This is a genomic window from Actinoplanes sp. NPDC051513 (assembly GCF_044454685.1).
Lineage (GTDB): Bacteria > Actinomycetota > Actinomycetes > Mycobacteriales > Micromonosporaceae > Actinoplanes.
In genome coordinates this window covers 825086-879206 of sequence record NZ_JBITDW010000002.1, presented here as the reverse complement: position 1 = coordinate 879206, position 54121 = coordinate 825086, and the positions used below count along the sequence as shown (strand labels likewise).

Here is a 54121-nt window from a genome sequence, read left to right as displayed (position 1 = left end):
GCTCATGGTGGAGCCGGCCTCAGGCCGGTTCGGCTCGTTCGGCGGCCGGTACGTCCCGGAGTCCCTGGTGCCGGCGTGTGCCGCGCTGGCCGGCGCGTTCCGGTCGGCCTGGGCCGACAAGACTTTCCGCGACGAGTTGGACACGCTGCTCGCGGTCTACGCCGGGCGGCCCACTCCCCTGACACCGGCCACGAATCTTTCGGCGCAGCTCGGAATCTCGCTCTGGCTCAAGCGCGAGGATCTCGCCCACACCGGCAGCCACAAGATCAACAACGTGCTCGGGCAGGCGCTGCTGGCCCGCCGCATGGGACGTACCCGCCTGATCGCGGAGACCGGCGCCGGCCAGCACGGGGTGGCCACGGCGACGGCGGCCGCCCTGCTCGGACTTTCCGCGACAGTTTTCATGGGCGCGCGCGACATCGAGCGCCAGCGCCTCAACGTCTTTCGCATGGAGATGCTCGGCGCGACCGTGGTGCCGGTGACCAGCGGCAGCCAGACGCTCAAGGACGCGACCAACGAGGCCATGCGCGCCTGGGTGTCCGACGTGGACAACGCGCATTTCCTGCTCGGCTCCGTGGGCGGGCCACACCCGTACCCGTGGATGGTCCGCTGTCTGCAGAGCGTGATCGGCGCCGAGGCCCGCGAGCAGGTTCCCGCCGTGCCCGACGTCGTGGTGGCGTGCGTCGGCGGCGGCTCCAACGCGGCGGGAACTTTCGCGGGTTTCGTGGAAACCGCGGCGCGGCTGGTCGGTGTGGAGGCGGCCGGGGGCGCGGCGATGACCTCGGGGTCGCCCGGGGTGGTGCACGGCGCGCGCTCGATGGTGTTGCAGGACGCGGACGGGCAGGTCGCGGAGGCGTCGTCGATCGCGGCGGGGCTCGACTACCCGGGCATCGGGCCGGAGCACGCGCACCTGGGCTCGCTGGGCCGAGCCGAGTACCGGACCGTGACGGACGCCGAGGTGGTGGTCGCGCTGAGGCGGCTCGCGCGCAGCGAGGGGATCATCTGCGCGCTCGAGTCGGCGCACGCGGTGGCGTGGGTGCTGCGGGCGGCCGGCACGGCCGACCTTCCGGCCGGATCGAACGTGCTGCTCACGCTCTCCGGCCGCGGCGACAAGGACATGGTCACCCTGAGCGAGGGAGTCGAGAAATGAATTCGTACGTCTCCGTGAGCGCTCCAGACGCAACTGCGGCCGCCCCCGCGTCCGAGGCGGCGGAAACTTTCGCTGCGCGGTCCGGCGCCGGCATCGATGCGCTCCAGGAAAAGGCCGGCCGCGGCCAGAAACTTCTCGTCCCGTACGTCACCGGCGGTGTCACCGAGGACTGGACGGACTATCTCCCCGCCTACGCGGCCGCCGGGGCCGACGCGATCGAGATCGGGCTGCCGTTCTCGGACCCGATGCTCGACGGCGTGACCATCCAGCAGGCCTCCGACCGGGCGCTGGCCCGCGGCGTCACCGTCGAGTCCATCCTCACCGACTTGTCGGAGACCAAGGTCGGCGTGCCTCTTGTCGCGATGACCTACGCCAACCTCGTGTTCCGGTCGGGGCCGGCGGCGTTCTGCCGGCGGCTGGCCGCGGCGGGGGTGGCCGGCCTGATCGTCCCGGACCTGCCGGTCGACGAGGCCGCGGACGTCGAGGCGGCCGCGGCGGAGGCGGGGGTCGCGCTGGTCCTGCTGGTCGCGCCGGTCACGCCGGACGACCGGCTGGCCGAGATCGGGGCCCGCAGCCGCGGTTTCGTGTACGCGGTCAGCCTGATGGGCACCACCGGGGAGCGCGACACCCTCGACTCCTCCGCCGCCCGCCTGGCCGAGCGGGTCAAGGCCGTCACGCGCCTGCCGGTGCTGGTCGGCTTCGGGGTGTCCAGCCCGGCCCAGGCCGCCGCGGCCGCCCGGCACTCGGACGGGGCGGTGGTGGCATCGGCGCTGATGCGCCGGGTTCTCGACGGCGCCGGCCCCGGCGAACTGCGCGACGAGGTCGCCGCCCTCCGGGCCGCGCTCGACTGACCCGTCGACCGGCGGGTCGCGGACTGCACGAGCGGCCTCGACTATGGTCTGGCACGCGGGGCGACGGTTCCCGCGTGCCGGACCTTCTCGCCGGGAGGATGCGCTGACCGCGCCGCGTACCCCTAAATATCAGGCCATCGCCGCCGAGCTCGCGTCGCGGATCCGGGGCGGGGAGCTGGCGCCCGGGTCGGCGCTGCCGCCGCAGAAGGAGCTCAGCGCCGCCTACGGCGTGACCCTGGCGACGCTGCGGCAGGCGCTGCGGCAGCTCGAGGACGACGGCCTCGTCTCGCAGCAGCCGGGGCGGGGAACTTTCGTGGCCGAGCCGCGCGCCGCGTACCGGCTCGACTCGCTGCGCGGGTTCGCGGAAGACCTGCGGGCCCAGGGGCAGACGGTGAGCACGCAGATCCTCGGGCAGGCCGTCCGCCGGCCGCCGACCTGGGTCGCGGCACGGCTCGGCGGGGACGCCGAACGCGTGGTGCGGCTGGAACGGCTTCGCCTGCTGGCCGGGCGCCCCGCCGTACATCAATTGTCGTGGATCGCCGGTGTTGATCTTGCAGCGGCCGATCTCAGTGGGACCTCGCTCTATGCGGCGCTGGCCGACCGCGGGATCGTCGTGCACCGGGCGTCGGAGGTGGTGCGGCCGGGTGCGCTCGACACGGTGACCGCCGATCTGCTCGGGCACCCGGAGGGGACGCCCGCTTTCGTGTCGGATCGCGTCACTTTCGGGCTCGACGACCGCGCGCTGGTGTTCGACCGGGCCACCATCCTGGGAAATCTCCTGGAGATCCGCACCGAGCGGGCGGTCACCGGGCTGTCGATGCAGTGGAGTCGCCAAAGCTGACCCATCCGCCGCGGCCGCCACGCCGAATGAGTCACGGCGTGAGGCTGGCCACTTCCCTCGCTGCCCGCTGTTGCAAAGTTCTGGCAACAGCAAGACTGACGGCGTAGGAGGTTGATCGTGGCGAACTCGACGTTGACCCGCGGACGCGTACGCGATGCCGTCGGGCCGCGGGGCTGGGCGAGCCTCGGCGGGATGAGCGCGTTCATCCTCCTGCTGCACGTCGTCGGCTGGGGCCTGCTGTTCTTGGTGATCGTGCCGGCGCACTACCAGGTCGGCGCCGCGGGCGTCTACGGCGTCGGGCTCGGCGTCACCGCCTACACGCTGGGGATGCGGCACGCCTTCGACGCCGACCACATCGCCGCCATCGACAACACCACCCGAAAGTTGATGGGCGGCGAGAAGCGGCCGCTGTCGGTCGGTTTCTGGTTCTCGCTCGGCCACTCCAGCGTCGTCTTCTTCCTCTGCCTGCTGCTCGGCCTCGGCGTGCGCTCGCTCGCCGGCCAGGTGGAGAGCGACTCCTCCACGCTGCAGCGGATCACCGGCGTGATCGGCGTCAGCGTCTCCGGCGTCTTCCTCTATGTCATCGGGATCATCAACCTGGTGCTGCTGGTCGGCATCTGGAAAGTTTTCCGCCGGATGCGCCAGGGGACCTTCGACGAGGACCAGCTCGAGGCGCACCTGAACAACCGCGGTTTCCTCAACCGGATCCTGTCCCGCACGACCGGCGCGGTCACCAAGCCGTGGCAGATGTACCCGATCGGCCTTCTCTTCGGCCTCGGCTTCGACACCGCCACCGAAATTTCGCTGCTCGTGCTGGCCGGCGGCGCCGCCGCTTTCGCGCTCCCCTGGTACGCGATCCTCACGCTGCCGATCCTGTTCGCGGCCGGGATGAGCCTGCTCGACACCATCGACGGCTGTTTCATGAATTTCGCGTACGGGTGGGCGTTCGCGAAACCGGTGCGCAAGGTCTACTACAACCTCACCATCACCGGGCTCTCGGTAGCGGTCGCGCTCATCATCGGCACCATCGAGCTGATCTCGATCGTCACCGACAAGCTGCACATCACGAGCGGGCCCCTCGCCGCGATCGGCGGGCTCGACCTGAACTACGTCGGTTTCGTGATCGTCGGGTTGTTCGTGCTCACCTGGGCGGTGGCGTTGCTGGTGTGGCGCTACGGCCGCATCGAGCAGAAGTGGGAGGCCCGCGAGGCGCCGGCCACGACCTCGGTCGTCCCGTGACCCACCCGGTGCCCGGCGCCGGTCGCGCCCGTCACGACCTCAGTCGCGCCTCTCACGACCTCAGCCGCGCCCCTCACGACCTCAGCCGCGCCCCTCACGACCTCAGCCGCGCTCCTCACGACCTCAGCCGCGCTCGGACCGCTTCGACCTGCTCTGCCGGCACGCCGATCTCGCGCAGGTAGGCGGGAGCGCCGCCGTAGCGCTCGTCGAGGTGGTCGAGGGTGTTGGCCATCGCGACCGGCAGCCGCTCCGGCGAGAGGCCGTAGTCGGCGACGATCTCCTCGCCCGGCACCCCCGCCACCGCCAGGGCCAAAGCGACGAGGACGCCCGTGCGGTCCCGCCCGCCGTGACAGTGCACGATCACGCCGCCGCCGGCCGGAGCGGTGGCGAGCGCGGTGAAGGCCTCGGCGATCCGGTCACGGTTGAAGTCGAGCATCGGGGCGTACGTGTCGTGCGGAACCTCGTACGGCAGCGGGTCGTCGAGCATCGGCACGTGGCAGTAGACCGGGTCGCCGGCGAACGGGCTCGGCTCGCGGTCGAGCTCCCGCTGCCAGCGCAGGTCGATGATGCGCGCGACGCCGGCCGTGCGCACCGCGGCCACGCCCGCCTCGGTCAGCAGGAACAGCCCGTCCGTCCGGTACAGAGCGCCCTTGCTGGTGAGCGATCCGTCCATGGTGGGCAGTCCACCGAGGTCGCGGGCATTGCGGCACTGCGGCCAGTCGACGTCCGTCATGGCAGCAGCGTACCGAACGGGTGACCCCAACTTGCTAATGGGAATCATTTCCAACAGGATGATCGCAGCGTTCCTGATGGAAAGGAAAACCAATGTCGCTCAACGTCTCCCCCACCCTGCTCGCCACCGCCGAGCGTGGTTCCGTCTCCGACGAGGAGTTCGTCGCCTGCGTGCAAGAGTCCCTCCCGTACGCGTGGGCGGTCGTCAGCAAGGTGATGACCGACCTGCGCGCCGGCGGTGGCGACTTCGCCGACCACGAGGTGCCCCCGCCCACCGAGCGCGAGCGCGGCCAACTGCTGCGCGCCCTCGCCAGCGACGCCATCCGCGGCGGCCTCGAGCGGCATTTCGGCGCGAAACTTGCGTTCCAGAACTGCCACCGGGTCGCCGCGTTCTCCTTCGACGCGGTCGGCGACGACCGTTACCGGGCGTTCGTGTCGCCGCGTGGCCAGCTGCTCAACCAGTCACCCGAGCTGCGCAACTGCTGAGCGAGCCGCCCGCTGCCCGGCCACGCTGCGTCCGGGCCGGGCAGCGGGATCCTCAGCTCTGCGGATCGTCCTTCCACGCGGCCCGCAGGTCGCGCTTGGTGGTGATCCACCAGTCGCGGAACTCGCCGCCGAGGCTGCGCAGCGCGTGCCGTATGCCGGGGTCGTCGAGGCCGGCGCCGAGCATCTCGACCAGGCTGAGCGCCCACAGCACCGGCACCAGTGCCAGGGCGAGGACGGCCGCCGGCCACCGGCCGGCCGCGGCGTGCACGACCAACAGCACGATCGCGGCGGCCTGCACGGCGAGGGCGGCGTAGGTCGAGCGGCGCATCAGCGCGGGCAGCAGGGGCAGGCACCGCCACGGCAGCCGGCCGGCGGGCAGGAGCACCCGCGCGCCGAAGCCGGCGAGCACGGCGGCGAGCACACCGGAGACGAGGCGGGCGAAGGTCGCGGCCGTGGGCCACCACCAGTGGCCGGCCAGCAGCAGCGCGCAGACGACGACGGCGCCGACGAACAGCCCGCGGCGCAGGCCGCCGAGCACGCCCCGGATCGGCCAGGTCATCGCGATCAGGTCGGGTCGGGCCGGGCTGATCCGGGCCACGTCGCGCAGGCCGCGCATCGAGCGGCGCACCCGCAACCGCTCGGCGTCGAGCATGGCGATCAGCCAGCGTCCGTACGAGTTCTCGGGCTCGATCGCGAGCGCGGCCCGCGCGGCGGCGGTGGCGGCGTCGCGGTTGCCGGCGTCCCGTTCGACCTCCGCGACCGTGAGCAGGCCCTCCACCGAGCGCGGGTCGAGGCTCAGGCCGCGCGCGGCGGCGGCGCGGGCGCCCTCGTGGTCGTGGGCGGCGGCGAGGGAACGGGCCAGCACCAGGTGGGCCGGGGCGCTGAGCTGGTCGAGCCGGACGGCCTCCCCGGCGGCGGCCACGGCGTCCTTCGAGCGGATCAGCAGGATCAGGTTCTCCGCCCGCTCGGCGTGGGCGTCGGCGAGATGCGGGGACGCGGCGACGGCGGCCTCGGCGGCGGCGAGGGCGGCCGGATACTCGCGGCGCATCCGCAGCACCGACGCGAGCAGCGTGAGCAGCCGGCCGTCGGCGGGCTCCTCGGCGAGCCCGGCGCGCAGGATCCGCTCGGCCTCCTCGTACCGCCCGGCCTGGGTGAGGTGGTGGGCCCGCCGATAGGGGTCGGTCATCTCATCGGAGCTTGCGCTTTTTCAGGTACGCCGCCAGGTCGTCGTACTCCCCCGACTCGTTGGCGAACATCGCGACGTTGCGGGCCGTGGAGAACCACGCGTCGGTCGACGGCCGCACCTCGCGCGCGGCCGACAGCATGTCGTGCTGGGAGATCATGCGGATCTCGCCCGTGGCGATCGAGTCGCGCATGGCGAACTCGGCGGCGGTCTCGCAGACGTGCGCGAGATCGGCGCCCGAGTAGTTCTCGGTGGCGTCGGCGACCTTGCCGAGGTCGATGCCGGCGACCGGACGGTCGCGCAGGTGATATTCCAGGATCGCGGCCCGCGCCGCCTTGTCGGGCGGCAACACCAGCAACGTACGGTCGAGCCGGCCCGGCCGCCGCAGCGCGGAGTCGATGTCCCACGGCGCGTTGGTCGCGGCGAGCACGAAGACGCCGTCGTTGTTGGCGTCGACGCCGTCGAGCTCGGTGAGCAGCTGGTTGACGACCGTGCGCATGGACGACGAGTTGAGCTGGCTGCGCTTGTGGCCGAGCGCGTCGATCTCGTCGAGGAACAGTACGCAGGGCGCGTGGCCGCGGGCCGACTGGAACAGGTCGTGCAGGTTGCGCTCGGAGCTGCCGACCCACATGTTCAGCACGTCGGTGATGGACAGCGAGATGAACGCGGCGCCCATCTCGCCGGCGACGGCCCGGGCCAGGAACGTCTTGCCGCAGCCGGGCGGGCCGTAGAGCAGCAGGCCGCCGCGCAGGCTCTTGCCGAAGAGGCTGCGCAGCTTGGGGTTGCGCAGCGGGCCGAGGAACGAGACCTCGAGGCGCTTCTTGACCTCCTGCATGCCGCCCACGTCGGCGAGGGTGATGGTGGAGCGCTCGACGTCGAAGGTGCGGTCGGCGTGGCCCTGCACGGGGTCGGGCTCGTCGTCGGCCTTGGCGAACCGCGGCGGCACGATGTCGCCGAGCTCCTGTTCCATGGCCGCCCAGTCGACGGTGTGGTCGCCCCTGGGCGGGTTGGTCGCCTCCGACGGCGGCGGGGCCGGTGGCGGGGGTGCCGGCTGCGGCGGGGCCGCGGGCCCGCCCAGCGCGTTGGCCATCAGCCGCCGGGCGGCCTCGTTGCCGGGCTCGCGGGCCAGCACCTGGGCCGCGTGTCCGATCGCCTCGGCGCCGCGGCCCGCCCCCACCAACAGCTCGGCCAGGTGAAGCCGGAGCGTCAGGTCGTCGGGCCGGGCCTCGACGGCTGCGCTCAAGCTGTCGATGAGGGGCGAGTCGCTCATGAGAGCAAATTATGCCCGCGCCTCCTGACAAGATCGCGGCCCGGTCACAGGGCCTCGTGGAAGAACGTGGTGATGTCCGTCGCCAGCAGCTCGGGCACCTCCAGCGCCGCGAAGTGCCCGCCGGACGGGAACTCCGTCCATTGCCGCACGTCGTGACGCAGGTCCACCAGGGGCCGCACCGGCTGGACGATGTCGTGCGGGAGCACCGCCACGCCGAGCGGAACCGGGCACGGGACCGGGCCGCTGCCGAGGCCGGTCTCCTTGATCAGGCGCGACGACGATCCGGCCGTGCCGGTGATCCAGTAGTGCATGACGTCGGTGAGAACCACCTCGTCGGGGATCGGGTGCGCCGGATCGGCCCACTGCGAAAATTTCTCGGCGAGGAAGGCGAGCTGGCCGACCGGGGAGTCGTTCAGCGCGTATGCGATGGTTTGCGGCGCCGCGGCGAAAAGCACCTGGTGCGGGTGCCGGTTGGCGGCCAGTTTTCGCGTTTTCTCGAGCCGCGCGGCGTCGAGCGGCGAAAGTGGCCCGTCGTAGGCGCCGCCGGTCGGCATGAAGTTGATGTGTACGCCGATCACATGCTTGGGGTCGGCGGCGGACACCAGGCGCGAGATGCCGGAGCCCCAGTCCCCGCCCTGGGCGCCGTACCGTTCGTACCCGAGCTCTGCCATGAGTTGCACCCAGGCTTGCGCCACCCGCTGCTGGCCCCATCCGCGTGAGCGGGTGGGCCCGGAGAAACCGAAGCCCGGAATCGCCGGGATCACGAGGTGGAAACGTGGCGTGAGCAGTGGGATCAGGTCGAGGAACTCGACGACCGAGCCGGGCCACCCGTGGGTGAGGATCAGCGGGATCGCGTCCGGCGACGCCGAGCGGATGTGCAGGAACCAGACGTTCTCGCCGTCGATCGTGGCCGTGAACTGCGGGTATGCGTTGAGCCGCGCCTCGTGGGCACGCCAGTCGAGCTTCTCCCAGGCGTGGGCGAGCTCCTGTACCCGGCTGAGCGGGATGCCGTAGTCCCAGCCGGCGCCGGGCAGCTCGTCGGGCCACCGGGTGCGGGCGAGCCGGTCGTTGAGGTCGTCGAGGTCCGCCTGCGGAACGTGGACGCGATATTCGTTCATGCCACTAACGTTAGTGTCGCTAACGTTAGAACGGCAAATGTTAGGTGTACGAATGTTAGGGTGGTCACGTGGAGGACGTGGAGCACTTGCCCAGCTGGCTGCTGACCCAGACCGCCGGGTACGCGGGACGTATGGTCAGCGCCCGGTTCGCCGACGTCGGCGCCCGCGGGTACCACTACCGCGTGCTCTCCTCGCTGGCCATGAAGGGCCCGGCCAGCCAGGCCGACCTCGGCCGGCGCGTCGGGATCCACCTCAGCGACATGGTCAAGGCGCTGAACGAGATGGCGGCCGCCGGCTTCATCCGGCGCGTGCCCAACCCGGACGACCGCCGCCGGAACATCATCATGATCACCGACCAGGGCCGCGCGCGCACCGAGCAGCTGGCCCGCCAGGCCGGCTCCATCCAGGACGAGCTGCTCGAGCCCCTCGACCGGGCGGAGCGCGAGCAGCTGACGACGCTGCTGACGAAGCTCTACCGGTATCACCGGATGCAGGAGTCCGCCCCGCCGCCGATGGAATGAGGGCCGCGCGGGCAAGACGAGTACACCTCGCCCTGGCTCGACGAGGGCTTCACCGACATGACCGACCTGTACTTCGGCAAGACCGGCGCCGGCTGCGGGATCACCCGGCAAATCCTCGGCCGGGAAGCTGACCAACACGAAAGGGGCCGCCGGATTTCGTCCGGCGACCCCTTTTCGCGTACGGAAGAAACTCAGCCCGGCCGCCGGTAGCCGGCGATCGGCCCCCGGTCGATCGTAGCCATCCGCACATGGTCACCCGTGTGCGGGGCGTGCACCACCATCCCGTCGCCGATGTAGATGGCGACATGATGAAGGCTCCCTGGGTAGTAGAAGACCAGGTCGCCCGGTTGCAGGTTGGCCCGGGACACCGCCTTGCCCTCGTTCCACTGGTCCTTCGTGTAGTGCTCGAGGTGCACACCCACGCTGGCCCACGCCGCCTTCGTCAGACCCGAGCAGTCGTAGCTGTTCGGACCCTCGGAACCGAAGACATAGGGCTTGCCGATGAGGTCGCAGGCTTTCTGCGCCGCACGGCCGCCCGCGTCGTTGTTGTAGGTGGCGGGGCACGGTCCGGTCTTGTACGGGCCGTCGGACTCGCCGGCCGCCCCGTACGCCTGGAGCCGCAGCTTCTGCAGGCCGTCGATCTTCTTCTGGATCGCGGTCTTCTGCTTGGCCAGGTCGGCATCGCGGGCCGCGATCGACTTGGTCAGCACGTCCAGGTCGGACTTCATGCCGGCGTACTTGTCGCGAAGTTTCGCGACGCCGGCGATCTGGTCCTGCTGGTGCCGCGCAAGCTGATCGAGATAGGTCAGCTTGGCGGTCAGCCCGGTGGGCGAACCGCTGACGATCATGGCGTTGAATGCGTTCGGCGCGCCCTGCATGTACGCGTCGACGGCCATTCCACGAACCTGAGACAGGGCGACGTCCACCTGCACCTGGAGCGGGGTGAGCTGCTTGGTGAGGTTCTTCAGCTGAGCCTGGTTCTTGAGCAGTTTGCCGTGCACGTCGTTGTACTGCTCGATGACCGGCTCGAGTTGGTTCCACTGCTTGTCGATCTCGGCCTCGACGCTGGCCGGAGACGGTGCTGCTTGCGCTACGGACGGGCCGGTGAGAACGATCCCGACCGCGGCGACGGCGCAGACCAGGCTGCGCAGAACTGCGGCGCGGCGCGCCCCAATCCGTTTCACGTAGGTGCGTTATCCCTTCTTCCCTAGCGCCGCCGACCGGGTTAGCTGACGGGTTCGGGCGGGAAGCGCGCCCGGCCGCAGGGGGACTGCGGCTTCACCCCGACTACTCGGGTCCCCGGTTCGCCGCACGCGGCGATTAGGCGGTGATCCGTCAGATCGGCCGGATGGACGATGGGGGGCTGCCGGACCGCCGACCACCGTACCCTCGATCATGTCGTTAACTGAAGTTGCCACGGCGGGGAAACTTCCTGCACGGCCTTCGCTACCCAGTGTGATCACAGTGGCCAGGCGTCCAGCGCCCGGTCGAGCCAGGGGACGACCAGGATCACCGTGGGTAGCACGAGCAGGGCAAGCGCCACGACCGCGACGCCCGCGTTGAGGGCCGTCGAGGGTCGCTGCGGGGCCGCAAGGCGGTCGAGCCGGCGCCGTTGCGAGTTTCGTTCGGGCACGACTTCCTCCGCCAGGGGGACGGCGTCGGTCAGCCGCTCCAGCGCGCCGCGCAGCGGCGCGGCGCCGACACGTTTTCTGGCGGCGTCGTCGGCCACCATCTCCAGAAGCACGTGTACGGCGTCCAGCGGCGCCCGGCTGCGCACGGGGCGGGGCACGGCGCGATAGAAGGCGGTGAACGACTCCATCACCATCTCGTGCCGGTGGCGCAGGTGGGTCTGCTCGTGGGCGAGGACGGCGTCGACCTGGTCGCGGTCGAGCAGCCGCAGGGCGCCGTCGCTGAGCACCACGCGCGCCTCCCGGCCCGGCACGCAGTAGGCGAGCGGCAAGTTTCCGGCGAGGACCCGGACGTTCCCGGCGTCGAGCTCCTGGCGCTGCTCGGCCCGGTCGAGCAGGTCGACGAGGAGGCGATGTTTCGCGCGGCGGGCGCGCGAGCGCCGCGAAACTCCCCACAGCGAGACGAGCAGCCGCAGCACGATGACCGCCGCCACGGCGAGGGCGCCGATCAGCGCGGCGGCGGTGACCGGTTTTCCGGAGCCGGCGGCGCGGGTCAGCTCCTCGGGGGCCGCGAGCACGACACCGAGCGCGGAGAGCACCGCGGCCAGGGTGATGGCCTGCCACAGCAGCACGGCGGCGGCGGGCGCCCGGTCGGGCCAGCGTGCCCGCGCGAGCAGGCCGGGCACGATCAGCGACAGGGTGAGCCCGAGCGCGCCGAGCAGCAGCGCCGTCATCCCTTACGGGCGGCTTCGATGGCGGCTTGCAGCGCATCCGGCGAAAGTTGCCCGACGAAATACGCGAGGGCGGCGTCGCGGTCGGGGGTGGCGCTGAGCGCGTCGAGCATGACGGACGCGGTCATCTCCTCGCGGGACTGCGCCGGGACGTACCGGTAGGCGCGGTCTGCTTTTTGCTGCACGACGACCGATTTCTTGGCCAGGCGGTCGAGCACGGTCATCACGGTCGTGTAGGCGAGGTCGCGGTCGCGACTCAGCGACTCGTGCACCTGCCGCACCGTGAGCGGTTCCGCGGCGTCCCACAGAACCGTCATGACCTCACGTTCCAGGTCTCCCAGCGCCATGTGTCCCACTCTACTGCACGGCGTCGTACTACACGTCGTAGTATCTACTACGAGACGTCGTAGAGGGGGGAACTCGCATGGACGTGCTCGACCTGACGCGGTTGCAGTTCGCGGTGGTGACGATCTACCACTACTTCTTCGTGCCGCTGTCGATCAGCCTCGCCGCGATCGCGGCCGGCCTGGAAATCACGTGGCTGCGCACGAAGAACGACAAGTTCCGTGATCTCACGAAGTTCGTCGGAAAACTTCTCATCGTCACGTTCGCGGTCGGCGTGGTCACCGGGCTCGTGCAGGAGTTCCAGTTCGGCATGGGCTGGAGCGCGTTCGCGAAGTTCTACGGCGACGTCTTCGGCCCGACGCTCGCCATCGAGGGGATGCTGGCTTTCTTCCTGGAGGCCACGTTCCTGGCGCTCTGGTATTTCGGCTGGGACCGGCTGCCCCGCCTCGCGCACGCGGCCACGATCGTGGTGGTCTCGCTGGGCACGATCCTGTCGGCGTTCATCATCCTGGCCGCCAACAGCTTCATGCAGAACCCGATCGCGTACGAGATGGACCCGGCGACCGGCCGGGCGCGCCTCACGTCGTTCTCCGAGCTGTTGCTGAACAAGGTGAACCTCGCCGCGTTCCCGCACACGCTGTCGGGGGCCGCGATGATCGGCGGCGCGCTGCTGCTCGCCATCGCGGTGTGGCGCATGGCGGCCGAGCCCGCACACCGGACCCTCGCGCGGCTCGGCGCCTGGGTGATGCTGGCGGGCGGGGCGGCCACCGCGGTGACCGGCGACCACCTGGGCAAAGTGATCACCGAGGTCCAGCCGATGAAGATGGCCGCCGCCGAGGCCCTCTACGAGACGACCAAGGGCGCGCCGTTCTCGATCATCACCACCGGCAAGCCACTGCCGTCGTTCACGCTGGACATTCCCTGGTTGCTGTCGATCCTCGCCAAGGGCTCGCCGGGCGCCACCGTCCAGGGCATCGACGACCTGCAGGCGCAGTACGCGGCGCAGTACGGGCCGGGCAGCTACGTGCCGATGATCCCGGTGGCGTTCTGGACGTTCCGCCTGATGATCGGGGCCGGGATGCTGGCGGCCGCCGTTGCCGCGTTCTACCTCTGGCGTACCCGAAAGAATCGTGCCGCCCCCCGCTGGCTGACCCGGTGGCTGCCGCTGATCCCGCTGCTGCCGGCAGCGGCCAACACGCTCGGCTGGATCTTCACCGAGACCGCGCGGCAGCCGTGGATCGCGTTCGGCCTCACGAAAGTTTCCGACGGCATTTCTCCCGGCCTGACCAGCGCGGAGGTCCTCGCCTCGCTGATCGGTTTCGCCGTGATCTACGGGGTGGTCGCCGTCGTCTGGTTCCGCCTGATCCGTCATCTCGCCCGGCAGCCGCTCGCGCCGCCCGCGGATGCGCCGGACAAATCACCCGAACTAGCGCCCGTCTACTGAGGGGACCTCCGCTGTGATCACCTTCTGGTTCTCGATCGTCGTGCTCGCCTGGGTCCTGTTCTTCGTCCTCGAGGGCTTCGACTTCGGCGTCGGCGTCCTCGGTCCGCTGCTCGGCCGCGACGACCACGAGCGCGGCGCGATCGTGCGCACCATCGGCCCGTTCTGGGACGGCAACGAGGTGTGGCTGGTCGCCGCGATCGGGGTAACTTTCGCAGCCTTCCCCGCCTGGTATGCCGCGCTGCTTTCTGGCCTTTATCTCCCGGTCGCCGCGCTGCTGCTGCTCCTGGCCGTGCGGGGCGTGGCGCTGGAGTTCCGCGGAAAGGGTGACGGCGAGCGCTGGCGCCGCACCTGCGACATTCTTCTGGCGCTCAGCTCCGCCGCGATCGTCCTGCTGTGGGGCGCGCTGCTCGCCGTTTTCGTCCGCGGTCTGGCGCTGGGACCCGACGGCTCGGTGACCGGCTCCGGCCTGAGCCGCAGCCTCTCCCCCATGCTGACCTGGCAGTCGCTCGCCGGCGCCCTGGCCGCGTTGTTCGCCGCCCTTCTGCTCGGCGCAACTTTCCTGGCCCTGCGCACCAGCGGCCCGGTCCGCCGCCGGGCACGCGACCTGGCACGCCGGCTGGGCACCGGCGGCGCCGTCGCGCTTGTCCTCATCGGTTTCGGTACGGTGTCGCGCACCGTCCTGGCCGCCGCGGCTCTTTCGCTGGCGGCCGGCCTGCTGGCGAGGCACGGCCGGGAGGCCCTCGCTTTCGCCGTGACCGCCCTGGGCGTGGCCGGCGCCGTCGTGGCCGTCCTGACCGCCCACGGGAGGGTCGTCCTGCTGAGCACCCTCGACCCGTCGTGGTCGCTGACCATGTCCGCGGCCGCCGCCACCCCGTCGGCGTTGCGCCTGATCACGGAGTTCGGCGTCGTCATCCTGCCCGGGGTGCTGGCCTACCAGGCGTACTCGTATTTCGTCTTCCGCCGCCGCGTCGCCAGCGAAAGAGTCCCGTCATGAGCCGCGGCCCGGTCGACCCGCGCCTGCTCCGGCACGCCGGCGGCGGGGTCGTCGCGCTCGCCCTGCTGGGCGCCGCTCAGGCCGTGTCCACCCTGGTCGTCGCGGTCGCCCTCACCCTGCTGGTGGCGGACCCTCGCTGGTGGGCCCCCGCCCTGCTTGCCGCAGCCTACGTGGCCCGTGCCGTCCTCTCCTGGGCCGAGCAGGTCGTGTCCGTCCGCACCGCGGCCAGGGTCACGGACTCGCTGCGCCGCCGCATGCTGCGCGTGCTGCCCCGCCGCGGCCCCGCCTGGGTGGCCGACTTCGGCCCCGGCCGTCTCACCGCCGTCCTGACCAGCGGCCTGGCGTCGCTGCGCCCGTGGTTCAGCGCCTACCTGCCGTCGGTCGTCCTCGGCGTGACCCTCCCGCCGCTGGTGATCGTGGTGATGGCCTGGGTCGACCTGCCATCGGCGCTGATCGCCCTGGCCACACTCCCGCTGATCCCCCTGCTGGGCGCCCTGATCGGCTGGGCGACCGCGGCCCGGGCCCGCGACCGCTGGCAGGCCGACGCCCGCCTGGCGGGCCACTTCCTCGACGTGGTCCAGGGCCTGCCCACCCTGCGGATCTTCGGCCGCGCCGACCGGCAGACCGCGGTGATCGCCGGCCTGACCGACCAGCACCGCTCGGCCACCCATCGGGTCCTGCGCGTCGCCTTCCTCTCGTCCACCGCCCTCGACCTGGTCGGCACCCTGTCGGTCGGCCTGATCGCGGTCGAGGCCGGCCTGCGCGTGGCGGCCGGCCACCTGCCCCTGGCGCCGGCGCTGCTGGTGATCCTCCTGGCGCCCGAGGCCTACCGGCCCCTGCGCGAGATGGCTGCCCGCTACCACGCCGCGACGGACGCCACCGCCGTGATCTCCGATGTGGACGAGATCCTCGACGTCCCCGTCGTTCCCGCCGGCGTTCCCGTCTCGCCGGGCGCCGACGCTGGGCGCTGCTTTCCCCAGCCCGCCGGTGATCTCCGGGTCGGTGTGCGGGCGGCGGGGGTGCACGCCCGCTACCTGGGCGCGAACGCTGAGGCCCTCTCGCTGCCGGCCCTGACCGTCGCCCCCGGCGAGATCGTCGCCCTGCGCGGCCCGTCCGGCGCCGGCAAGACCACGGCTCTGCGGGTCCTGGCCGGCCTGCATCCCGCCTCCGCGGGCACGTTCACCGCGCCCGGCCCCCTCTATCTGCCCCAGCGCCCCGCCCTCCCGCACGCCCGGGTGGTGGCCGATCTGTTCCCTCCCGGCACCGCCGAGACCGCCCTGGCGACGGTCGGGCTGGCCCGGGACCTGGCTCCCGGCACTGCCCTGGGCGAGCACGGCACCGGGGTGTCCGCCGGCCAGCGGCACCGATTGGCCCTGGCCGCCGTGCTGGCGAAAGCCGGCGCCGCACCCGCGACCCTGCTCCTCGACGAGCCGACCGCCCACCTCGACGCCGACACCGAGCGCCTCGTGATAGCCCGCCTCCGCGAGGCGGCGACGGCCGGCTCCGCCATTTTGGTGGTCGCCCACCGGCCGGCGCTGCTCGCCGCGGCGGACCGCGTTGTCGATCTCGCCGCCCCCGCCCCCGCTCCAGCTCCCGTTGCCACCGCCCCCGTTGCGACCGCCACCACCGCCACCGCCCACGCCACGGCCGCCGCCACCGGCGCTACCGCCCACGCCACGGCCGCCGCCGCTGCCTCCACCGCCCACGCCACGGCCGCCGCCGCTGCCTCCACCGCCCACGCCATGGCCGCCGTCACTGCCACCGCGGCTGCCTCCACCGCCATCGGCCCCGCCGAAGCCCCTGCGGCCTCGGCCCGGCCGACGATCTCTGCCCCGCTCTCGCGCCGGCGCGCGCTGTCGTGGCCGGTCGCGGTGGCGCTCGGAAGCGGGTCCTCGCTCGCCGGGCTGCTCCTCACCGGGGCCGCGGCCTGGCTTCTCGTGCGGGCCGCGACGCTGCCGCCGGTGCTCACGCTCTCCGCGGCCGTGGTGCTGGTGCGGGGCAGCGCGGTCGCCCGGCCCCTGCTGCGCTACGTGGAACGCCTGGTCGGCCACGACGTCGCCTTCGCCCGGCTGGGCGCGCGGCGGTCCCGCGTCTACGCCGCGCTGATCCCGCGCGTGCCGGGCCCTCGCCTGCGCCGCCGCGGCGACCTGCTCACCCGGGTCGTCGACGACGTGGACGCCCGGGTCGACGGCCTGCTCCGGGGCCGCCTGCCCGCCCTCACCGCGGCCGTGACCCTGACCGTGGCGACGGTGGCCGCCGTCGCCGTCGCGCCCGCCGTAGCGATCCCGCTGGCCGCCGGACTGCTCGTGTCGGCCGTGATCGCGCCGGCGGTGGCGGCCCGTCAGGCGGCCCGCGAGGACGCCACCACCGCCACCGCCCGGGCTCAACTCCGCGACGCCATGGTGGAGACCGTCGACGGCATCGAGGAGCTGCCGGCCGGCAGCGCCGTCCCGCAGGAGCGAAGCCGAGCCTTGTTCCGGCTGGAGTCCCGGGCGGCGAGCGCCGCCGGCCGGGCCACCGCGACAGCCCACCTCGGCTGGGGCATCGCCGCGACCGGGACCGCGTGGGCCCTGACCCACTTCGCCGCCCTCTCCCCGGAGTGGACCGCCGTCGTCCTGCTGGCGGTGGTCGCTCTGGGGGAAACCGTCCTGACCCTGCCCGACGCGGCCGTTGCTCGCCGCCGCGACGCGGGCGCCGCCGCCCGCCTGGCCGACCTGACGACGTCCCCGGTGCCGGCGACCTTCCCGTCGTCCGCGGTGCCCGCCGCTCCGGAACCAGGCTGCGTGGCATCGGCCGCCACTGCGCAGCCCGGCCGAGCCGCGCCTTTCTCCACCGGCGCGATCGGTGCCGTGGCGATCCGTGGGCTCAGCGCGGGATGGGACCATGGGCGCGAACCCGTGCTGCGGGACTTCGACCTCGACCTCCCCGCCGGTTCCCGCGTTGCGGTCGTGGGGCGTTCCGGGTCGGGAAAATCGACGCTGGGAGCCGTCGTCGCACGACTGCTCGACCCTCGCGCGGGGACCATCACGGCAGGCGGCAAGGATCTCCTGGCGTTTCCGGAAGACCAGGTGCGAGGCCGGATCATGCTGGTCGGGGACGAAACCGGGCACGTATTCGCGTCGACGGTCCGGGAAAATCTGCGCCTCGCCCGGCCGGAGGCCACCGATGACGAACTACGGGCCGTGTTGCGCCGGGTGCGGCTCGACGGGTGGCTGGCCACGCTGTCCGGCGGGCTGGACACCTGGCTCGGCACCGGCGGCACCACCATGTCGGGCGGGCAGGCGCGCCGACTGGCCACGGCGCGGGCGCTGCTCGCCGAGCCGGAGCTGCTGATCCTCGACGAGCCCACCGAAGGCCTCGACGTCGACCTCGCCGAAGCGCTGATGGCCGACCTGCTCGACGCGACCTCCGGGCGGACGGTCCTGCTGCTCACCCACCGCGCCGAGGGGCTCGACCGGGTCGATCGGGTGATCGACCTTCAGGCGCGGCCGAGCGCCACCGCATCGGTGCGCACACGGATCGCGGTGCTGACGGCGTACGCGGAAGGCGGCGGACGCCAGATCGCTCAGGGTGACCGGACGGCGGCACGGGAAGCCCTCGGCTAAGTTCGGCGGATGACAGCGCGAAAGCGGTCGCGGCAGCACGTCGAACGATTCAACGCCGCCGTGCGCAGCGGCGACTGGGACGAGTTTCTTGCGACTCTCGCCCCGGAGGCCGTGATGAGTTTCGACGGGGTGCCGGTCGGGCCTTTCGTAGGCCGCGACGCCATCGCCGTTGCCTACGAAACCAATCCGCCGACCGACACCATGGAGATTCGCGACGTCGAGATCGACAGCGACGCCGAGATCGTCAGGTTTGCCTGGAGCAAGGGTGGCACCGGCACACTGACGATCCGGCGGGGCGCCGGCGGGATCACGAAACTTGCCGTGAGATTCGACTGAGCGAGTCGAAAGTGCAGCGGTGCCTCCATGCCGATCATGGCAGGGGCCGGCCGCAAAGGCGGCCGGCGATCGCATCGAGCGCGGCGATCAGGTCCTCCCGTGGGAGCACCGGCGGGAGTGGGCGGGTCTCCAGCAGGCCGGCCGCCGTCTCGCCGTGCGACGCCACCGCGGCGGGCAGCGACGCCACGTCCCAGACCGCGTGGACCCGCCCGGTCTGTTCCTCGCCGCGCAGAAAGTCTTCCTGGCGCGACGATAGGGTCTCCCCCAGCGCGCGCCGGCGGGCGACCACGACGGGCACGCCGCCGAGGCGCTGTACCAGGCGGACCGTGCCGCGGCCGGCGTGGGTGATGACGACATCGGCCTCGGCGAGCCGCGCACGCATTTCCTCGAACGGCACGTAGCGGGCGTGCGGGCTCGGTGGCGTCACCGGCGACGTTCCGGTCTGCACGAATACGTCGTGGTAGGCGCACAGCGGCGCCACCGCGGCGATCAGACGGTTGAACGGGAAGGACCCCATCCCGACGGTGACCAGCAGGCGGGCCATCAGTACAGCTCTCCCACGAAAGTTTCCGGGGCCAGGCGGGCGGCCTGCGCTGACGGCGTACCGACCCAGAGCGCCGGCACCCGCGACAGCCGCGCGGCCAGGAAGAACGGCATCGCCATCCGCCGGCCGGCCGCGACCACCAGGTCCGAACGCGATTTCCGGAGGACGCGGAAAGCTCGCCAGAGACAGACCGGCTCCGGCACCCACGTCACCGGCTGGCCGGCCAGCGCGCTCGTCGTGTCGGCGGCCGCCACCGCCACCCAGGACGTGTCGTACCGCTCCCACCACGGTCGCAGCGCGAGCAGATCCAGCAGCATCCCACCGCTGCCGGTAACGAGAAGCACGCGCATGCCCGAAGACGCTAGACCGCGTACCCGAAGCTATGAATCCACTGTGGAGAGGGCAGGACAAGGGCCGTTCAGGCGATGCCCAACGCCTCCCGGATGAAGATCAGCTCGGGGGTGAGCAGGTCGACGCCGGGCGGCATGTGGCTGCCGCCGGGCAGCGGCAGCACGGTGTGCGGCTTTCCCGCGGCCAGCAAGGCCGCCGACAGCCGCAGCGTGTGGGCGGGATAGACGTTGTCGTCGCGCAGGCCGTGGATCAGCATGAGCGGCCGCGAAAGCCGCGGCGCGTCGCCGAGGAGCGAGCTGTTCTCGTACGGCGCCGGGTCGAGCTTGGGATCGCCGAGGAACCGCTCCTGCCAGTGTGTGTCGTAGAGCCACATGTCGGTGACCGGCGCACCGGCGACAGCGCAATGGAAAGTTTCCGGCGCCCGCAGCACGGCCATCGCCGCGAGGTAGCCGCCGGCCGACCAGCCGCGGATCGCCACCCGCGACAGATCCAGCGGGTACCGCCCGGCCACCGCGTGCAGCGCCGCGATCTGATCCTCGAGCAGGAACGTCGAGCGGTCGCCGTGGATGGTCCGCTCCCAGCGCGGCCCGCGGCCGGGCGTGCCGCGCCCGTCCGCCACGATCACCGCGAAACCCTGGTCGGCGAACCACTGCGACGCGTAGTAGTAGTCGCGGTCGGCGACCACGCGCTGCATGGCCGCGCCGCCGTAGGGATCCATCAGCACCGGGAGCGACTCGCCCTTCCACCCGGCGGGAAGAAGCACGGCCGTCCGCAACTCACGCTCACCGGCCCGGAGAAAATTCACCTCGGGTACGACGGGAGACGCGGCCGAGAAATCCTTGACCGTACGGCCGGCGACGGTCACCGCGTGCCCGTCCAGCGTGGCGCCGAGGATCGCGGTCGTGCCCGCCGTACGGATCCCGGAGTGGCATCCCGGCGCCGAGGTGACCCGGGTCAGGCCGTCGTCGGGCGACCAGGTCCACAGGTGCCGCTCGGTCGGCTCGTCCGTGGCGGCGAACAGCACCGTCTCCCCGTCGACGCCGTGCACCTCGAAGACCTGCAGCCCGGCGGGCGTGACCGGCTTGCCGTCCACCGTCAGGTGACGGGTCTCGTCGATGTCGCCGGTGGCGACCAGCGCGCCCGCGGCGGTACGCACGGGGACGCCGGGGACGATCTGGGTCCAGGCCTGATCGTGGGTCTCGGCGATGGTTCTCGCCTCGCCGGTCTCCGGCGAGATGGCAACGGTGCGCAGCACCGTCTGCGGCCGGTTCTGCAGCACCGCCATCAGGCCGTGGGTGTCCCAGACCACGTCGACCAGGTATTCGTAGTCGTCCCAGCCGAGATCCACCCGGGTCTTCCGGCCGTCCACCGCGAATATCCACAGGTCCACGATCGCGTTGTCGGTGCCCGCGGCCGGGTAGCGCTGCGCGGTCGGCGGCGAGGACGGATCGGTGGGGTCGCTGAGATACCAGACGCCGACCGGCGCGTTGTCGACGCGGGCCACGGCGAGCCGGTCGCCCGCCGGGGACCACCAGTAGCCGCGGTGCCGTTCCATCGACTCGGCCGCGACGTGCTCGGCCAGCCCGTACGTCACGTCGGGCCCCTCGGGGGTGGCGACCGGCCGGTCGTCGTCGCCGTCCGTGCCGATCAGGCGCAACTCACCGTTGTGGACGTACGCGACGTGGGACCCGTCGGGGCTGATCGTCGCGTCGGTGAGCGGGGTGCGCGCAGCGAGCGGGGCGACCGTGCCGGTCCGCATGCCGACCAGGTGCAGCTCCTCACCGATCGTGCACGCGACGAGCCGTACCGCCTGATCGAAGCTGTAGGCCACGACGCCGGACCCCTGATCGCGTGCCCGCTCCCGCCGGGCCCGCTCCTGCGCCGACGGCGCGGCCTCGCTCGCTCCGAGCGAACGCGGGTCGGCGAGCAGGCGCTCGGCCCCGGTCTCCAGGTCGAGTTGCCACAGGCAGCGGATCGGGTCCTCCCCGCCGCGCGAGCGCAGGAAGAGGGCCCGTCTGCCGTCCGGGGTGAGCGTGAGGCGCTGCGGCCGGCCGAGCCGGAAGCGCTGAGTGCGGGCGAGCTGGCTCGGATACTCCGTGGTTTTCGCGGCACGCATGCTCGCCAGTCTCTCTCAAGCGCCGGGCTCTCACCGGCCCAGACGCTCGAGAATGGTCGCGTTGGCGGTGCCACCGGCCTCGCACATGGTCTGCAGTCCGTAGCGGCCGCCGGTGCGCTCCAGCACGGACAGTAGGGTCGTGGCCAGTCGCGCTCCGCTCGCACCCAAGGGATGCCCCAGCGCGATCGCGCCGCCGTCGACGTTGACCTTGCGGGGATCGGCGCCGGTCTCCGCCTGCCAGGCCAGCACGACCGAGGCGAAGGCCTCGTTGACCTCGAAGGCGTCGATGTCCGCCAGGCGCAGGCCGGCCTTGCGCAGAACCTTGGCGGTCGCCGGGATGATGCCGGTGAGCATGAGGATCGGGTCGTCGCCGACCACGGTCGCGGTGTGGATGCGGGCGCGCGATCGCCATCCGTGCTCGCGGGCGATGTCACTGGTCGTGATGAACAGCGCGGCCGAGCCGTCGTTGACCGGGCTCGAGTTTCCGGCCGAAACTTTCCACTCGATCGGCCCGAACCGCTCCTCCCACCGGGCGCCCTCGAAGGAGGTCCGCAGCCCGCCGAGGATCTCGGCGGTCGTACCCGGCCGGACAGTTTCGTCGATCGCGAGGTCGTTGATCGGGGAAACTTGCGCGTCGAAATGCCCGCTCTTCCACGCCTCGGCCGCCCGCTGGTGGCTGGTCGCGGAGAACTCGTCCAGCTGGGCACGCGAAAGTTTCCACTCGCGGGCGATCAACTCGGCGCTGATCCCCTGCGGGATCAGGCCTCCGCCGTACCGTCGCGCGATGGCCGGACCACCGACGTCGGCGCGGCTGCCGTCGACGTACGCGGAGGAGCCGATCGGCACGCGGGACATCGACTCCACGCCGGAGGCGACCACGAGGTCGTACGCGCCGGCGACGACGCCCTGGGCCGCGAAGCTGATGGCCTGCTGACTGCTGCCGCACTGCCGGTCGACCGTGACGCCCGGAACCGACTCGGGGAAGCCGGCGGCCAGCGCGGCGAGGCGGGTGTTGTTCAGGCTCTGCTCGCCGACCTGCCCGACGGTGCCGCCGATGACGTCGTCGATCTCGGCCGGGTCGAGGCCCGGGATGCGGTCGACCAGGGCGCTCAGGACGTGCGCGTGCAGGGTGACGGGGTGGATGTCGTGGTAGGCGCCGTTCGGTTTCCCCTTGGCGATCGGGGTACGCACCGCGTCGACGATGACGGCATCTCGCATGACCTGCCTCCAGGGATTCGCCCGGGACATGACGGACCGATCGGTCCGATACTAGGTGCTGCGCGGACCGATTGGTCCGTTAAACTTGTCACCCGTGGCACGAGCAGAAGATCCAGCGGGGCGTGAGCGCATCCTGAGGGCGGCGACCGAGCTGTTCTACGTCAACGGGGTCCGGGCGGTCGGCACGGCCGACGTGATCGCGGCGGCCGGCTGCGGGAAGAACATGCTCTACCGGCATTTCCCCGGCAAGGCGGCGCTGGCGGCGGCGTACCTGCGCGGGGTACGCGCCGAGCGCGACAAGGCGACCGCCACGGCCCTCGCCGCACACCGTGCCGTGGGCAGCGCTGCGGTCAACGCCGGCGCGGGCGCGGGTGGCGCAGGCGCGGGCGCGGGCGAGCTCGTCGCGCTGGTCGGTGAGGTTGCCGCCTGGGTCAGCCGGGCCGACTTTCGCGGCTGCGCGTTCCGGAACTACCTCACCGAGTTTCCCGGCGCGGACGACGAGCCTGCCCACGTGGCCCAGGCCTATCTGCGGGACACGCGACGGCAGGTGGACGACCTGGTGGCCGGGCTCGGCGCCCCCGCGGTGACGGCCGATCGGATCTGGCTGTTGATCGACGCGCTCTACGCGGGCACCGGTACGCCGCCCCGGGTGGCGGTCGACTGGGCCAGCGAGTTGGTCGGATGATCAGCTGTCCGGTGTCAGTCCGGAGCGGAGCTGTCGGACGCCGGCCGGCGCTGGTGCGGGATCACCGGGTCGACGACCTCGGACGGCGGTCGCAACACCGTCAGCGTGGCGTGCCCCTCGGCGAGCAGCGCCAGGTCGGTGCCGGGCGCGGGGCTTTCCTTCGTTCTCAGAAAGTCCGTGCGGACGTACCCGTCGCCGGACTCGAGGATCTGGATCTGGACCTGGCCGAACGCGGCCAGCCGCGCCTCCCGCAGCGACGTCACCGCGGGGAGGTTGGGGACGTTCAGGTTGAGGGCCGTCCCGGGCGGGGCGGCCGCCGCGCGGTCCAGCAGGTCGCGGGCGAGAAGGCCGGCCGTCTCCCAGTGCAAGGTCTCGCCCTGCGCGGCCAGGTAGTCCAGCGAGACGGCCATGGCGTGGCAGCCCCGGGCGGCGGCAGTCAGGGCGGCGCCCACGGTGCCGGAGTGCAGGACGGCACGGCCCGCGTTCGCGCCCGGGTTGATTCCCGACAGGACCAGGTCGGGCGGCGGGCCGAAGGCGCCCAGAACGGCGATGACGGCGATGTAGGCGGGTGCGGCCGCCACCGCGTACCCCTGCGGGGTCTTCTCGATGACGACGCGGCCCTGGCTGGTCACCGCGGCCAGCGAGGCGCTCATGCCGCTGTACTCGGTCGCGGGAGCGGCGACCACCACGTCGTGCCCCGCCGAGCGGGCGGCCGACGCCAGAACGGCAAGGCCGGGCGACGCGATACCGTCGTCGTTGGTGACCAGGATGCGCATCACGCTGCCCTCGGAACGGTTTCGCGGGACGGCACGGGACGGCCGAAGTGGTAGCCCTGCAGCACGTCGAAGCCGGCTTCGCGGAGGACGTTCGCCTCGATCTCTCCGACACCGGTGTCCGCGTCCATCACCGTCGCCGGGGTGGCGAAATCGCCGAGCACAGGCGCGTGCGGCATCGGCGGCACCACCCTCCCCGTCCGGCAGTCCCCGAGAAATTTCGGCGCAGGTCAGTTGGTGGGCAAGACTACGTCAGGCTTCCGCCGATCTCGACGTGCGAACGAAAGAATTCATGAACCCGCGCCGGCGCTGCTCGTGCCGTTCCATTGCGGACGGCCTTCCGGCCGGCGACGACCAGGCGATGTGCGCCGGAACACGGCCGGGCCGCCCCGTGAAGATCGCCTCGGATCGCCTAGAGTCCGGGGCCATGGCGACAATCCACCAGGCCACGCTCACCCCGACGAAGCTCGAGTTGCTGGAGGCCTGGCTGCCGGGCCGTCACTGGTATCCCGCCGACGAGGTGCCGGGCCTGCAGCGGGTCGCGGCCTGCCGGTTCGACGACCCGGCGGGCGAGGTCGGGGTGGAGATGCTCGTGGTCCGGTCGGGCGACGACGGGCCGCTGGTCCACGTGCCGATGACGTACCGGGGCGCGCCGCTCGAAGACGGCGAGTTCTTCCTGGTGGGGATGATGGAGCACTCAGTGCTGGGGTCGCGGTGGGTGTACGACGCGGTCGGCGACCCGGTCTACATCGAGGCGCTGACCACCGCGATCCGTACGGGGGCCGGCGAGGCGGAGGAGCTGCTCGAGACGCCCGACGGGCCGCAGCGGCGCGAGTCGTCGATGACCGTCCGCGGCACCGGCATGGCGCCGGCCTCGGCCCCGGTCGGGCGGCTCGTGCGCGTCGAGGACGGCGACCCGGCCGTGGTGGTGGCCGAGGCCGCCCGCCTCGACGTGCGCCGCGTGCTGTCGGCCGAGCCGGCCGAAGGCCCGTTGTCGCTGGTCGGGGCATGGGCCGGGCAGCCGTCGACGGTGCTGGCGGCCCTTTACTGAGACGATCTACCGGGCGACGCCGACCGTGTGGCCGATCGTCTCCGGCTTGGTCACGCAGGCCAGCATGTGGTGGGCCACGTCGGCGCGGGAGATCGAGAAGCCGCCACGGATGTTGCGGTCGAGGGCCGTGCGGTAATGCGCGGTCAGCGGCCCGTCGGTGAGTTTGGGCGGGCGGCTGATGGTCCGGTCCCGGTCGCCGGCGCGGACGACGTCCTCCATGCGGGCCAGGTCGTCGTAGTGGGCGCGGAACATGCGCTTCGCGAAGGGTGCTCCCAGGTGGCGCATGAAGAAGCCGTCGCCAGGATCGTGTCGCGGCGGGTCCGGGATCGCGGGCGACGCGACCGTGCCGATCGGGGCCGCGCTGACCACGATCACACGCCGTACCGCTGCGATCTTCGCCGCTTCGATGAGAGCTTCCGTGCCACGCCAGGCCACGCCGGCCTCGAAATTCGTCCGGGCGCCGAGGCCGGAAGGACCGCGTCGGAACCCTTGACCGCCTCCGCGAGCTCGGTCACGTCGGGGTTGGCGAGATCCGCGAAGACGGTCCGCACCGGGTCGGTGATCTTTTCGGGGCTGCGGGCGATGGCGGTCACGTCGTGGCCCGCCTCGATGGCCTGTCGCAGCAGGTGCCGCCCGATTCCCCCGGTGGCGGCGACAATGATGAGCCGCATGATGTCCTCCCCAGGCCGTCGCACTCAGCTAATATGGAAACCATAACATCTCCTTTTGAGGTTCATACCGTATGACTTCCGTAACACCTCGGCAGCGGCGGCGGCTCGCGAACGGCGTCAAACAGGCGCTGCGCGACGCGGCGCTGCAGGTCGCCCTGCTCAACCACCAGGTGGGGACCAGGCTCAACCTGCGCGACGCCGACTTCGACTGCCTCAACCTGCTGAGCGAGCACGGTCCGCTGGGACCGGGAGCGCTCGCGAAGCTGGCCGGGCTGCACCCGGCAACGATGACAGGCGTGCTCGACCGCCTCGAGAAGGCGGGCTTCGTGACCCGCGACCGCGACCCGGGCGACCGGCGGGCGGTGGTGCTGCGGCCCTCGCCGGAGCGCGGCCGGGAGGTTCTCGGCCTGTACGCCGGCATGAACGACGCGATGGATGGGGTCTGCGCCGGCTACTCGGCCGAGGAACTCGAGATCATCGCCGATTTCCTGCGCCGCACGGCCACCGCCGGCCGGGAGGCGACGACAAAACTGGCCGAGTGATCCGGTCAGCGCAGCTCTTTCGCGCAGAAGTCGAGGAAGCCGTCGGGGTCGGGGCCGCAGTTCATCAGGGCGATGTGGTCGAAACCGGCCGTCCGGTATGTTTCGATCGCCTCGCGATACGGCTGCGGGTCGGGGCCGGTCACCATCTTCTCGCGTACGTCCCCGGGCCGCACCACCTCGGAGGCGGCCTCGAAGTTCGCGGGGTTGGGCAGCTCCGACATCACCTTCCAGCCGAAGACCGACCAGCGGCTGGTCTCGTGGGCGGCCCGGACGGCGTCCTCCTCGTCCGGCGCCCACGCCACGGCGATCTCCGCGTATCTCGGGCCCTTTCCGCCGGCCGCGGCGAAAGTTTCCACGAGGTCGGCGCGGGGCTCGGTGGCGAACAGGCCCGACCCGTGCGTGGCGGCGAGCTCGGCCGCCTTCTTCCCGCCGGCCGCGACCGCGATCGCGGGAAGTTTCTCCGGAAGGTCGAAAACGCGGGCGTCCTCCAGCGTCAGGTACTCCCCTTGGTAGGACCGGTATCCGCCACGCCACAGCAGGTTGATGATGTCCAGCGCCTCGGCGAGGAGCGCCTGCCGATCGCGTACGCCAGGAAAGCCCTGACCCACCACATGCTCGTTGAGCCGCTCGCCGGACCCCACGCCCAGCGTGAATCGATCATCGGAGATGATCGCCAGGGTCGCCGCCGCCTGCGCGATGATCGCCGGATGGTAGCGGACGGTCGGGCAGGTCACGCCGGTCGCGAGGCCCAGGCGCTGCGTTCTGGCCGCGATCGCGCCGAGGACCGACCACGCGAAAGGCGAGTGTCCCTGCACGTCGAGCCACGGGTGGTAATGGTCGCTCATCTCGACGAAGTCGAAGCCGCACTCCTCGGCGCGGACAGCCTGCCGGATGAGCTCCTTGGGCCCGAAGGCCTCGGCCGCCAGTTTGTATCCCAGTCTCATCCTCACCGCGATTCCCCGGCCGGAGCAGGCCAAACCCGTCTGCTGTTACCCTCGCCAACCGTGGGCGAAGAGCACAGCGTGCGGGTGATCGGCAAGCGGGAATTCGATTTCGCGCGACAGGTCGCGGTGATGGGGATCGTCAACCGGACGCCTGATTCTTTCCACGACAAGGGCAGCACTTTCGCGCTCGACCACGCCCTGTCGGCCGCCGAGAAGGCGGCCGCGGCCGGCGCGGACTGGATCGACATCGGCGGCGTGCCGTTCGCGCCGGGCCCGGAGGTCAGCGCCGCGGTCGAGATCGACCGGGTGCTGCCGGTGGTGGTCAAGGCCCGGGACCTGGCCGTCGTCTCCGTCGACACTTTCCGGCCCGAGGTCGCCGCCGAGGTGATCAAGGCGGGCGCGGGCGTCATCAACGACACATCCGGCCTGCGCGACCCCGCGATGGCCGACGCGGTGGCGGGCACCGACGCCCAGCTGGTGATCACGCACAGCCTCGCGCCGCCGCGGACGCCCTGGCCCAGCCCGCGCTACGACGACGTGACGACCGAGGTCGCCGCGTTCCTGCGCGACCGGGTGAAACTCGCGCTCGATCGCGGCGTGCGGCCGGATCAGATCATCATCGACCCGGGCCACGACCTGAACAAGAACACGCTGCACTCGCTCGAGCTGACCCGGCGCCTCGACGAGATCGCGGCGGTCGGCTACCCGCTGCTGGCGGCGGTCAGCAACAAGGACTTCATCGGCGAGACGCTCGGCGCGACGCAGCACGACCGGCTCGCCGGCACCCTGGCCGCGGTGGTCTTCTGCATCCTGCACGGCGCCCGGATCGTCCGGGTGCACGACGTCGCCGCCACGGTCGGCGCCGTACGGATGACCGAGGCCATGCTCGGCTGGCGGCAGCCGGCCTACACCAGGCACAACGTTTGAATCCGCGCTAGGCGGCGTGCAGGGTCGGCCGGTAGATGAACTCCTGGGTACGGCCGTCGAGAGTCCGCGTCTCGAGCAGATCGAGGTCGAAGTCGGCCGCCCCGGCGAAGATCGGGGCGTCCCCGGTCCGGCCGGTGATCACCGGGAACAGCGTCACCTGCACCCGGTCGACCAGCCCGGCCGCCATCAGCGCGCGGTTCATCGACAGGCTGCCGTGCGACCGCAGCGGCACGTCCGACTCCTCCTTGAGCCGCGCGACGACCTCGACGGCGTTGCCCTTGACGACGGTCGCGTCCGGCCAGTCGAGCGGTTCCTGCAGTGTGTTCGACACGACGATCGCGGGCAGGCTCCGCATCCGGGTCACCCAGGCGTCGTGGACGGTCTTCTCGGTGCCGGCCGCCAGCATCTGCGCGAACGCCCGGTACGTGGTGGCCCCGAGCACCAACCGCTGTGCCGGTTCGTACTCGGCCAGGCGGTGCGCGAGCAGCTCCGGACCCTGCTTGCCCCAGTAACCGCCCCACGTATCGCCGGTGGCCCCGCCGAAGCCGTCAAGGCTGGTGAACACGTCAAACGTGTAGGTAGCAGTCACGACATTCTCCTCGAGTTTGGATTCATCGATTCTGAAGAGACAGACCGGCATCGAGGCCGAAACTCATCGGCCGTCCTCCTCGGCGCCGGTGAGTCAGAGCTTGTGCTCGAAGGTGCCGAGCAGGTCGTCCATCCACGGGGACCGCCGGACCGGGTCGGGGCCCACCACCCGCATGGCGCCGAGGCAGTTCAGCAGCATGCCGACCGCAAAGAAGTCGCGCGCCTCCTCGGCGCTCACGCCGGTCAACTCGCGCACCGCCTCGTACAGCCGGCCGAAACAGTCGCGCACCGGGTCGCCGATCGCCGGGTCGGCGCTGGCCGTGAACCCGTGCAGCAGCAGCGTGATCAGCTCACGCTCGGCCAGCAGGTCGTTGTAGGCCTCGCCGAGGCTGGCCAGGGTGGGCTCCTCGGCGGCCGCCCGCCGGAACCGCTCCTCGATCCGGGCGCCGGCGCGATTCACGGCCGCGATGAAAAGTTCCTGCTTCGTGCGGAAGATTCGAATCACGTACGGCTGGGAGACGCCCGCCAGGCGAGCGACCTGATCGGTCGTGGTGCCTGCGTAACCGCCATGGCTGAACGCGGTCACAGCGGCGGTGACGAGCTGCTCGTGACGCTCCTCCGCGGTGAGACGGGTACGGGTCATGTTGACAAGTTATCAGTCAATAACTAACGTGCCAAGCTAAGTTATCAGTGGATAACAACTTCGGGGAGCGAACCCATGACCACCACAGCCGTACGCCCGTCCCCGCCCGAGCGGCGCCGCGGAACCCGGCCCCTGGCCGCCGTGCTGGCCGCCGTCGGCATTCCCACCTTCATGGTCACGCTGGACAACCTGGTCGTGAGCACCGCGCTGCCGGTGATCCGCACCGACCTGAACTCGTCGCTGGCCGACCTGCAGTGGTTCGTCAACGCGTACACGCTGCCCTTCGCCGCTTTCCTGCTCACCGCGGCCGCGCTGGGCGACCGCATCGGCCGCCGCCGGATGTTCCTGGCCGGCATCACGGTCTTCACGCTCGCCTCGGCCGCCGCGGGCCTGGCCACCGAGTCGTGGCAGCTCACCGCGGCCCGCGCGGTACAGGGCCTCGGCGGGGCGGCGGTCGCGCCGCTGGCGCTCACCTTGCTCGCCCAGGCGGTCCCCGACCGGCTACGTACGGCGGCGGTCGGTATCTGGGGCGGCATCAGCGGCCTCGGCGTCGCGGTCGGCCCGGTCGTCGGCGGCGCCGTCGTCGAGGGCCTCGACTGGCACTGGATCTTCTGGCTGAACGTTCCCGTCGGCGTCGTGGCCATCGTGCTGGCCGCCACCGTGCTCGACGAGTCCCGCGGCGGCGCCCGCCGGCTCGACCCGCTCGGCCTGGTGCTCTCCGCGGCCGGAATGCTGCTGCTCATCTGGGGTGTCGTCGACGGGCCGGACCACGGCTGGAGCTCCACCCGGGTGCTCACCATGCTGATCTCCGGTGGCGTGCTGATCGCGGCGTTCATCGCCTGGCAGGCCCGCAACCGCACGCCGATGCTGCCCCTTTCGCTGTTCCGGTCGCGCGGCTTCAGCCTCGTCAACATCGTCACGCTGACCTTCTCGGCCGGCACGTTCGGCGCGGTGTTCCTGCTCGCCCAGTTCTTCCAGGTGGTGCAGGGGCTCAGCCCGCTCGACTCCGGCCTGCGCACCCTGCCGTGGACGATGGCGCCGATGGTGGTCGCGCCGCTCGCCGGCCTGTTCGGCGACCGCATCGGTCAGCGAAACCTCATCTTCGCCGGGCAGGTGCTCCTCGCCGGCGCGATTCTCTGGATCGGCGTCGGCACCTCCGCGACGGTGAGCTACAGCCACCTGGTGGGCGCGTTCGCGATGGCCGGCGTGGGCATGGGCCTGACTTTCGCGCCGATCAGCACCATGGCCCTGGCCAGCGTGAGCGAGCAGCAGCGAGGCGTCGCCTCCGGCGCCAACAACACCATCCGCGAGCTGGGCGTGGCGGTCGGCGTCGCCGCCCTGGCGTCAATCTTCAGCTCGTACGGCAGCTACGCCAGTCACGAAAGTTTCGTCGACGGTCTGCGGCCGGCCGTGCTGGTGGGCGCCGCGATCGTGGCCGCCGGGGCGGTGATCGCGCTGTGGCTCCCCCGGCGTGAGATCCACGCCGCCGAGAGCATCGACGGCTGAACGGCGATCGCGCGGCCCGCCGAGGTTCCCGCCTCGGCGGGCCGCTCGTTTCGCGTTTCCGTTCGGCGACACACTTTAACCCTGCGACACTTTCGCCCCGTGACACTTTCGCCCCGTGACACTTTCGCCCCGTGACACTTTCGCCCCGCGGCACTTTCCCTCCGCGACACTTTCGCCCCGCGACACGCTCTCCGCCCGCGACACTTTCGCCCGCGCGGCACGCTCCCCGAACCTTTCGCCCGGCGGCGTGCTCCCGCCCGCAACACTTTCGCCCCGCGCGGCACGCTCCCCGAACCTTTCGCCCGGCGGCGTGCTCCCGCCCGCGACACTTTCTCCCGGCGAACATGCTTTCCGCGCGGCGCGCTTTCCGCTTGCGGCGCCTTCAGTCGCCTGCGCGCCACCACAGATAGCCGGCCAGGCCGAGGGCCGCCAGGGCGATGGCGGCGCGCAGCGGGCGCTCCGGCGTGCGCCGGACCAGCGCCGGCCCCAGCCAGCTGCCGAGCAGGCACCCCACGCCGAGAAAGGCAGCCGCCGGCCAGTCGACCGGCGCCACCAGGGCGTAGATGACCGCGGCGGCCAGGTTGGACGCTCCGAGGGCGATGCTCTTCACCGCATTGGTCACCGGAAGCGGCTCGGTCGCGGCCACCGAGAGCACCGCCAGCATGAGTACGCCCGCGGCCGCCCCGAAATATCCGCCGTACACCCCGATCAGGAAGACGGCGGCCCCCAGCAGCGGAGGCGACATCGAGCGGTGCCCGGCCCAGCGGCGCAGCGGGTCGCGCAGCAGGAGCAGCGCCGCGCCGAGCGCGATCAGCACCGGCACGATCCGCTCGAACGCCTCCGACGGCGTCGCCAGCAGCAGCACCGCCCCGGCCAGCCCGCCGACCGCCGCGACCGCCGAGAGCCGCACCAGCCGCCGGCGATGACCGCGCAACTCCTGCCGGGCGCCGACCGCGGTGCCGACGGTGTTCGACAGCAGGGCCACCGTGTTGGTGACGTTGGCCGCGATGGGCGGAAGGCCGACCGCCAGCAACGCCGGATAGCTGGCCAGCGACGCGAGGCCGGCCATGGAGCCGGTCAGCCCGGCCCCGACGCCGCCGAGAGCGAGCAGGATCGCGTCGCCCGGCTGCACCGCGCCACCCTATCGGCCGCCCCCGCCGGCGGTGCGCTGCCGGCCGGAGTCGCAGCACGTGAGACAGCGGCCGACCGCGACCGGAGGCGCAGCAGGTAAGAAGGAGGTGCAGCAGGCGAGACGGAGGTGCAGCAGGTCAGACGGCGGCGCGCCCTCCCGGCCGGCGGCGCGCCGCGACCCGGAGGCGCAGCACGTGAGACGGCGGCCGGCCCCGAACCTGCGGTTGTGGACGCGCGCCCGCGTACGATATCGGCGTTTAAGGGGTTATGCGGTGTTGATTACCACGCCAGATCGAGCGCAACCGGAGCCCGGCGATCAGGGTGATGATGATCATGCAGGCGGATTCACGCCGGTGAGATCGTTCGCCGTGCGCCTCCCCGCCGCGGGTGATGCCGCCCGTGGGGCACCATGGGGTCGTGAGCATCGATGATCAGCTGGCGGAGTGGGGGCGGGGCGCGCAGGCGCTCGCGCTTCTCGACGCCGCTTTCGCGCAGGGCTGGATCACCTTTCTCGCGGAGCCTCGCGATCTGGCGTCGCTCGCGAAACTTTCCCAGCAAGACCCCGATCGCGTACGGGATGTGCTCGGCGCCCTGGTCGCGAACGGGATCGCCGTTGCCGAATCCGGGCGTTACCGGCTTGCCCCCGACGTCGCGGCGGCGGTTGCCGGCGACGCGCCCATGGACCTCGGCGCGAAAGTCGCGAACGCCCGGCTCGTGGCCCGGCAGGTCGAGAACGTGGTGCGCACCGGCGCGGCGCCACTGACCGCCCAGGAGGCCGTGGTGGTGGCGCGGTCCTTCGCGTTCCGGGCCGGTCCCGGTTCCCGCGCCGTGGTGACGATGTTGTTCGAGCCGATGCCGGAGATGTGGGAGGCGATGCGGGACGGCCGGCTGCTCGACGTGGGCAGCGGAGTCGGCGGTTTCGTGCTGACCGCCGCGACCATGCTGCCCGGCATGCGGGCGACCACTCTGGAGGTGGTTCCGGAGGTCGCCGCCGTCGCCGCGGCGCGGGCCAAGGACCTCGGAGTGGACGATCGGATCGACGTACGGTGCATGGACGCGCGCGATTTCGTCGCGGCGCAGGCGTACGACGTGGCGTTCTGGGCGCAGCCGTTCTTTCCCGCGGACGCGCGGGCCGCGACGCTCGCGACGATCCGGCGCAGCCTGCGTCCGGGCGGGTTGCTGCTGGTGCAGGAGCTGGAGGCGCCGTCGGAGGGTCCCGGTTTCGCGCTGCGCAGGCTCGTCGCGCAGGCGCAGGGAATTCCGTTCGCCCGGACGATCGAGGACCTGGTGGCCGAATGTGCCGACGCCGGTTTCGTCGACGCCCGCGTCATCACCTCCGATTTCGGGCGGGTGGCGCTGCTCACGGCGTGATCGTGCCCTCGGCTGGATTCGAACCAGCGACCTCCGGACTCGGAATCCGGCGCTCTCTCCCCTGAGCCACGAGGGCTTGCGGGTGACCGGCCGGATTCGAACCGGCGACCTCCGGGGCCACGTCCCGGCGCTCTGACCTGCTGAGCTACGGCCACAGTCGGGATAGCCGGATTCGAACCGACGGCCCCCGGTCCCCCGGACCGGTGCGCTACCAAGCTGCGCCACATCCCGCGAACTTTCATTTCCTTCGAGCGGCTGACCGGAATCGAACCGGTGGCCTCCACCATGGCGAGGTGGCGCTCGGCCTGCTGAGCTACAACCGCAAGAAAAACCGCCCGATCCCGGATCCGGGAGGGCGGCTCGGCGATCGCCGGCTGGCGCTAGCGGCGCCACCGTCCCGGAAGGGGCAGGGGAAAACCTCGAAGGCCGGTCACGGCAACCCGGCCGCACGGCGTGAGCCGCTGCGGAACGCTCGGGATATGCCGTGTCATCGCTTCTCTCCTACGCCCTGGAACTACGCCCCTGGAACCGGTCGGTGATTCCCAAGGTACGGGCGAGCCGAGCACGCGGGCAACGCATTAAGACAAAAGCCGGCGCCGGACCGATGAGAACGCGCAACGTCCGGCGTACAACCTCTGAGCGTGCCGTGGGGCGCGCGCCGGAGGAGAGAAACCATGGATGACCAGACGCTGCGCGAAGCGGTGGTGGCGGAGCGGACCGAGCTCGCCGCGATGCTCGGGGACCTGACGCCCGGGCAGTGGGCGGCGCCGTCGCTGTGCGCAGGATGGCGGGTCCGGGAGGTGGTCGCGCACATGACCATGCCGTTCCGGATGTCGGCGGCCGGTTTCGCGCTGGGGATGCTCAAGGCGCGGGGAAACTTTCATCGGATGGCGGATCGGCAGGCGAAGCAGGACACCGCGCGGCTGAGCGACGCCGAGTTGCTGGCGTCGCTGCGGAACAACGTCGAGCACCCGTGGCGGCCGCCGGGCGGCGGGATGGTGGGCGCGCTCTCCCACGACGTCATCCACGGGCTGGACATCTCGGTCGGGCTCGGGCTCGACCGGCGGCCGCCGGCGTCGCGGGTGCGGCTCATCCTCGATTCGATGAACAGCAAGAACATCCGCTACTTCGGTGCGGACCTGTCGGGGGTGCGGCTCGAGGCCGACGACCTCGACTGGAGTCTGGGCCAGGGCGCGCCGCTGCGGGGCAGCGCCGCCGACCTGCTGCTGGTGGTGTGCGGCCGGCGGATTCCGGCGCAGCTCCTGACGGGTACGGCGGCGGCGCGCTTCGCCGGCTGAGATGCGCCCCGCGCGCGGCCGGGCGAGAATCCGACAGGCGGTGGGGGAAACGCGCAGGTGGGGAAATCGGGCCGGCGCGGCGGATTCCGTTCGCCCACACGATCGGGGACCTGATGGCCGCGTGCGGCCATCAGGTCCGATTTCGGGCGGGTTGCGCTGGTCAGGGCACCGAGACCGGCATGACAGTCAAGGCCGGGCGGCGTAGACGCGGTTGAACGGCGTCTGCGCCACCTCACCGAACCGGCGGAACCCGGCCTCGGCGGCCAGCGCGGCGATCGGCGCCTCGCCGGCCTGGTTGCCCAGCGCGTCGGCGGCGCCCTCGGAGATGGCGTGCGGCACGCACAGGAACGTGGAGAAGGAGTAGTAGGACCGGCCGACCGGGGTGAGGTTCTCCGCCACCGACGTGCCGGCGAACGGCTCGACGATGAGCCACACGCCGTCCCCGGCGAGCGCGCCCCGGATGTGCCGGGCCGCCGCGAGCGGGTCACCCATGTCGTGCAGGCTGTCGAAGGTCGTGACCAGCCCGTATCCGGTCCCGGGAAAGTCCTGCGCGCGGGCGGCCGCGAAGGTGCACAGGCCGGCCGGGTGGGCCCGCGCCGCCGCCCGGGCGAGCTCGACCGAGCCCTGATGCGGGTCGAATCCGGTGACGGTCGAGGCCGGGTGGCTTTCGGCGAGAAGGCGGGTCGTGGTGCCCAGGCCACAGCCCACGTCGGCGACGGTGACGCCGGCGGCCAGCCGCTCGCCCAGCCCGTCGACGGCCGGAATCCAGGAACTGACCAGGTTGGCGACATACCCGGGGCGGAAGAACCGTTCGCAGCCGGTGAACACACCCGGGTGGTGCGTTCCCCACGCGACGCCGCGGCCGGTGCGGAAGGCGTCCTCGATCATCGCGCCGTCGGCGAGGCAGGCGGCCGCCAGTTCGAAACCACCCGAAAGATCCAGCCCGGCCGGATCAGCGAAAGCCAAGGCCTGTTCGGCGGTCATCGAGTACCGGCCCGTGGCGGGGTCGTACGAGATGTAGACGCTGGCCGCCTGCCCGGCCAGCCATTCGCGGACGTACCGTTCGGCGGTGCCGGTGTAGGTGGCCAACTCGGCCGAGGTGAACGGCCCGGCCTCGGCCAGCGCCCGGTACAGCCCCAGCTTGTCGCCGAGGATCACGTTGCCGGCCGAGATGGTCGCGCCGAGGTCGTTCACATAGCGGCCGAGCAGGTCGTCGAGCCGGCCCTGGTCCAGCGGGCGAGCGGGGTTCTCCTTGTTCACAGTCATGGCCGCGATCGTTGCCCGGCGGCGTTGCGGACACGTTGGGCAAACGTTGGCGCAAGCTAGGCGAGCAGGTCCGCGTACGTGTCCTGCGCCGCCCGGCACGGGTCGACCCCCAGTTCCTCGCGCAGCAGCGTCCTCAGCTTCTCGTAGGCGGCCAGCGCCTCGGCCACGTTGCCACGGGCCGCCAGTGCCCGCATCAGCAGCAGGTGCGCGGTCTCGCGCAGCGGGGCGACCTCGAGCAGTTCCCGCGCCGCGCGCTCCGCGCCGGGCAGCTCCGGGCCGCCGAGTTCCAGGCATGCCGCCGCGTAGCATTCGAGGCCGTTGGCGTACGCCTCGGCGAGGCGACGCCGCCACGACTCGACCCACACCGCGTCGGACTCGGGGAGAAACCGGCGACGGGCCACGAACTGCGCGGTCAGCGCGAGCGTCCAGGCCCGGCGCCAGTCGCGCCGGGCCAGCGCGGACTCGGCCGCGTGCAGGCTGGACAGGGCGGTCTCGACGTCCACGTGGGCCGGTTCCGGCAGGATGAGCGACAGGTCGGTGCGCCCGCGCAGCGCCTCCCGTCCGACGGCCGCGCGAACCTTGGAGACAATGACGTTCAGCGCCGCGGCCGCGGCGGCCGGCGGCGAGTCCGCCCACAACGCGCCGACGAGCGCGTCCCGGGTCACCCGCTGCGGGCGGGACAGGGCCAGGAAGGCGAACAGCAGCCGGCCCTGCCGCCCGGGCAGCGCCTGATCGACCCGGCGGCCGCCCAGCTCCACCGCGAACGCCCCACAGAGTTGGACCCGGCTGGACCCGGCTTCCACCGTCACGTTGCACACCTCGACCGGTTGGCGCTAAACCTGGAGGCTACCGCCGGAAAGGGGGCCCGGATGACGCGCCAGGTTCGCTGCGAATGCGGCTACACCGCTCGCGGCCAGACCGATGACGCGGTCATCGCCCTCGTCCTCACGCACCTGGAGACCGACCATCCCGACCTGGTCGGAACGGAGACGGCCGAGGACATCCGCGGGTGGATCGAGCTGCTGCCCGACTGATCCCGCGAAATACGCATTCATCGGCGGTCGCGACCGTGCGGCGGCGGCCGTGTTTCTCCGGCCGAAGTGCGGGCTCCCTCCGCTTCTCTTAGCGTCGATGGGGTGGCGGAGCAGAAGCCGAGCGGACGAGCCCCGGTGCGGCGGCCCCCGCGCGGCCGGGCGAAAGTCGGGCAGGCGGCGGGCAAGGCGCGGCTGCCCGAGCACGCGGTCACCGGCATCGTCGAGCCGGGCGTGGCGTCGACCCAGCCCGTTTTCGTGGATCCGAGCGGAACGCGGCGCCGGCGGGTGCGCGCGGTCGCGTACGCGATGGGGGTGTTGTTGATCCTCGCGCTGGCGGTGGTGTGGGTGAGTCAGCTGGTCGGACCGGCCGCCCCGCCGCCGCGGCCGGTCCCGTCCGTCTCGGTCCCGCGGTGACCGTCTACGGGACCCCGGCGCCGGTCGAGACCGGACCGCAACGGTCCCGGCGCGGGCCACGGTTGCTGTTCGCGCTGGTGGCGCTGCTGCTGATCGGGACGGTCGTGGTGGTCGAGGTGTACACCGACGCCGGATTCAGCCCGGACGGCACCACCCCGCGCTCGGCGCAGGACAACGACGTGCCCGCGGCCGTCCACGACGGCGGCGCGATCATCGGCATGGACGACGGGAAGCCCACCTCACGGCGGATGCCGGCCAGGACGATCGCGCTGACCTTCGACGACGGTCCCGATCCCACCTGGACTCCCCGCGTCCTCGACGTGCTCGCCAAGCACCACGTGCCGGCAACTTTCTTCGTGGTCGGCTCCCAGGTGGCGCGGAATCCCGGCCTCGCCCGGCGGATCACGGCCGAGGGGCACGAGATCGGCGCGCACACCTTCACCCACCCGGATCTCGCGCAACTTTCGCGGTGGCGCCGGCAAATGGAGAACTCACAGACCCAACTGGCGATCGCGTACGCCACCGGGCGCGGAACCGCGCTGCTCCGCCCGCCGTACTCGTCGACGGCGGACGCGCTCACCGACGACGATTACGCGACCGTGCGGGCGGTCGGCGAGCAGGGCTACCTGACCGTGCTCGACGACCTCGACAGCGAGGACTGGAAGCGGCCGGGCGTCGACCGGATCGTGCAGAACGCGACCCCGCGCGGCGACGACGGCGAGATCGTGCTGTTCCACGACGCGGGCGGCGACCGCGGGCAGACGGTGGCGGCGCTCGACCGGCTGATCCCGCTGCTGCAGCAGCGCGGCTACCGGTTCAGCACGGTGACCGGGCAGGTCAACCCCGAGGCGGGCACGGCGGAGGTCTGGCGGGGCCGGGCTCTCGCCTGGACCGTACGCGGGTCGGACGCCGTCCTGAGACTGCTCTGGGTCCTGCTGATCCTGGCCGGCGGCCTCATCGTGGCGCGCACGCTGATCCTTTTCGTGTTCTCGGTCGCGCATGCCCGGCGACGGCGCGCCCCGACCTGGTCGTGGGGGCCGGAGGTGAACGATCCGGTGACGATCGTGGTGCCCGCCTACAACGAGCGGGAGACCATCGGCGCCGCCGTGGCGTCGATGTCGCGCTCCGAGCACCCGGACGTGTCGGTGCTGGTGGTCGACGACGAGTCGACCGACGGCACCGCCGAGGTCGTCGAGGCCATGGACAACGTCCAGGTGGTACGGATTCCGAGCGGCGGAAAAGCGCGGGCGCTCAACGCCGGCGTGGCGCTGTCGCGGGCCGACCTGATCGTCATGGTCGACGCCGACACCGTGGTGCTGCCCGACTCCGTGCACCGCCTCGTCCAGCCGTTCGCCGACCCCGAGGTGGGCGCGGTCGCCGGCAACGTCAAGGTGAGCAACCGCCGCGGCCTGCTCGGCAAATGGCAGCACATCGAGTACGTGATCGGCTTCAACCTGGACCGGCGGCTCTACGACACTTTCGGCTGCATCCCCACCGTCCCCGGCGCGCTCGGCGCGTTCCGCCGGGCGGCGCTCGACGACACCCGCGGGCTCAGCACCGGCACGCTCGCCGAGGACACCGACCTGACCCTGGCCATCCAGCAGGCGGGGTGGCGGGTCGTCTACGAGGAGACGGCAGTCGCCTACACCGAGGCGCCGGCCACCGTCCGGCAGCTGTGGCGGCAGCGGTACCGGTGGAGCTACGGCACGATGCAGGCGCTGTGGAAACATCGCCACGGACATTTCGGCCGCACCCGGATCCCGTTCATCGCGCTGTTCAGCGTCGTGTTGCCGCTGCTCGCGCCCCTGATCGACCTGATGGCCGTGTACGGGCTGTTCTTCCTGGACCGGCAGATCACGTTGCTCGGCTGGCTGGCGATGCTGCTCGTCCAGACGGTGACCGCAGTGCTCGCTTTCCGCCTCGACCGGGAAAGTTTGCGCCCGCTGTGGACACTGCCGCTGCAGCAGGTCGTCTACCGCCAGGTGATGTACGCGGTGCTGCTCTCCTCGGCCCTGGCCGCGCTGACCGGGCGACGGCTGGGCTGGCAGAAGATACGACGGACGGGAGATTTCAGCGCCGCGCCGAGTGGGTAGAGGGATACCATGCCCCGCCCTGGAGAAGTTCTCGGTGATCGATATCGGCTGGACGACCGGATCGCAGCCGGCGGCATGGGCGAGGTCTGGCAGGCCACCGACACGGTGCTCGGCCGGGAAGTCGCCGTGAAGACGCTGCACGCCGGACGGGCGGAGGATCCCGGCTTCCAGACGCGCTTCAAGCACGAGGCGCGGGCGATGGCGGTGCTGCACCACCCCGGGGTCGCCGACGTCTACGACTACGGGCAGAGCGGGCCGGACGCGTACATCGTGATGGCGCGCGTCGAGGGTGAGGCGCTCAACCAGCGGATCGCGGCCCGCGGCCGGCTTTCGCCCGCGGAGACGATGTCGATCGTGGCGCAGGCCGGGCGGGCCCTCGAGGCGGCGCACCGGGCGGGCATCGTGCACCGCGACGTCAAGCCCGGAAACCTGATCATCCGGCCGGACGGCACGGTGGTGCTGGTCGACTTCGGGGTGGCGCGCTCGGCCGAGTCGGCCGCCCTGACCGGCGCGAAAGAGGTGGTGGGCACCGCCCTCTACATCGCCCCCGAGCAAGTTTCCAAGGAGACAACCGGGCCTCCGGCCGACGTGTACGCGCTGGGCTGCGTCGCCTACCACTGCCTGACCGGGCACCCGCCGTTCATGGGCGACAACCCGATCGGGATCGCCGTGCAGCACCTCGAGGACGAGCCGCCGCCCCTGCCGAACGACGTCCCGATGCCGGTACGCGTCGTGGTGGAGACGGCGATGGCCAAGGACCCGGCGGCCCGCTTCTCGTCGGCGTCGGCGATGGCGGACGCGGCCGAGCTGGCCTCGGCCGGCGCGGGGACCACCGCGATCCTGGCCGCGCCCGGCGCGCTGGGGGCGACGGCCGCCGGGGCCTGGTCCGGCACGGCGGCCACGACCCGCCCGGCCAGCCCCGCGGGATCCGGGACGGCCGTGCTTGCGATGCTGCCGGACGGGCCCGGTGGCCCCGGCCCCGGCGCGAAGAACAACCGGCGGCGAAACTTGCTGCTCGGCGCCGCCGCCCTGATCGTGCTGGGCACCCTCGCGACCGTCCTGACCCTGGCCAACGTCGGTGGCAACCTGCCCAGCACTCCCCCGGCCGACGCGACCAGCGGCGCCAACGTCTCCCCCGCCGCGCCGGCCGGCAACGCGACGAAGAAGAACGGCAACCGCGAAACCACGAGACCCGCCGGCCAGAACGCCACCACCAAGACCGGCGTCCCGGGCCCGGCCGCGACGCCGACCCCGAGCCAGGCGCCGACGACCGAGCCGACCACCACGGCGCCGCAGCAGACGTCGACCACGGCGACCACCGAGCCCGAGGCGACCACCACCACCGACGACAACAGCGGCCCCGGTGGAGGCGACGGCGGCGGGAACGAGGGCGAGGGCGGCAGCGGCGGCGGCGACCAGGACGAGGCCGCCGCCACGCCGACCCCCTGAATCAGCCGATGTGGATCCAGATGTCGTCGAGCGAGCCGTGGAACTGGTCGTTGTCGGCGCCCACGCCCTTGCCGCCGATGCTGAACGGCTGAGCCGACGTGACGGCCAGGTCTTCCGGGACGGCCTCGCCGGCCTGCATCAGCCCGTCCACCACGATCGACAGCGTCGGGCCGCTCCGGCGGCACTCCAGGGTGTGCCACTTTCCGTCCGCGATCGACTGACGGCTGCGCGCGATGTGCACGGCCGTCTCGTTCGCGCCGGCCATGCCGCAGCTCGGTTTCCCGGAGACCCCGTCGACCTGCAGCTTGTACTGGCCGCCGCCGGTCGAGTAGCCCTTCTGCAGAATGTTCTCGCCGCTGGCCGTCTCGGCCGGCGCCAGCAGCACCGACGCGCCGTAGCGCAAATTTCTCGCGCCGGGGTTCAGGTCCGGCGTGTCGGCAGCCTGCAGCACGAGCCGCGGGCAGGCCGTGCCGGTGCACTTGGGCGGGAACGTCAGCGCCTGTCCCGTCCCGCGCGGCGTCAGGGTGATCTTCGCGCCGTTGCGGGTGACGGCCCGCAGCAGGTGCCCGTGTGCCGACCCGTCGTCGAAGGTCCCGTCCGCGATCGTGGTGTCGAAGTTGTACGACGCCACGTAGTCGCTCGCGGCCGTGGCCTTCTCCTCGTGCGGTGTGACCCCGGCGAACTGCACGTACCGCTTGCGGGTCACCCCGCCGACCTGGGTGAAGTCGCCGACCGCGCTGATCGCGCCGAGCGCCGGGCTGGTCGCCAGCTGCCGGGTTCCGGCGACGCCGTTGGCCTGCGGCGACCAGTCGAGCAGGTTGCCCTGGCTGTCGACGGCGGCGAGTTTCCCGCGCGGCACCGAGCCGTCGGTGCACACGCCCTTGACGCCGTTGTTCGAGGTGGTGCACGCCTTGTCGAAATGCCCGCCCACATACGTCGTGCCGTCGAGCTCCGCGATCGCTTGCGCGTCACCGTCGAAAACGCGCGTCCATCGGGTCGCGCCCGCCTGCGTGTAGGCGACCGCCCGCCCGCCGAGACCGCCGAGGGCGGCGTAGACCCCGGTGCTGTCGGCGGCGAGCGCGAAAACTTGCGACACCGGTTTCGGCAGGAACCCCTTGTCGAGTACGCCGGTGGCCGGGTCGACCGCGCTGAGGCGGAGGGTCGAGCTCACCCCGTTGGTCCTGTGGAAACGGCCGCCCAGATAAACCCGGTTGTTCGCGAGAGCGAGCGCGTTCACCACGTCGTCCACGGTCGGCGCCCACGCGTCGAGCGCGCCCGTGGCCAGCGTGAACGCGGCCAGGTTGGTGCGGGGCACCCCGTCGACCGCGGTGATCCGCCCGCCGACGTAGAGACGGCCGGCGCCGGCGACGAGCGCGTTCGGCTGGCCGAGCACGGTGTGCCGCAATGACGTGGTCACGCCGCTGGTCGCGCCGATCCCGGCCACCGCGTCCCGCGGCTCGCCGTTGATCGTGTCGAAGTCGCCGGCGGCGAAGACCACGTCGCCGTCGACGGCGAGGGCGCGCACGTTCGCGTCGGCGCTCGGATTCCACGGCAGCAGGGCGCCGGTGCGGGCGTCGAAGGCGGCGAGGCGGGTCCGGGCGACGTTCTTGCCGCCGGCGTTGGCGGTGGTGAAGTTTCCGCCGACGTAGACGGCGCCGCCCCGGTAGGCGACCGCGTAGACGGGACCGTTGAACGACGGCGACGTCACCGGGTCGGGCGAGACCACCTCGGCGAGGGCGGCGCCGCCGGCCGCGACAACGACCGTGGCGACGCCGACGATCAGCGTTCGCCGGGCGAGCGATTTACCGCTTTTTCGCAAGTTGAGCACATTGCACGTCAACGGTGGTCCGGCGTGGAAGATGCGCAACCGATCGGGTGGCAAATCGGACCGAAGGGGGTAACACGGTCGAAGCTCATCGCCCACGTTCAATGTCTCGCGCCGCGGGAATCTATGCTTCCGGCGTACGCGTGAGAGACAGAGGGAGAAACGCCGTGCCGCAACGTCGCCTCGCCGCCCTGCCCCTCGCCCTGGTCGCGACGGCGGCCCTGGCCGCCGGCTGTTCGATCGAGATCTCGCCGGAGAGCGTGCCGGTGCCGTTCAGCGTGGCGCCGACCCCGTCCGCCTCGGCCGGCGTGCCCAAGTACGTGTGCACGGCCGCCTACAAGATTCTCACCGACGGCGCGGTCCGGCTCGCCGGGTACATGACCGGCGACGGCGAGCACGCCCGGCAAGGGCTGCGCGACACTTTCGCCGACATGGCCGGCAAGCTCGATGCCGAGGCCGCCGGCACCACCGACCCCGCGCTGAAGCAGGCGCTGGGCGAGGTGTCGTCCGACCTGACCGCGGCATCCCAGCAGCAGGATCCCAAGGCGTACGTCAACGGCGGTTTCCAGACGGTCGGGCAGAAACTCGACGACGCCTGCCCATCGGCTTAGGGCAGGTCGACCGGGTAAGGCTCGGCGAAGTCGGCGGAGCGGCTCACGCTTTCCCACTTCTGCGCCTCGGCCAGCTCCCGGCGGGCGTCGGCCTGCGCCATCGTGGTCGCGTTCACGCCGAGCGGCAGGTGGGTCGGCGCGTCGTCACCGTGCACGACGCGGACGAGAATTTCGCCGGCACGTTTCGGGTCGCCGGCGGAAAGGTTCGGTGAGTCCATGCCGCGCACGCGCGCACCGACCGTCGCGTCGTAGGCCGGCGGCACGTCGTGGATCGTCATCGACGAGCCGGCCCAGTCGGTGGCGAACCCGCCCGGCTCGACCACCAGCACGCGCAGGCCCAGGGGCGCGGTTTCGACGGCGAGGACCCGGCTGAGCCCATCGACCGCGAACTTGGCGGCCTGGTAGGAGCCGAGCCCGGCGCTGCCGCCGACCCGGCCGCCGATCGAGGAGATCTGCACGATCGTGCCGCTCCCCCGCTCGCGCATCCCGGTCAGCACCGCGCGAGTCACGTTGTAGACGCCCCAGAAGTTCGTCTCGAACTGGCGGCGGAAGTCCTCTTCGGTGGTGGTCTCGATCGGGCCGAGGTTGGCGTAGCCGGCGTTGTTGACGACCACGTCGATCTGCCGGTTCGCGGCCCTGGCGACGGCCTCGGCGTCGGTGACGTCGAGCTCGACGGGAACGACGCGGTCGCCGTACGCGTCGACCAGGTCTTTCAGTTGCGAGGGGCGGCGGGCGGTCGCGATGACCCGGTCGCCCGCGGCCAGGGCGGCCTCCGCGATGGCGCGGCCGAGACCGCGGGAGGCGCCGGTGATGAACCATGTCTGTTCGCTCATGCACTTAGTAAAACGCGGTTGTGTTATTAGCGCAACGAGGTTGTGTTAATCTTCGGGTGTGACGTCGGCGACTCCCCAGCGGGCCCGCAGCGCCTCCGCCAAGGCCCAGCGCTCGCAGGACATCCTGGCCGCGGCCCGGGCGCTGGCGATGAGCCGCCCGGTCCGCGACATCACGCTGACCGACGTGGCGGCGGCGGTCGGCCTCCACAAATCCGCCATGCTCCGATATTTCGAGACAAGGGAGCAGATCTTCCTCGCGCTGGCGGCCGAGGGCTGGCGCGAGTGGACCGCCGCCGTCCGCACGGCCCTGCCGGCCGCCGGCGCCGGCCCGGCCGCGGTGGCCCGGCTCCTGGCGCACACCCTCGCCTCCCGCCCGCTCTTCTGCGACCTGCTCGCGCAGGCCCCGCTCAACCTCGAGCGCAACGTCTCCCTCGAGGTCGTCCGCGACTACAAGACCTCCAACCGCGCCGCGCTCGGCCCGCTGGTCGACGACCTGCGAAACTTGCTCGCCCTGACCGAGCAACAGGTCATCGACGTCATCTCCACCGCCACGAGCATGGCCGGCGCCCTCTGGCAGATGGCCGCGCCCGGCACGACCCTGCGAACTTTCTACGAAACCAACCCCGACCTGGCCCACGCGGTCGTCGACGTCGAGCCCCGGCTGACCCGCATCCTCACCGCGCTGCTGACCGGTCTGCGCTGAGTTGTCACACCGCCGCCGGCGGTGCGTCATGGCGCAGTTCATGTCGGGCGCGGGCGCGTCCCCGTTCACCAGCGCCAACAGCGTGACGTTTGCCTATCTTGGCTGGTCAGCGCTGTGGATCGCGCTGGTCCTGGGGCTGGCCGGGGTGGCCCTGGCGCGCCGCGACCTGTGACCACCGGGGCCAGCCAGGGGGCCGCCCAGGGTCTCCTACTGGTTCGGCGGAGGGGGTGCTGGGGAAATCTGTAGTCACCACAGAGAAAGAGGAGCACCTCCGATGGCCACGATCCACATGCACGAGACGACCACCCTGACCCCCGAGCAGTTCGTCGCCGGGGTGACCGACTTCGGGCCGGGCCGCCAGGAAATCATCACCAACAGCGCCGACGGTGACCTCGAGGTCCACTCGCAGAGCCCGCGCCGGGCGGACGTCACCGAGGGCAAGGGCGGCGTCTGGGAGCGGCTGCAGTACGACTGGTCCGACCCGAACCGCATCGTCATGCGCACGATCGACTCCAACCTCTGGGGCGGGGCGTCCGGGCATACGTACACGATGACCCGTCAGGCCGACGGCACCACCGCCATCGACGCGGTCGTGGTCCGCGAGGGCAAGAACGTCAAGGGCAAGCTGGTCGGGGCGCTGCTCGGCTCGGTCGCCAAGGGCGGGCTGGTCAAGGCGTTCGGCAACACGGTCAAGGCGATCGAGGCCCGCAACGGCGTCGTCTCCCGCTGACCGCCGGCCTCGCCGGCAACTTTCGCGCGCCGGCTTTCACGCACCGGCAACTTTCGCGCGCCGGCTTTCACGCACCGGCAACTTTCGCGCGCCGGCTTTCACGCACCGGCTTTCGCGCATCGCTTCATCGGCGCGTGCGTTGGGTCAGGACCACGCAGATCAGCACGACCAGCGCCGCACCGATCGAGGCCGGGGTCACGGACTCGCCGAGCAGCAGCGCCGACCAGGCCAGGGTCAGGACCGGCTGGGCCAGCTGGATCTGCCCGACCTGGGCGATGCCGCCGCGGGCGAGGCCCGCGTACCAGGCGAAGAAGCCGAGAAACATGGAGACCACGGTGACGTAGCCGAACGCCGCCCAGGCCGCTCCGCCGGCGCGAGGCGGGTGCACGAGGGCCGCGCCGAGCGCGACCGGCAGGGTGACAGGCAGGCTCAGGACCAGAGCCCAGCAGATCGTACGAGCGCCGCCCAGTTCCCGGGCGAGCGCGCCACCCTCCGCGTACCCGAGACCGCAGAGCACCACCGCGGCGAGCAGGTAGAAGTCCGCGGCCGTGAGGGCGCCGTGCACCTCGCCGCTGACGATCAGGAAGGTGAGCACCGCGCTCACCCCGGCCAGGCTGGCGATCCAGAACAGCGGAGGTGGACGCTCACCGGCCCGCAACACCGCGAAGATCGCGGTCATGGCGGGCAGCACGGTGACCACCACCGCGCCGTGCGCCGAGGTCTGCGTGGTCAGCGCGAGGGAGGTGAAGAACGGAAAGCCGAACACGACACCGAGCGCGACGACCGTGAGCCGCCGCCACTGGATTCCCGACGGCCGCGGCGCTCCCGTCAGGCCCAGGTAGACCCAGGCCAGTGCCGCCGCCCCGACGGCCCGGCCGAACGCCACGAACCACGGGTCGATCTCGTGCACCGCCACCCGGGTGGCCGGCAACGACATGCTGAACGCCAGCACCCCCAGCGCCCCGAGGGCGAGGCCGCCGATCCGATCCGCTGTTACCGTCGGCGGCGCAGTAGCGCTACTCTGTGCTGTCATGGAGAACGGTAACGCAGTCGACCGCGTTATCCAAGATCTGCGCGCGCTCGCGGCGGCCGGCGCACCCGGCGCCCGCCTGCCCTCGATGCGCGAGCTGACCGCCCGGCATCACGCCTCGCCGGTGACCGTGGCCGAAGCCGTGCGCCAACTGGCCGCTCAGGGCATCGTCGAGGCGCGCCCCGGCCGCGGCACGTTCGTCGCGCCACGAGCCGGCCTCCCCCGCCTGCCCGATCTGTCCTGGCAGACGGTCGCGCTGGGCGCCCGTCCCGGCGGCGAAGCAGACATGCAGGCGTTACTCGCGTTACCCGCGCCGGGCGCGATCCCGCTCTCCGGCGGCTACCTGCACCCCGACCTCCAGCCGTCCGCCGCCCTCGGCGCCGCCCTGGCCCGCGCCGCCCGCCATCCCGCCGCCTGGGAGCGCGGCCCGGTCGAGGGCCGCGAAGATCTGCGCGCCTGGTTCGCCCGTTCGACCGGCGGCGGCCTGCGCGCGGACGACATGGTCATCTGCCCCGGCGGCCAGGCGGCCCTCTCCTCGGCGCTGCGCTCGCTGGCCGATCCCGGCGACACCCTGCTCGTCGAGTCCCCCACCTACCTGGGCGCGCTCGCCGCCGCCCGCGCCACCGGCCTGCGCGTCGTGCCCGTGCCCATGGATGCCGACGGCGTGCTCCCCGGCCAGCTCGCCGCGGCCTTCGCCCGCACCGGCGCCCGCCTGTTCTACTGCCAGCCGCTGCACCACAACCCGACCGGCGCGAGCCTGTCGTCGCGCCGCCGGGCCGCGGTCCTCGATGCCGTACGCGACGCGGGCGCGTTCCTCATCGAGGACGACTACGCCCGCGACCTCACCATCGACGGCGATCCCCCCGCGCCGCTGGCCGCCGACGACCCCGACGGCCACGTCGTCTACCTGCGCTCGCTCACCAAGCCGGCCGCCCCCGGCCTGCGCATAGCCGCCGCCGGCGCCCGCGGCCCGGCCGGCGCCCGGTTGCGCGCCGCCCGCCTGCTCGACGACTTCTTCGTGGCCGGCCCCCTGCAGCAGGCCGCCCTCGAGTTCCTCACCGCCCCGGCCTGGTCCCGCCACCGCCGCGCCCTGCGGACCGCCCTGCGCGAGCGCCGCGAGGCCCTGCTGACCGCCCTGCGCCGCCACTTGCCGTCGCTCGTGCCGCCGGCGATCCCGCGCGGCGGCCTGCACCTGTGGGTCCCGCTCCCCGACGGCCTCGATGACGTGGAGGTGACCGCCGCCGCGGCGGCCGAGGGCGTGGTCGTCTTCCCCGGCCGCCCCTGGTACGCCGCCGAGCCGCCGGCGGCTCATCTGCGGCTCACCTACGCGGCCGCGCCGCCCGACCTCATGGACGAAGCCGTCCGGCGCCTGGCCCGCGCCGTCTAAACCACGAGGTCGAGCAGGAACACGCAGATCACGCCGACCACGGAGATGATCGTCTCCATGATCGACCAGGTTTTGACGGTCTGCCCGACGGTCATCCCGAAGTACTCCTTGACCAGCCAGAACCCGGCGTCGTTGACGTGCGAGAAGAACAGCGACCCGCACCCGATCGCCAGCGCCAGCAGCGAGACCTCAGGTCTGTCCAGCGTGGCCGCCAGCGGCGCCACGATGCCCGCCGCCGTGATCGTCGCGACCGTTGCCGAGCCGGTCGCCAGCCGGATGCCTACGGCGACCAGCCAGCCCAGCAGCAGCGCGTTGATGTGCGCGTCCTGCGCCGCGTCCGCAACCACGTTGCCCACGCCCGCGTCGACGAGCACCTGCTTGAAGCCGCCGCCCGCGGCGACGATCAGCAGGATCCCGGCGATCGGCGGCAGCGAGCCGCCGAGCACCGCGTTGGTTTCGCGCCGGTCCATGCCGGAGCGCTTGCCGAGGGTCCACATCGCCACGAGCACACCGATGAGCAGCGCCACGGGCGGGTTTCCGAGCACGTCGAGCGCGCCGCGCACGCTGTTGCCCTTCTCCAGGGTCAACTCCCCGACCGCCCGGGCGAGCATCAGCAGGATCGGCAGCAGCACGGTCAGCACCGCCGCCCAGAAGCCCGGGTTGCGCCGGTGCGTGCGCTCCGGCCGGGTCGCGTCCTCCGTGTAATCCTCGTCGCCGGACGCCGCGCCCGCGCCGACCGGTTCGAGCAGCGCCGGCACCGGCACCCGCACCCGCTTGGAGATCCAGTTGCCGTAGACCGGACCCGCCACGATCACCGTCGGGATCGCGCAGATCAGGCCGAACAGCAGCGTCAGGCCGAGGTCGGCGTTGAGGCTGGAGATCGCGACCAGCGGGCCGGGGTGCGGCGGCACGAGGCCGTGCAGCACCGAGAGGCCGGCCAGCGCGGGGATGCCGATCCGGAGCAGGCCGATGTCGGTACGCCGGGCGACCAGGAGCACGATGGGCACCAGCAGTACCACGCCGACCTCGAAGAACAGCGGCAGGCCGACGAGCGCGGCCACGCCGGCCATCGCCCACGGCAGGGCCGAGCCGGAGACCCGCTGGACGATCCGGTGGACGATCCCGTCGGCGCCGCCGGATTCGGCCAGCAGCGCGCCGATCATCGAGCCGAGCGCGATGAGCAGGCCGACGCTGCCGACGGTGCTACCGAGACCGGTGCTGAAGGACGTGACCGTGGCGCCCGGCGCGGCCCCGGCGACCAGGCCGAGGACCGCCGAGCCGAGGATCAGGGCGAGGAACGGGTGGAACTTCGCCCACGCGATGAGCAGGACGACGGCCGCGATGCCGAGCACCGCGGCGAGCACGAGTTGGGTAGTCCCGGCATCGGTTATCGCCTCGGCGGCGAGCGGCATCATGCGTGCGCGTTACCCCCGCCGTACGGATTTCAATCTTGCCGAAAGGCCGCAGGGGGTAGCAGGGACATATGCCCAGGTCGATCGGTCCGGAGATTCGTGCCGCCGCCCGCCACCTCGGGGACGCGATCAATCAGGTCGCGGCGGCCACGTCGGTGCTGCGACGCGAGCCGGCCGGCGCGACCGGCGAGGCAAGGCGGCTCGCGCTTCTGTTGTTGCGGCTTCGCGAGGCGTACGCGGTGGCAAGCGGCGAACCGGGTCTGGCGCCGGACGCGACCGAACGGGTGCTCAAGGCCGAACGGGCGGCGCGGCAGGCCCTGGTCGCCCGCCACTGAACGGACCCTCCGCCGGCAAGGGGCCAAGCGGGTCGTCGAGGCGCGGAGCCTGGGCAGCTCGGAGCGCATCGACCACCGACTTGACGATGTCCGCCATCACCTTCACTCCAACCGGCGGGGCCGGGGGGATTTGGCCCCGAGGTGGGGCCTTGGGTGACGGGTTGAACAGGATGTTGACGGCGTCCCGGATGCGCTGTTCCGCCTGTGTTCGCGGAAGCCGCGCCAGGTCGGCGAGCTCGGCGTGGCCGGCCGTGAACTCGATGCGGCCCCACTCGCAGCGCAAGCCCTCCGCGTCCACGGCGACGGTGCACCGTCCTTCCCGGCCGTCCAGGACTTCACCGCGCACGTCGAAGGCCGTCGCCTCCACCGGCTTCCGCGGGTCCCGCCCGGCCGCCCCCGGGTGACGCGCGGCCGCACCGACGGGCTCGAACGGCGTCCGCGGGTCTCGCTCGGGTGTCAGCAGGGCGCGCACGGCGGCCACGGCGACCGCGCGGACGGGCTCGATCCGGTCGGCGGACAAGCCGGCGAGCAGGGCTCCGGCGCGGGGCGAGTCGCCCAGCAGCTCCGCGATGTGCGCCCGCGACCACCACCGCCCGGGCTCGGCCCGCAGGGCCTGGACGATCCGCTCGGCCATCGGCCCCGCCCCGCTCCCGTCGAGAAGACCCAGCAACGCGGCCACCTGCCGGGGCGAGCGCTTCTCGACGACAAGACCGAGGAAACGGTCCACCAGGTCGGGACGACGGCCGGCGGTGCCGGCGGGCTCGGGCGCGACGTGCCAGACCCGGGCTGTCCAGCGCGGCACGTCCTCGTGAAGCGCGAGCCCTTCGAGCAGGGCGTCCGTGCCGGCCGTGTCGCCGGCCGACCACACCCGGGTCAGGTACGCCAGGACGATGCCGGGCGGCTCGCGGATCACCTGCTCGGCGAGCTGCGAGCGGATGGTGCGACGATTTGCGGCTGCCGCGGCCACGCGAGCGGCCGCCGTGGGCGAAGCGACAACCGCATCGATGACCATCGCCTTGCGTTCGGGCCGGAGGTCGTCGACGTCCAGTGTGAAGCGAGATAGGACGATCTTCGTCACCGCCACCAGGTCGTCGACCACTTTGTCGAGTGCAGCTGGAGCCGCCCTGGCGACGCGCCGGACGACGCTGCGCTGCTGCGGCCGGTCCATTCCCTGGGTCATCCGGGGCACATGGTCGACGTGCGCCTCGGCGAGCCGGTCGAGGAACGCCGCGGCCCCGTCGGCGTCGTCGAGCAGCACGATGAGGGCGCCGGCCTTCGCCGGGTCGTCCTGGTCCGCCACGGCGTCGGTCAGGAAGCCGAGCGCGAGCGGGTCGGCGTCCTCGAGGTGGCGGAACAGCTCGGCGACCTCGCCGGCGTCGCGGTTCGCGGCCGCCTCGACGACGCGCCGCGCGTCCCACGGCCGGCCCGCCTCGGCCACCGCTCGCAGGCAGCCGATGGTCTCGGCGATCGGGCGCCGGGCCGCGGCCTCGGCGACCAGGTCGCCCGCCTCCTCGTCGTACCCGCCGCGCCACAGCATTTCGGCGAGCACCAGCAGGTCTGGACCGGTCAGCGTGGAAGCCGCCGAGGTGACGGCGTCCTGCACCGCGTGCGGGACTGCGGTCGCCCGCAGTGGCAGGAGCATGGCGGCGTAGTCGCCGGGACGCCGGCACTCGCTCAGCGCCCGGCCGACCAGCTCACGGGCCTGATCCGTGCGACCGGCCTCGTGCATGGCCTCGGCGAGCAGCGCGATGTCCACGGGGATGCGCCGGGCAAGGACCGCGCTGGCCGCCGCGTAGACGACGTACGCCGCCTCCTCCCGCCCCGCCTCCCGCAGCACGTCGCCGAGGCCGGCCGCGTCACCCGGCGGGATCCGGGCGGCGGTGCGCTCCAGCAGCGTGTCCAGCACTCCGTCCGGCTCCAGCTCGGTGGAAAGCGTAGCGACCAGGGCGATCATGTCGTCGGGCCGGCCGAACCGAGCGTCGACGGCCGCGTCCAGCAGCGCGTCGCGCTCGGGTGGGGTCAGCCGTCCCGCGATCGCCACGACCGCCGCCGCGTCGAGCCCGGCGACCTGCCGGCGGATCCGGGCCAGCACGGCCGGGCGCCGCAACCCCACGAGCATGCCGATCAGGTCCGTCACCTCGTGGGCCGGCCGGCGCGCGGCGGCCGTGAGGATGCGGTCGGCGTCGGTGGTGGCGCCGGTCCCGTCCAGGGCTTCGACGATCCCGACCACCTCCTGCCGGGCCCGCCCGGCGCCGATCGCGTCGAGGAGCGCGCCGGCGGCCCGGTCGTCACCGTCCGAGCGCATCTCGGCGAGCCGCCTCAGAACCGCGGCCGGGGCGAGCCACGGCGGCCGGACGGCCGCGGCGGCCGGCGCCGGAGGCGGCGACTCAACGGGCGGCGACTCGACGGGCCGGGCCGGACGCACGGCCCGGTTTCGGGCGAGCACGATGTGGTGGCCTCGGTTGCCGACGCGCTGCTGCGGTACCGGGTGGCTGGCCGCGACGAGGCGGTCGCGCAGCCGCCAGTACACGTGCTCGGTGCTCAACAGCTCCGCGCCGCCGGGCACGCCCTCCGACAACAGCCGCACCAGCTCCCCGGTGAAGGCGGTGAGCGGAGCGCCCGGCGGGGCGACCGCGAGACTGCGCTCGTCGCAGGCGGTGAGCAGATAGGTGCCCTCGACGATCGTCTGGTCGGCGAAGTCGCCCATCGTCGCCTTGCCGCTGTAGCAGCAGTCCAGGATTACCACCTTGGACGGGCAGCGAGCCTCCAGCATCGCCCGGCGGACACGGTGGTAGTCGACAGCCCGATGGATCGGGTCGTTCTCGGCGTTGCCAAGAGCCAGGAACAACTGGCCCGAGTCGATGTCGAGCAGGCCGTGCCCGGCGAAGTAGAACAGCAGCGTGTCCGTGGCGGCGCGGGCGGCGTCGAGCAATGCCTCCTCGACATCGTCGGTGACGGCCGCATCCGTGAGCGCCACGCAATGCTCGGACGGCAACCCCCATATCTCCGGGTCGGTGAGCAGGTCCCACAGGCGTGCGACATTGCGGGGCACGGCCGGCAGCGGGCTGAGGTGCGTGTATTCGGCCGGTCCGACCAGCACGGCCCGGGAACCCGACGGATCGGGCAGCATGAGATCAGTCGTCGTCATCCAGCGCCGCCCGCAGCGCCTTCTCCAGCACGGCCAGGCTCTCCGGCGAGTCGCCGGCGACGGTCACCCGCACGCCGTCGACCTCGATGGTGATCGGCGGTTTCCGCGGGTGGGTGCCGAGCCAGGCCCGCAGCGCCACCAGGAAGCTGCCGAGCGCGATCGAGTTGCTGAGCACGATGTTGACGATCTCGGCGGCCCCCTGGTGCGCGGGGCTGGGGTCGGCGGTGACTTCCAGGCCCGGCGAGCGGCGGAGCCAGTCGTACAGGGATCGGAGCACCGGGAGATCTTGCTGGTCAGCGACGCCGGCGATGGCCCTCATGCAAGGGATTCAAGCACGTCGGGCCGACCTCCGTGTCAGCCCGCGAGTGCCGCCTTCACGCCGCGCGTGACGTCGTCGGCGAGGATCTCGGTGAGGCCCTCGGCGACGCCGTCGAGGGCCAGCGCGGCCACGATCGCCGGGTCGGTCTTCTGGTCGGCCGGGATGGTCGCCGCCATATCGGTGTCCATGTAGCCCACATGCAGGCCGGATACCGCGATGCCGCGAGGGGCGAGCTCGTCGCGTACGGCGTTCGTCAGCGCCCAGCCCGCGGCTTTCGCCCCGCTGTACGCCCCCGCGCCGGCCGGGTGGTACCACGACAGCACCGACAGCACGTTGAGGATCGCGCCGCCGCCATTGGCCTCGATGATCGGCGCGAATGCCCGGGTCACGGCCAGCGTGCCGTAGTAGTGGGTGTCCATCTCGAGGCGGATCAGGTCGAGGTCGCCGTCGATCAGCGACTGGTGGGTGCTCGACCCGGCGTTGTTGATCAGCAGGGTGACGTCTGTGGCGGCCTTGGCGGCCCGCTCGACCGAGGCCGGGTCGGTGACGTCGATCTGCAGCGGGATCGCGCCGGGCAGGTCGACCGTCTCGGGGTTGCGGGCGCCGGCGTACACCTTGGCGCCGCGCTCGAGCAGCTGAGCGGCGAAGTGGCGGCCGAGGCCGCGGTTGGCGCCGGTGACGAGGGCTACGGAGTTCGTG

At 72.1% G+C, this 54121-nt stretch carries 55 protein-coding genes, 4 tRNA genes and 1 riboswitch (2 of these 60 cut by a window edge); of the genes, 27 read left to right on the top strand and 32 right to left on the bottom strand.

The features are described 5' to 3' along the window. The 4 genes from trpB to ACIA5D_RS09370 all read left to right on the top strand — a co-directional run. Positions 1-1150: the 3' portion of a tryptophan synthase subunit beta gene (gene trpB / locus ACIA5D_RS09385; RefSeq protein WP_396029375.1), read on the top strand. 5 nt of this gene lie to the left of the window's left edge; 1150 of the gene's 1155 nt are visible here — the last part of the coding sequence; the start codon falls outside the window, past its left edge; its stop codon occupies positions 1148-1150. Continuing rightward, a complete protein-coding gene (gene trpA / locus ACIA5D_RS09380) occupies positions 1147-2001 on the top strand; it encodes a tryptophan synthase subunit alpha (RefSeq protein ID WP_396029374.1) in 855 nt (284 codons plus the stop codon). Before trpB ends, trpA begins: the two co-directional genes overlap by 4 nt. Positions 2002-2044: 43 nt before the next feature. Next, the gene (locus ACIA5D_RS09375) at positions 2045-2842 is read left to right on the top strand and encodes a GntR family transcriptional regulator (protein WP_396029373.1); all 798 of its coding nucleotides are present in this window, start codon (positions 2045-2047) and stop codon (positions 2840-2842) included. 117 nt (positions 2843-2959) lie between these two features. Further along, a complete protein-coding gene (locus ACIA5D_RS09370; protein WP_396029372.1) occupies positions 2960-4081 on the top strand; it encodes a HoxN/HupN/NixA family nickel/cobalt transporter in 1122 nt (373 codons plus the stop codon). 115 nt (positions 4082-4196) lie between these two features. On the opposite strand, the gene ACIA5D_RS09365 is transcribed toward ACIA5D_RS09370, so the two are convergent. Further along, a complete protein-coding gene (locus tag ACIA5D_RS09365; protein ID WP_396029371.1) occupies positions 4197-4814 on the bottom strand; it encodes a tyrosine-protein phosphatase in 618 nt (205 codons plus the stop codon). Between the two features lie 92 nt (positions 4815-4906). On the opposite strand from ACIA5D_RS09365, the gene ACIA5D_RS09360 reads away from it, so the two are divergent. Then, positions 4907-5299 (top strand): SCO5389 family protein, encoded by a 393-nt coding sequence (locus tag ACIA5D_RS09360; protein WP_396029370.1) that lies wholly within the window; start codon positions 4907-4909, stop codon positions 5297-5299. Between the two features lie 52 nt (positions 5300-5351). Here ACIA5D_RS09360 and ACIA5D_RS09355 read toward each other — a convergent pair whose 3' ends face one another. The 3 genes from ACIA5D_RS09355 to ACIA5D_RS09345 are packed head-to-tail and all read right to left on the bottom strand — an operon-like array spanning position 5352 to position 8870. Beyond that, entirely contained in the window at positions 5352-6485 is a 1134-nt protein-coding gene (locus tag ACIA5D_RS09355) for a tetratricopeptide repeat protein (RefSeq protein ID WP_396029369.1), read from the bottom strand. 1 nt (position 6486) lies between these two features. Continuing rightward, complete coding sequence (locus ACIA5D_RS09350) at positions 6487-7752, bottom strand: AAA family ATPase (RefSeq protein ID WP_396029368.1); 1266 nt, start codon at positions 7750-7752, stop codon at positions 6487-6489. 44 nt (positions 7753-7796) lie between these two features. Beyond that, positions 7797-8870: an epoxide hydrolase family protein gene (locus ACIA5D_RS09345; protein WP_396029367.1), complete on the bottom strand. Its 1074-nt coding sequence runs from the start codon at positions 8868-8870 to the stop codon at positions 7797-7799. 68 nt (positions 8871-8938) lie between these two features. Here ACIA5D_RS09345 and ACIA5D_RS09340 point away from each other — a divergent pair, with 68 nt between their 5' ends. Then, positions 8939-9391, top strand: coding sequence for a MarR family winged helix-turn-helix transcriptional regulator (locus tag ACIA5D_RS09340; RefSeq protein WP_396029366.1), 453 nt, complete (start codon positions 8939-8941; stop codon positions 9389-9391). A 191-nt stretch (positions 9392-9582) separates the two neighbouring features. Here ACIA5D_RS09340 and ACIA5D_RS09335 read toward each other — a convergent pair whose 3' ends face one another. From ACIA5D_RS09335 to ACIA5D_RS09325, 3 genes are all read right to left on the bottom strand, one after another. Further along, complete coding sequence (locus ACIA5D_RS09335; RefSeq protein WP_396029365.1) at positions 9583-10575, bottom strand: NlpC/P60 family protein; 993 nt, start codon at positions 10573-10575, stop codon at positions 9583-9585. A gap of 14 nt (positions 10576-10589) precedes the next feature. Further along, positions 10590-10728, bottom strand: a riboswitch (cyclic di-AMP (ydaO/yuaA leader). A 122-nt stretch (positions 10729-10850) separates the two neighbouring features. Beyond that, positions 10851-11753 carry a M56 family metallopeptidase gene (locus ACIA5D_RS09330; RefSeq protein WP_396029364.1) on the bottom strand — a complete coding sequence of 301 codons (903 nt, stop codon included), beginning with the start codon at positions 11751-11753 and terminating at the stop codon, positions 10851-10853. Continuing rightward, positions 11750-12097, bottom strand: a complete 348-nt coding sequence (locus ACIA5D_RS09325; protein ID WP_396029363.1) for a BlaI/MecI/CopY family transcriptional regulator — start codon at positions 12095-12097, stop codon at positions 11750-11752. The genes ACIA5D_RS09330 and ACIA5D_RS09325 overlap by 4 nt, the downstream gene beginning before the upstream one ends. A gap of 77 nt (positions 12098-12174) precedes the next feature. Between ACIA5D_RS09325 and ACIA5D_RS09320 the strand changes: the two genes are divergently transcribed. Genes ACIA5D_RS09320 through ACIA5D_RS09305 form a run of 4 tightly spaced genes read left to right on the top strand, consistent with a single transcriptional unit; the run spans position 12175 to position 18474 of the window. Beyond that, complete coding sequence (locus ACIA5D_RS09320; protein ID WP_396029362.1) at positions 12175-13539, top strand: cytochrome ubiquinol oxidase subunit I; 1365 nt, start codon at positions 12175-12177, stop codon at positions 13537-13539. 13 nt (positions 13540-13552) lie between these two features. Next, entirely contained in the window at positions 13553-14533 is a 981-nt protein-coding gene (gene cydB, locus ACIA5D_RS09315) for a cytochrome d ubiquinol oxidase subunit II (protein WP_396029361.1), read from the top strand. Then, positions 14530-18138 (top strand): thiol reductant ABC exporter subunit CydC, encoded by a 3609-nt coding sequence (gene cydC / locus ACIA5D_RS09310; protein WP_396029360.1) that lies wholly within the window; start codon positions 14530-14532, stop codon positions 18136-18138. The genes cydB and cydC overlap by 4 nt, the downstream gene beginning before the upstream one ends. Positions 18139-18147: 9 nt before the next feature. Beyond that, positions 18148-18474, top strand: a complete 327-nt coding sequence (locus ACIA5D_RS09305) for a nuclear transport factor 2 family protein (protein ID WP_396029359.1) — start codon at positions 18148-18150, stop codon at positions 18472-18474. A 34-nt stretch (positions 18475-18508) separates the two neighbouring features. Here the strand turns inward: ACIA5D_RS09305 and ACIA5D_RS09300 are convergent, their stop codons facing one another. From ACIA5D_RS09300 to ACIA5D_RS09285, 4 genes are all read right to left on the bottom strand, one after another. Further along, the gene (locus tag ACIA5D_RS09300; protein WP_396029358.1) at positions 18509-19018 is read right to left on the bottom strand and encodes a glycosyltransferase; all 510 of its coding nucleotides are present in this window, start codon (positions 19016-19018) and stop codon (positions 18509-18511) included. Further along, positions 19018-19368 carry a hypothetical protein gene (locus ACIA5D_RS09295; protein WP_396029357.1) on the bottom strand — a complete coding sequence of 117 codons (351 nt, stop codon included), beginning with the start codon at positions 19366-19368 and terminating at the stop codon, positions 19018-19020. Before ACIA5D_RS09295 ends, ACIA5D_RS09300 begins: the two co-directional genes overlap by 1 nt. A 68-nt stretch (positions 19369-19436) precedes the next feature. Next, on the bottom strand, positions 19437-21485 hold the full coding sequence (locus tag ACIA5D_RS09290; protein WP_396029356.1) for a prolyl oligopeptidase family serine peptidase: 2049 nt from the start codon (positions 21483-21485) through the stop codon (positions 19437-19439). 30 nt (positions 21486-21515) lie between these two features. After that, positions 21516-22703, bottom strand: a complete 1188-nt coding sequence (locus ACIA5D_RS09285; RefSeq protein WP_396029355.1) for a thiolase family protein — start codon at positions 22701-22703, stop codon at positions 21516-21518. A 94-nt stretch (positions 22704-22797) separates the two neighbouring features. Here ACIA5D_RS09285 and ACIA5D_RS09280 point away from each other — a divergent pair, with 94 nt between their 5' ends. Further along, the gene (locus ACIA5D_RS09280) at positions 22798-23388 is read left to right on the top strand and encodes a TetR/AcrR family transcriptional regulator (protein WP_396029354.1); all 591 of its coding nucleotides are present in this window, start codon (positions 22798-22800) and stop codon (positions 23386-23388) included. A gap of 14 nt (positions 23389-23402) precedes the next feature. Here the strand turns inward: ACIA5D_RS09280 and surE are convergent, their stop codons facing one another. Next, the gene (surE, locus tag ACIA5D_RS09275) at positions 23403-24164 is read right to left on the bottom strand and encodes a 5'/3'-nucleotidase SurE (protein WP_396029353.1); all 762 of its coding nucleotides are present in this window, start codon (positions 24162-24164) and stop codon (positions 23403-23405) included. Then, positions 24164-24340 (bottom strand): hypothetical protein, encoded by a 177-nt coding sequence (locus tag ACIA5D_RS09270; RefSeq protein WP_396029352.1) that lies wholly within the window; start codon positions 24338-24340, stop codon positions 24164-24166. Before ACIA5D_RS09270 ends, surE begins: the two co-directional genes overlap by 1 nt. 248 nt (positions 24341-24588) lie before the next feature. Here ACIA5D_RS09270 and ACIA5D_RS09265 point away from each other — a divergent pair, with 248 nt between their 5' ends. Next, on the top strand, positions 24589-25212 hold the full coding sequence (locus ACIA5D_RS09265; protein ID WP_396029351.1) for a hypothetical protein: 624 nt from the start codon (positions 24589-24591) through the stop codon (positions 25210-25212). A 6-nt stretch (positions 25213-25218) separates the two neighbouring features. On the opposite strand, the gene ACIA5D_RS09260 is transcribed toward ACIA5D_RS09265, so the two are convergent. Next, entirely contained in the window at positions 25219-25647 is a 429-nt protein-coding gene (locus ACIA5D_RS09260) for an NAD(P)-dependent oxidoreductase (RefSeq protein ID WP_396029350.1), read from the bottom strand. Next, the gene (locus ACIA5D_RS09255) at positions 25584-25883 is read right to left on the bottom strand and encodes an NAD(P)H-binding protein (protein ID WP_396029349.1); all 300 of its coding nucleotides are present in this window, start codon (positions 25881-25883) and stop codon (positions 25584-25586) included. Before ACIA5D_RS09255 ends, ACIA5D_RS09260 begins: the two co-directional genes overlap by 64 nt. A gap of 71 nt (positions 25884-25954) precedes the next feature. Between ACIA5D_RS09255 and ACIA5D_RS09250 the strand changes: the two genes are divergently transcribed. Beyond that, a complete protein-coding gene (locus ACIA5D_RS09250; protein ID WP_396029348.1) occupies positions 25955-26425 on the top strand; it encodes a MarR family transcriptional regulator in 471 nt (156 codons plus the stop codon). 5 nt (positions 26426-26430) lie between these two features. Here ACIA5D_RS09250 and ACIA5D_RS09245 read toward each other — a convergent pair whose 3' ends face one another. Then, positions 26431-27369 (bottom strand): TIGR03557 family F420-dependent LLM class oxidoreductase, encoded by a 939-nt coding sequence (locus ACIA5D_RS09245; protein ID WP_396029506.1) that lies wholly within the window; start codon positions 27367-27369, stop codon positions 26431-26433. 60 nt (positions 27370-27429) lie between these two features. Here ACIA5D_RS09245 and folP point away from each other — a divergent pair, with 60 nt between their 5' ends. Then, positions 27430-28296: a dihydropteroate synthase gene (gene folP / locus ACIA5D_RS09240; RefSeq protein ID WP_396029347.1), complete on the top strand. Its 867-nt coding sequence runs from the start codon at positions 27430-27432 to the stop codon at positions 28294-28296. 7 nt (positions 28297-28303) lie between these two features. On the opposite strand, the gene ACIA5D_RS09235 is transcribed toward folP, so the two are convergent. Then, entirely contained in the window at positions 28304-28885 is a 582-nt protein-coding gene (locus tag ACIA5D_RS09235) for a dihydrofolate reductase family protein (protein ID WP_396029346.1), read from the bottom strand. A gap of 93 nt (positions 28886-28978) precedes the next feature. Beyond that, positions 28979-29527 (bottom strand): TetR/AcrR family transcriptional regulator, encoded by a 549-nt coding sequence (locus tag ACIA5D_RS09230; protein WP_396029345.1) that lies wholly within the window; start codon positions 29525-29527, stop codon positions 28979-28981. Between the two features lie 75 nt (positions 29528-29602). On the opposite strand from ACIA5D_RS09230, the gene ACIA5D_RS09225 reads away from it, so the two are divergent. Further along, on the top strand, positions 29603-31033 hold the full coding sequence (locus ACIA5D_RS09225) for a DHA2 family efflux MFS transporter permease subunit (RefSeq protein WP_396029344.1): 1431 nt from the start codon (positions 29603-29605) through the stop codon (positions 31031-31033). Between the two features lie 382 nt (positions 31034-31415). On the opposite strand, the gene ACIA5D_RS09220 is transcribed toward ACIA5D_RS09225, so the two are convergent. Beyond that, positions 31416-32165, bottom strand: a complete 750-nt coding sequence (locus tag ACIA5D_RS09220; protein WP_396029343.1) for a sulfite exporter TauE/SafE family protein — start codon at positions 32163-32165, stop codon at positions 31416-31418. A gap of 416 nt (positions 32166-32581) precedes the next feature. Here ACIA5D_RS09220 and ACIA5D_RS09215 point away from each other — a divergent pair, with 416 nt between their 5' ends. Further along, positions 32582-33535: an SAM-dependent methyltransferase gene (locus ACIA5D_RS09215; protein ID WP_396029342.1), complete on the top strand. Its 954-nt coding sequence runs from the start codon at positions 32582-32584 to the stop codon at positions 33533-33535. 3 nt (positions 33536-33538) lie between these two features. Here the strand turns inward: ACIA5D_RS09215 and ACIA5D_RS09210 are convergent. The 4 genes from ACIA5D_RS09210 to ACIA5D_RS09195 form a co-directional block, all read right to left on the bottom strand. Beyond that, a tRNA-Arg gene (locus tag ACIA5D_RS09210) sits at positions 33539-33611 on the bottom strand. Positions 33612-33616: 5 nt separating this feature from the next. Beyond that, a tRNA-His gene (locus ACIA5D_RS09205) sits at positions 33617-33690 on the bottom strand. 2 nt (positions 33691-33692) lie between these two features. Then, positions 33693-33766: transfer RNA gene (locus ACIA5D_RS09200), tRNA-Pro, on the bottom strand. A gap of 19 nt (positions 33767-33785) precedes the next feature. Then, positions 33786-33858, bottom strand: a tRNA-Gly gene (locus ACIA5D_RS09195). 351 nt (positions 33859-34209) lie between these two features. On the opposite strand from ACIA5D_RS09195, the gene ACIA5D_RS09190 reads away from it, so the two are divergent. Beyond that, complete coding sequence (locus tag ACIA5D_RS09190; protein WP_396029341.1) at positions 34210-34833, top strand: maleylpyruvate isomerase family mycothiol-dependent enzyme; 624 nt, start codon at positions 34210-34212, stop codon at positions 34831-34833. Between the two features lie 186 nt (positions 34834-35019). Here the strand turns inward: ACIA5D_RS09190 and ACIA5D_RS09185 are convergent, their stop codons facing one another. Together ACIA5D_RS09185 and ACIA5D_RS09180 are read right to left on the bottom strand one after the other, a co-directional pair. Then, positions 35020-36099 (bottom strand): class I SAM-dependent methyltransferase, encoded by a 1080-nt coding sequence (locus tag ACIA5D_RS09185; RefSeq protein WP_396029340.1) that lies wholly within the window; start codon positions 36097-36099, stop codon positions 35020-35022. Positions 36100-36155: 56 nt separating this feature from the next. Next, positions 36156-36908 carry a BTAD domain-containing putative transcriptional regulator gene (locus tag ACIA5D_RS09180; protein WP_396029339.1) on the bottom strand — a complete coding sequence of 251 codons (753 nt, stop codon included), beginning with the start codon at positions 36906-36908 and terminating at the stop codon, positions 36156-36158. Between the two features lie 60 nt (positions 36909-36968). Between ACIA5D_RS09180 and ACIA5D_RS09175 the strand changes: the two genes are divergently transcribed. The 4 genes from ACIA5D_RS09175 (at position 36969) to ACIA5D_RS09160 (ending at position 41089) form a co-directional block, all read left to right on the top strand. Further along, entirely contained in the window at positions 36969-37133 is a 165-nt protein-coding gene (locus ACIA5D_RS09175) for a DUF1059 domain-containing protein (protein ID WP_396029338.1), read from the top strand. A gap of 102 nt (positions 37134-37235) precedes the next feature. Then, complete coding sequence (locus ACIA5D_RS09170) at positions 37236-37547, top strand: hypothetical protein (protein ID WP_396029337.1); 312 nt, start codon at positions 37236-37238, stop codon at positions 37545-37547. Next, positions 37544-39640, top strand: a complete 2097-nt coding sequence (locus ACIA5D_RS09165; protein ID WP_396029336.1) for a bifunctional polysaccharide deacetylase/glycosyltransferase family 2 protein — start codon at positions 37544-37546, stop codon at positions 39638-39640. Before ACIA5D_RS09170 ends, ACIA5D_RS09165 begins: the two co-directional genes overlap by 4 nt. Before the next feature lie 9 nt (positions 39641-39649). Then, complete coding sequence (locus tag ACIA5D_RS09160) at positions 39650-41089, top strand: serine/threonine-protein kinase (RefSeq protein WP_396029335.1); 1440 nt, start codon at positions 39650-39652, stop codon at positions 41087-41089. 1 nt (position 41090) lies between these two features. Here ACIA5D_RS09160 and ACIA5D_RS09155 read toward each other — a convergent pair whose 3' ends face one another. Next, positions 41091-42917, bottom strand: a complete 1827-nt coding sequence (locus tag ACIA5D_RS09155; RefSeq protein ID WP_396029334.1) for a LamG-like jellyroll fold domain-containing protein — start codon at positions 42915-42917, stop codon at positions 41091-41093. Positions 42918-43081: 164 nt separating this feature from the next. Here ACIA5D_RS09155 and ACIA5D_RS09150 point away from each other — a divergent pair, with 164 nt between their 5' ends. Further along, positions 43082-43525, top strand: a complete 444-nt coding sequence (locus ACIA5D_RS09150) for a hypothetical protein (RefSeq protein WP_396029333.1) — start codon at positions 43082-43084, stop codon at positions 43523-43525. Here ACIA5D_RS09150 and ACIA5D_RS09145 read toward each other — a convergent pair. Next, the gene (locus ACIA5D_RS09145; RefSeq protein ID WP_396029332.1) at positions 43522-44358 is read right to left on the bottom strand and encodes an SDR family NAD(P)-dependent oxidoreductase; all 837 of its coding nucleotides are present in this window, start codon (positions 44356-44358) and stop codon (positions 43522-43524) included. The two genes, ACIA5D_RS09150 and ACIA5D_RS09145, sit on opposite strands and share 4 nt — an antisense overlap. A 58-nt stretch (positions 44359-44416) precedes the next feature. On the opposite strand from ACIA5D_RS09145, the gene ACIA5D_RS09140 reads away from it, so the two are divergent. The 3 genes from ACIA5D_RS09140 to ACIA5D_RS09130 all read left to right on the top strand — a co-directional run bounded on the left by ACIA5D_RS09140 (position 44417) and on the right by ACIA5D_RS09130 (position 45791). Beyond that, positions 44417-45061 carry a TetR/AcrR family transcriptional regulator gene (locus ACIA5D_RS09140; RefSeq protein WP_396029331.1) on the top strand — a complete coding sequence of 215 codons (645 nt, stop codon included), beginning with the start codon at positions 44417-44419 and terminating at the stop codon, positions 45059-45061. Positions 45062-45089: 28 nt separating this feature from the next. Next, positions 45090-45233 carry a hypothetical protein gene (locus ACIA5D_RS09135; protein WP_396029330.1) on the top strand — a complete coding sequence of 48 codons (144 nt, stop codon included), beginning with the start codon at positions 45090-45092 and terminating at the stop codon, positions 45231-45233. 102 nt (positions 45234-45335) lie between these two features. Continuing rightward, the gene (locus ACIA5D_RS09130) at positions 45336-45791 is read left to right on the top strand and encodes a hypothetical protein (RefSeq protein WP_396029329.1); all 456 of its coding nucleotides are present in this window, start codon (positions 45336-45338) and stop codon (positions 45789-45791) included. Positions 45792-45915: 124 nt separating this feature from the next. Here the strand turns inward: ACIA5D_RS09130 and ACIA5D_RS09125 are convergent, their stop codons facing one another. Beyond that, on the bottom strand, positions 45916-46824 hold the full coding sequence (locus ACIA5D_RS09125; RefSeq protein ID WP_396029328.1) for a DMT family transporter: 909 nt from the start codon (positions 46822-46824) through the stop codon (positions 45916-45918). Here ACIA5D_RS09125 and ACIA5D_RS09120 point away from each other — a divergent pair. Next, positions 46823-48208 carry a PLP-dependent aminotransferase family protein gene (locus ACIA5D_RS09120; protein WP_396029327.1) on the top strand — a complete coding sequence of 462 codons (1386 nt, stop codon included), beginning with the start codon at positions 46823-46825 and terminating at the stop codon, positions 48206-48208. The genes ACIA5D_RS09125 and ACIA5D_RS09120 overlap by 2 nt on opposite strands. On the opposite strand, the gene ACIA5D_RS09115 is transcribed toward ACIA5D_RS09120, so the two are convergent. Next, complete coding sequence (locus ACIA5D_RS09115; RefSeq protein WP_396029326.1) at positions 48205-49623, bottom strand: GntP family permease; 1419 nt, start codon at positions 49621-49623, stop codon at positions 48205-48207. The two genes, ACIA5D_RS09120 and ACIA5D_RS09115, sit on opposite strands and share 4 nt — an antisense overlap. 68 nt (positions 49624-49691) lie before the next feature. Here ACIA5D_RS09115 and ACIA5D_RS09110 point away from each other — a divergent pair, with 68 nt between their 5' ends. Then, positions 49692-49955, top strand: a complete 264-nt coding sequence (locus tag ACIA5D_RS09110; RefSeq protein WP_396029325.1) for a hypothetical protein — start codon at positions 49692-49694, stop codon at positions 49953-49955. Here the strand turns inward: ACIA5D_RS09110 and ACIA5D_RS09105 are convergent. The 3 genes in view from ACIA5D_RS09105 to ACIA5D_RS09095 are tightly spaced (at most 35 nt apart) and all read right to left on the bottom strand, a layout consistent with a single transcriptional unit that may run on beyond the window. Further along, complete coding sequence (locus ACIA5D_RS09105) at positions 49909-53103, bottom strand: caspase family protein (protein ID WP_396029324.1); 3195 nt, start codon at positions 53101-53103, stop codon at positions 49909-49911. The genes ACIA5D_RS09110 and ACIA5D_RS09105 overlap by 47 nt on opposite strands. Further along, on the bottom strand, positions 53090-53422 hold the full coding sequence (locus tag ACIA5D_RS09100; RefSeq protein ID WP_396029323.1) for a hypothetical protein: 333 nt from the start codon (positions 53420-53422) through the stop codon (positions 53090-53092). Before ACIA5D_RS09100 ends, ACIA5D_RS09105 begins: the two co-directional genes overlap by 14 nt. Before the next feature lie 35 nt (positions 53423-53457). Then, a protein-coding gene (locus tag ACIA5D_RS09095) for an SDR family oxidoreductase (RefSeq protein ID WP_396029322.1) crosses the window boundary here: on the bottom strand, positions 53458-54121 show its 3' portion. It continues 8 nt past the right edge of the window; only the last 664 of its 672 coding nucleotides appear in the window; the start codon falls outside the window, past its right edge; the stop codon is at positions 53458-53460.

Bases quoted from the DNA above. Each gene is read 5' to 3' on its own strand.
- trpA (WP_396029374.1), top strand. From the start codon at position 1,147: ATGAATTCGTACGTCTCCGTGAGCGCTCCAGACGCAACTGCGGCCGCC.
- ACIA5D_RS09375 (WP_396029373.1), top strand. From the start codon at position 2,045: ATGGTCTGGCACGCGGGGCGACGGTTCCCGCGTGCCGGACCTTCTCGC.
- ACIA5D_RS09365 (WP_396029371.1), bottom strand. From the start codon at position 4,814: ATGACGGACGTCGACTGGCCGCAGTGCCGCAATGCCCGCGACCTCGGT.
- ACIA5D_RS09360 (WP_396029370.1), top strand. From the start codon at position 4,907: ATGTCGCTCAACGTCTCCCCCACCCTGCTCGCCACCGCCGAGCGTGGT.
- ACIA5D_RS09355 (WP_396029369.1), bottom strand. From the start codon at position 6,485: ATGACCGACCCCTATCGGCGGGCCCACCACCTCACCCAGGCCGGGCGG.
- ACIA5D_RS09350 (WP_396029368.1), bottom strand. From the start codon at position 7,752: ATGAGCGACTCGCCCCTCATCGACAGCTTGAGCGCAGCCGTCGAGGCC.
- ACIA5D_RS09345 (WP_396029367.1), bottom strand. From the start codon at position 8,870: ATGAACGAATATCGCGTCCACGTTCCGCAGGCGGACCTCGACGACCTC.
- ACIA5D_RS09330 (WP_396029364.1), bottom strand. From the start codon at position 11,753: ATGACGGCGCTGCTGCTCGGCGCGCTCGGGCTCACCCTGTCGCTGATC.
- ACIA5D_RS09325 (WP_396029363.1), bottom strand. From the start codon at position 12,097: ATGGCGCTGGGAGACCTGGAACGTGAGGTCATGACGGTTCTGTGGGAC.
- ACIA5D_RS09320 (WP_396029362.1), top strand. From the start codon at position 12,175: ATGGACGTGCTCGACCTGACGCGGTTGCAGTTCGCGGTGGTGACGATC.
- cydC (WP_396029360.1), top strand. From the start codon at position 14,530: ATGAGCCGCGGCCCGGTCGACCCGCGCCTGCTCCGGCACGCCGGCGGC.
- ACIA5D_RS09305 (WP_396029359.1), top strand. From the start codon at position 18,148: ATGACAGCGCGAAAGCGGTCGCGGCAGCACGTCGAACGATTCAACGCC.
- ACIA5D_RS09300 (WP_396029358.1), bottom strand. From the start codon at position 19,018: ATGGCCCGCCTGCTGGTCACCGTCGGGATGGGGTCCTTCCCGTTCAAC.
- ACIA5D_RS09295 (WP_396029357.1), bottom strand. From the start codon at position 19,368: ATGCGCGTGCTTCTCGTTACCGGCAGCGGTGGGATGCTGCTGGATCTG.
- ACIA5D_RS09290 (WP_396029356.1), bottom strand. From the start codon at position 21,485: ATGCGTGCCGCGAAAACCACGGAGTATCCGAGCCAGCTCGCCCGCACT.
- ACIA5D_RS09285 (WP_396029355.1), bottom strand. From the start codon at position 22,703: ATGCGAGATGCCGTCATCGTCGACGCGGTGCGTACCCCGATCGCCAAG.
- surE (WP_396029353.1), bottom strand. From the start codon at position 24,164: ATGCGCATCCTGGTCACCAACGACGACGGTATCGCGTCGCCCGGCCTT.
- ACIA5D_RS09270 (WP_396029352.1), bottom strand. From the start codon at position 24,340: ATGCCGCACGCGCCTGTGCTCGGCGATTTCGCCACCCCGGCGACGGTG.
- ACIA5D_RS09265 (WP_396029351.1), top strand. From the start codon at position 24,589: ATGGCGACAATCCACCAGGCCACGCTCACCCCGACGAAGCTCGAGTTG.
- ACIA5D_RS09255 (WP_396029349.1), bottom strand. From the start codon at position 25,883: ATGCGGCTCATCATTGTCGCCGCCACCGGGGGAATCGGGCGGCACCTG.
- ACIA5D_RS09250 (WP_396029348.1), top strand. From the start codon at position 25,955: ATGACTTCCGTAACACCTCGGCAGCGGCGGCGGCTCGCGAACGGCGTC.
- ACIA5D_RS09245 (WP_396029506.1), bottom strand. From the start codon at position 27,369: ATGAGACTGGGATACAAACTGGCGGCCGAGGCCTTCGGGCCCAAGGAG.
- ACIA5D_RS09230 (WP_396029345.1), bottom strand. From the start codon at position 29,527: ATGACCCGTACCCGTCTCACCGCGGAGGAGCGTCACGAGCAGCTCGTC.
- ACIA5D_RS09225 (WP_396029344.1), top strand. From the start codon at position 29,603: ATGACCACCACAGCCGTACGCCCGTCCCCGCCCGAGCGGCGCCGCGGA.
- ACIA5D_RS09190 (WP_396029341.1), top strand. From the start codon at position 34,210: ATGGATGACCAGACGCTGCGCGAAGCGGTGGTGGCGGAGCGGACCGAG.
- ACIA5D_RS09185 (WP_396029340.1), bottom strand. From the start codon at position 36,099: ATGACTGTGAACAAGGAGAACCCCGCTCGCCCGCTGGACCAGGGCCGG.
- ACIA5D_RS09175 (WP_396029338.1), top strand. From the start codon at position 36,969: ATGACGCGCCAGGTTCGCTGCGAATGCGGCTACACCGCTCGCGGCCAG.
- ACIA5D_RS09160 (WP_396029335.1), top strand. From the start codon at position 39,650: ATGCCCCGCCCTGGAGAAGTTCTCGGTGATCGATATCGGCTGGACGAC.
- ACIA5D_RS09145 (WP_396029332.1), bottom strand. From the start codon at position 44,358: ATGAGCGAACAGACATGGTTCATCACCGGCGCCTCCCGCGGTCTCGGC.
- ACIA5D_RS09135 (WP_396029330.1), top strand. From the start codon at position 45,090: ATGGCGCAGTTCATGTCGGGCGCGGGCGCGTCCCCGTTCACCAGCGCC.
- ACIA5D_RS09130 (WP_396029329.1), top strand. From the start codon at position 45,336: ATGGCCACGATCCACATGCACGAGACGACCACCCTGACCCCCGAGCAG.
- ACIA5D_RS09120 (WP_396029327.1), top strand. From the start codon at position 46,823: ATGGAGAACGGTAACGCAGTCGACCGCGTTATCCAAGATCTGCGCGCG.
- ACIA5D_RS09125 (WP_396029328.1), bottom strand. From the start codon at position 46,824: ATGACAGCACAGAGTAGCGCTACTGCGCCGCCGACGGTAACAGCGGAT.
- ACIA5D_RS09115 (WP_396029326.1), bottom strand. From the start codon at position 49,623: ATGATGCCGCTCGCCGCCGAGGCGATAACCGATGCCGGGACTACCCAA.
- ACIA5D_RS09110 (WP_396029325.1), top strand. From the start codon at position 49,692: ATGCCCAGGTCGATCGGTCCGGAGATTCGTGCCGCCGCCCGCCACCTC.
- ACIA5D_RS09105 (WP_396029324.1), bottom strand. From the start codon at position 53,103: ATGACGACGACTGATCTCATGCTGCCCGATCCGTCGGGTTCCCGGGCC.
- ACIA5D_RS09100 (WP_396029323.1), bottom strand. From the start codon at position 53,422: ATGAGGGCCATCGCCGGCGTCGCTGACCAGCAAGATCTCCCGGTGCTC.